This window comes from Robertkochia aurantiaca (assembly GCF_020166495.1).
GTDB classification, from domain to species: domain Bacteria; phylum Bacteroidota; class Bacteroidia; order Flavobacteriales; family Flavobacteriaceae; genus Robertkochia; species Robertkochia aurantiaca.
Genome location: NZ_JAINZS010000009.1, coordinates 1 through 57,671, shown reverse-complemented (window position 1 = coordinate 57,671; position 57,671 = coordinate 1). Strand labels below are relative to the sequence as shown.

At 44.1% G+C, this 57,671-nt stretch carries 43 protein-coding genes (1 of these 43 running past the window's edge); 17 read left to right on the top strand and 26 right to left on the bottom strand.

What is annotated here, in order from left to right:
* A protein-coding gene (locus tag K7R10_RS15075; RefSeq protein WP_224485566.1) for a DUF748 domain-containing protein crosses the window boundary here: on the top strand, nt 1-1,614 show its 3' portion. It extends 567 nt beyond the left edge of the window; 1,614 of the gene's 2,181 nt are visible here — the last part of the coding sequence; the start codon falls outside the window, past its left edge; it ends in the stop codon at nt 1,612-1,614.
* 1,177 nt (nt 1,615-2,791) lie between these two features.
* Here the strand turns inward: K7R10_RS15075 and K7R10_RS15070 are convergent.
* Together K7R10_RS15070 and K7R10_RS15065 are read right to left on the bottom strand one after the other, a co-directional pair.
* Entirely contained in the window at nt 2,792-3,151 is a 360-nt protein-coding gene (locus tag K7R10_RS15070; protein WP_224485565.1) for a hypothetical protein, read from the bottom strand.
* Between the two features lie 3 nt (nt 3,152-3,154).
* A complete protein-coding gene (locus K7R10_RS15065) occupies nt 3,155-5,566 on the bottom strand; it encodes a penicillin acylase family protein (protein WP_224485564.1) in 2,412 nt (803 codons plus the stop codon).
* A gap of 245 nt (nt 5,567-5,811) precedes the next feature.
* Between K7R10_RS15065 and K7R10_RS15060 the strand changes: the two genes are divergently transcribed.
* Nucleotides 5,812-6,165, top strand: a complete 354-nt coding sequence (locus tag K7R10_RS15060; RefSeq protein WP_224485563.1) for a four helix bundle protein — start codon at nt 5,812-5,814, stop codon at nt 6,163-6,165.
* 43 nt (nt 6,166-6,208) lie between these two features.
* Here K7R10_RS15060 and K7R10_RS15055 read toward each other — a convergent pair whose 3' ends face one another.
* The gene (locus K7R10_RS15055) at nt 6,209-7,246 is read right to left on the bottom strand and encodes an NAD(P)-dependent alcohol dehydrogenase (RefSeq protein WP_224485562.1); all 1,038 of its coding nucleotides are present in this window, start codon (nt 7,244-7,246) and stop codon (nt 6,209-6,211) included.
* Nucleotides 7,247-7,415: 169 nt separating this feature from the next.
* On the opposite strand from K7R10_RS15055, the gene K7R10_RS15050 reads away from it, so the two are divergent.
* Entirely contained in the window at nt 7,416-8,108 is a 693-nt protein-coding gene (locus tag K7R10_RS15050) for a dioxygenase family protein (RefSeq protein ID WP_224485561.1), read from the top strand.
* A gap of 375 nt (nt 8,109-8,483) precedes the next feature.
* Here the strand turns inward: K7R10_RS15050 and K7R10_RS15045 are convergent, their stop codons facing one another.
* Together K7R10_RS15045 and K7R10_RS15040 are read right to left on the bottom strand one after the other, a co-directional pair.
* Nucleotides 8,484-9,434: a proline iminopeptidase-family hydrolase gene (locus K7R10_RS15045; RefSeq protein WP_224485560.1), complete on the bottom strand. Its 951-nt coding sequence runs from the start codon at nt 9,432-9,434 to the stop codon at nt 8,484-8,486.
* Between the two features lie 159 nt (nt 9,435-9,593).
* The gene (locus K7R10_RS15040; protein ID WP_224485559.1) at nt 9,594-10,118 is read right to left on the bottom strand and encodes a nuclear transport factor 2 family protein; all 525 of its coding nucleotides are present in this window, start codon (nt 10,116-10,118) and stop codon (nt 9,594-9,596) included.
* A 238-nt stretch (nt 10,119-10,356) separates the two neighbouring features.
* On the opposite strand from K7R10_RS15040, the gene K7R10_RS15035 reads away from it, so the two are divergent.
* Complete coding sequence (locus tag K7R10_RS15035; protein WP_224485558.1) at nt 10,357-14,847, top strand: ATP-binding cassette domain-containing protein; 4,491 nt, start codon at nt 10,357-10,359, stop codon at nt 14,845-14,847.
* 13 nt (nt 14,848-14,860) lie between these two features.
* Here K7R10_RS15035 and K7R10_RS15030 read toward each other — a convergent pair whose 3' ends face one another.
* Together K7R10_RS15030 and K7R10_RS15025 are read right to left on the bottom strand one after the other, a co-directional pair.
* On the bottom strand, nt 14,861-16,318 hold the full coding sequence (locus K7R10_RS15030; RefSeq protein WP_224485557.1) for an MltF family protein: 1,458 nt from the start codon (nt 16,316-16,318) through the stop codon (nt 14,861-14,863).
* Between the two features lie 312 nt (nt 16,319-16,630).
* Nucleotides 16,631-17,233, bottom strand: coding sequence for a DUF2721 domain-containing protein (locus tag K7R10_RS15025; protein ID WP_224485556.1), 603 nt, complete (start codon nt 17,231-17,233; stop codon nt 16,631-16,633).
* Nucleotides 17,234-17,966: 733 nt separating this feature from the next.
* On the opposite strand from K7R10_RS15025, the gene K7R10_RS15020 reads away from it, so the two are divergent.
* From K7R10_RS15020 to ligD (K7R10_RS15010), 3 genes are read left to right on the top strand one after another with little or no spacing between them, the layout of a single operon-like run.
* Nucleotides 17,967-18,563, top strand: a complete 597-nt coding sequence (locus K7R10_RS15020) for a DNA polymerase ligase N-terminal domain-containing protein (RefSeq protein ID WP_224485555.1) — start codon at nt 17,967-17,969, stop codon at nt 18,561-18,563.
* Nucleotides 18,560-19,564, top strand: coding sequence for a non-homologous end-joining DNA ligase (gene ligD, locus K7R10_RS15015; protein WP_224485554.1), 1,005 nt, complete (start codon nt 18,560-18,562; stop codon nt 19,562-19,564). Before K7R10_RS15020 ends, ligD (K7R10_RS15015) begins: the two co-directional genes overlap by 4 nt.
* On the top strand, nt 19,564-20,373 hold the full coding sequence (gene ligD / locus K7R10_RS15010; RefSeq protein ID WP_224485553.1) for a non-homologous end-joining DNA ligase: 810 nt from the start codon (nt 19,564-19,566) through the stop codon (nt 20,371-20,373). The genes ligD (K7R10_RS15015) and ligD (K7R10_RS15010) overlap by 1 nt, the downstream gene beginning before the upstream one ends.
* 1,064 nt (nt 20,374-21,437) lie before the next feature.
* Here the strand turns inward: ligD (K7R10_RS15010) and K7R10_RS15005 are convergent.
* From K7R10_RS15005 to K7R10_RS14975, 7 genes are all read right to left on the bottom strand, one after another.
* A complete protein-coding gene (locus K7R10_RS15005) occupies nt 21,438-23,270 on the bottom strand; it encodes a glycoside hydrolase 5 family protein (protein WP_224485552.1) in 1,833 nt (610 codons plus the stop codon).
* 4 nt (nt 23,271-23,274) lie between these two features.
* A complete protein-coding gene (locus K7R10_RS15000) occupies nt 23,275-24,648 on the bottom strand; it encodes an MFS transporter (RefSeq protein ID WP_224485551.1) in 1,374 nt (457 codons plus the stop codon).
* Nucleotides 24,649-24,652: 4 nt separating this feature from the next.
* On the bottom strand, nt 24,653-25,888 hold the full coding sequence (locus K7R10_RS14995) for an AGE family epimerase/isomerase (protein WP_224485550.1): 1,236 nt from the start codon (nt 25,886-25,888) through the stop codon (nt 24,653-24,655).
* Between the two features lie 4 nt (nt 25,889-25,892).
* Nucleotides 25,893-27,083, bottom strand: coding sequence for a glycoside hydrolase family 130 protein (locus tag K7R10_RS14990; protein ID WP_224485549.1), 1,191 nt, complete (start codon nt 27,081-27,083; stop codon nt 25,893-25,895).
* Between the two features lie 488 nt (nt 27,084-27,571).
* A complete protein-coding gene (locus K7R10_RS14985; protein ID WP_224485548.1) occupies nt 27,572-29,257 on the bottom strand; it encodes a hypothetical protein in 1,686 nt (561 codons plus the stop codon).
* Nucleotides 29,258-29,277: 20 nt separating this feature from the next.
* Nucleotides 29,278-30,873, bottom strand: a complete 1,596-nt coding sequence (locus tag K7R10_RS14980; RefSeq protein ID WP_224485547.1) for a RagB/SusD family nutrient uptake outer membrane protein — start codon at nt 30,871-30,873, stop codon at nt 29,278-29,280.
* A gap of 11 nt (nt 30,874-30,884) precedes the next feature.
* The gene (locus K7R10_RS14975; protein ID WP_224485546.1) at nt 30,885-33,971 is read right to left on the bottom strand and encodes a SusC/RagA family TonB-linked outer membrane protein; all 3,087 of its coding nucleotides are present in this window, start codon (nt 33,969-33,971) and stop codon (nt 30,885-30,887) included.
* Between the two features lie 427 nt (nt 33,972-34,398).
* On the opposite strand from K7R10_RS14975, the gene K7R10_RS14970 reads away from it, so the two are divergent.
* Nucleotides 34,399-35,271: an AraC family transcriptional regulator gene (locus K7R10_RS14970; RefSeq protein WP_224485545.1), complete on the top strand. Its 873-nt coding sequence runs from the start codon at nt 34,399-34,401 to the stop codon at nt 35,269-35,271.
* 37 nt (nt 35,272-35,308) lie between these two features.
* On the opposite strand, the gene mnmE is transcribed toward K7R10_RS14970, so the two are convergent.
* Nucleotides 35,309-36,769 (bottom strand): tRNA uridine-5-carboxymethylaminomethyl(34) synthesis GTPase MnmE, encoded by a 1,461-nt coding sequence (gene mnmE, locus K7R10_RS14965; protein ID WP_224485544.1) that lies wholly within the window; start codon nt 36,767-36,769, stop codon nt 35,309-35,311.
* Between the two features lie 154 nt (nt 36,770-36,923).
* Here mnmE and K7R10_RS14960 point away from each other — a divergent pair, with 154 nt between their 5' ends.
* The 3 genes from K7R10_RS14960 to K7R10_RS14950 all read left to right on the top strand — a co-directional run bounded on the left by K7R10_RS14960 (nt 36,924) and on the right by K7R10_RS14950 (nt 38,730).
* Nucleotides 36,924-37,424 (top strand): Dps family protein, encoded by a 501-nt coding sequence (locus K7R10_RS14960; RefSeq protein ID WP_224485543.1) that lies wholly within the window; start codon nt 36,924-36,926, stop codon nt 37,422-37,424.
* A 9-nt stretch (nt 37,425-37,433) separates the two neighbouring features.
* On the top strand, nt 37,434-38,348 hold the full coding sequence (locus K7R10_RS14955; RefSeq protein ID WP_224485542.1) for a mechanosensitive ion channel family protein: 915 nt from the start codon (nt 37,434-37,436) through the stop codon (nt 38,346-38,348).
* Nucleotides 38,349-38,544: 196 nt separating this feature from the next.
* On the top strand, nt 38,545-38,730 hold the full coding sequence (locus tag K7R10_RS14950) for a CsbD family protein (protein WP_224485541.1): 186 nt from the start codon (nt 38,545-38,547) through the stop codon (nt 38,728-38,730).
* 547 nt (nt 38,731-39,277) lie between these two features.
* Here the strand turns inward: K7R10_RS14950 and K7R10_RS14945 are convergent.
* On the bottom strand, nt 39,278-41,170 hold the full coding sequence (locus K7R10_RS14945; protein WP_224485540.1) for a DUF3604 domain-containing protein: 1,893 nt from the start codon (nt 41,168-41,170) through the stop codon (nt 39,278-39,280).
* A 1,015-nt stretch (nt 41,171-42,185) separates the two neighbouring features.
* Here K7R10_RS14945 and K7R10_RS14940 point away from each other — a divergent pair.
* Nucleotides 42,186-42,524: a DUF4870 domain-containing protein gene (locus tag K7R10_RS14940; RefSeq protein WP_224485581.1), complete on the top strand. Its 339-nt coding sequence runs from the start codon at nt 42,186-42,188 to the stop codon at nt 42,522-42,524.
* A 76-nt stretch (nt 42,525-42,600) separates the two neighbouring features.
* Here K7R10_RS14940 and dnaN read toward each other — a convergent pair whose 3' ends face one another.
* The 5 genes from dnaN to K7R10_RS14915 all read right to left on the bottom strand — a co-directional run bounded on the left by dnaN (nt 42,601) and on the right by K7R10_RS14915 (nt 47,323).
* Nucleotides 42,601-43,719, bottom strand: coding sequence for a DNA polymerase III subunit beta (gene dnaN, locus K7R10_RS14935; RefSeq protein WP_224485539.1), 1,119 nt, complete (start codon nt 43,717-43,719; stop codon nt 42,601-42,603).
* 73 nt (nt 43,720-43,792) lie between these two features.
* The gene (gene gldG / locus K7R10_RS14930) at nt 43,793-45,469 is read right to left on the bottom strand and encodes a gliding motility-associated ABC transporter substrate-binding protein GldG (protein WP_224485538.1); all 1,677 of its coding nucleotides are present in this window, start codon (nt 45,467-45,469) and stop codon (nt 43,793-43,795) included.
* A 3-nt stretch (nt 45,470-45,472) separates the two neighbouring features.
* Entirely contained in the window at nt 45,473-46,186 is a 714-nt protein-coding gene (gene gldF, locus K7R10_RS14925) for a gliding motility-associated ABC transporter permease subunit GldF (RefSeq protein WP_224485537.1), read from the bottom strand.
* A 10-nt stretch (nt 46,187-46,196) separates the two neighbouring features.
* Nucleotides 46,197-46,493, bottom strand: a complete 297-nt coding sequence (locus tag K7R10_RS14920; RefSeq protein WP_224485536.1) for a putative quinol monooxygenase — start codon at nt 46,491-46,493, stop codon at nt 46,197-46,199.
* On the bottom strand, nt 46,493-47,323 hold the full coding sequence (locus tag K7R10_RS14915) for an SAM hydrolase/SAM-dependent halogenase family protein (RefSeq protein WP_224485535.1): 831 nt from the start codon (nt 47,321-47,323) through the stop codon (nt 46,493-46,495). Before K7R10_RS14915 ends, K7R10_RS14920 begins: the two co-directional genes overlap by 1 nt.
* A 180-nt stretch (nt 47,324-47,503) precedes the next feature.
* Here K7R10_RS14915 and K7R10_RS14910 point away from each other — a divergent pair, with 180 nt between their 5' ends.
* The 4 genes from K7R10_RS14910 (at nt 47,504) to acs (ending at nt 52,012) form a co-directional block, all read left to right on the top strand.
* Nucleotides 47,504-48,460, top strand: a complete 957-nt coding sequence (locus tag K7R10_RS14910) for a PhoH family protein (RefSeq protein ID WP_224485534.1) — start codon at nt 47,504-47,506, stop codon at nt 48,458-48,460.
* A gap of 17 nt (nt 48,461-48,477) precedes the next feature.
* A complete protein-coding gene (locus K7R10_RS14905; RefSeq protein ID WP_224485533.1) occupies nt 48,478-48,906 on the top strand; it encodes a hypothetical protein in 429 nt (142 codons plus the stop codon).
* A 56-nt stretch (nt 48,907-48,962) separates the two neighbouring features.
* A complete protein-coding gene (locus K7R10_RS14900; protein WP_224485580.1) occupies nt 48,963-49,913 on the top strand; it encodes a phosphoribosylaminoimidazolesuccinocarboxamide synthase in 951 nt (316 codons plus the stop codon).
* Nucleotides 49,914-50,101: 188 nt separating this feature from the next.
* Nucleotides 50,102-52,012 carry an acetate--CoA ligase gene (acs, locus tag K7R10_RS14895; RefSeq protein ID WP_224485532.1) on the top strand — a complete coding sequence of 637 codons (1,911 nt, stop codon included), beginning with the start codon at nt 50,102-50,104 and terminating at the stop codon, nt 52,010-52,012.
* A 49-nt stretch (nt 52,013-52,061) separates the two neighbouring features.
* Here the strand turns inward: acs and K7R10_RS14890 are convergent, their stop codons facing one another.
* From K7R10_RS14890 to K7R10_RS14875, 4 genes are read right to left on the bottom strand one after another with little or no spacing between them, the layout of a single operon-like run.
* Complete coding sequence (locus K7R10_RS14890) at nt 52,062-52,721, bottom strand: 3'-5' exonuclease (RefSeq protein ID WP_224485531.1); 660 nt, start codon at nt 52,719-52,721, stop codon at nt 52,062-52,064.
* Nucleotides 52,718-54,631 carry a DUF294 nucleotidyltransferase-like domain-containing protein gene (locus tag K7R10_RS14885; protein WP_224485530.1) on the bottom strand — a complete coding sequence of 638 codons (1,914 nt, stop codon included), beginning with the start codon at nt 54,629-54,631 and terminating at the stop codon, nt 52,718-52,720. Before K7R10_RS14885 ends, K7R10_RS14890 begins: the two co-directional genes overlap by 4 nt.
* Before the next feature lie 32 nt (nt 54,632-54,663).
* Complete coding sequence (locus tag K7R10_RS14880; RefSeq protein WP_224485529.1) at nt 54,664-55,203, bottom strand: NUDIX hydrolase; 540 nt, start codon at nt 55,201-55,203, stop codon at nt 54,664-54,666.
* On the bottom strand, nt 55,203-56,291 hold the full coding sequence (locus K7R10_RS14875) for a M42 family metallopeptidase (RefSeq protein WP_224485528.1): 1,089 nt from the start codon (nt 56,289-56,291) through the stop codon (nt 55,203-55,205). The genes K7R10_RS14880 and K7R10_RS14875 overlap by 1 nt, the downstream gene beginning before the upstream one ends.
* 90 nt (nt 56,292-56,381) lie before the next feature.
* On the opposite strand from K7R10_RS14875, the gene K7R10_RS14870 reads away from it, so the two are divergent.
* Nucleotides 56,382-57,113, top strand: a complete 732-nt coding sequence (locus K7R10_RS14870) for a DUF4294 domain-containing protein (RefSeq protein ID WP_224485527.1) — start codon at nt 56,382-56,384, stop codon at nt 57,111-57,113.
* A 349-nt stretch (nt 57,114-57,462) separates the two neighbouring features.
* Here the strand turns inward: K7R10_RS14870 and K7R10_RS14865 are convergent.
* On the bottom strand, nt 57,463-57,671 hold a 209-nt coding region (locus K7R10_RS14865; RefSeq protein ID WP_224485526.1), incomplete at its 5' end, for a hypothetical protein.

The following is a 57,671-nucleotide window of genomic DNA, read 5'->3' as shown; positions in this document are numbered from 1 at the left end:
ATTGAATTCGACCTGGCAGAAGGAGGTCACTTCAGTTCTCAGGTAACGATGTACCCGGCAACGGGGGATTTCGAGAGTACCATAGCCATTGAGGCCCTCGAACTGAAACCCTTTATGAACTACGTAAAAGAATTTGCAAAGATCAGTGATTTTTCCGGTAAGGTAAACTCCGAATTACTTCTGGTAGGTAATACGGGAAATCCGCAGGCTATCATTCTTTCCGGAGAAGTGGTTGTGAATGATTTTCTGATGAAGGATGAGCAGCAGGAAAAGTTTCTGGGCAGTGATCAGTTGGATATTAAGCTGGATAAGATCGATTACGTTAACAAATCTTACGCAATAGGTGTGGTCGATATTAAAAAACCTTATATCAATTTTGAATTGGATAGTACTTCAAATAATTTCTTTGAGGTATTTATGGTCGCAGACGAAGAGAGCACTCAACCTGCCGACAGTATTCAGAAAGAATCCTCATCTAAGGATAGTATCTATTACGCAGTTATGAAATTAAAGGTCGAAGAAGGAATTTTAGACTATACCGACAACCTGACTGGAGAACCATTCGAGTATCATTTGAGTGAAATCCTCATTGACACAGACAGCATCTTTAGTAACAGTGACTGGGTTGATATCAATTCTCAAATGCTGTTGAATGAAAGAGGAACTTTAAAGGCTACTACCGGATTTAATCCGCAGGACCCTTTGCAACTTGACCTGGATTTTGCGATCAAGGATTTTGTGTTGTCTGATCTGAATATTTATGCCAGCCATTATACCGGACATTCTATTCTTAAAGGGGATATGTTTTATTTCAACAGTACTGAAATAACCGACAAGCAATTGATCATTGAGAATGACCTGTTAATCAAAAACGTTTCCGTTGAGAACAATGAAGGAGGGGTGATGTCTATTCCCCTAAAACTTGCGGTATGGATACTAAAAGATAAAAACGGTGATATTGAGTTAGATGTTCCTGTGAGGGGAGACCTGAACGATCCGAAAATAGATGTCTGGGATCTGGTTGGAACTACTTTTAAGAAGAAGATTTTTGACGCCACCGACAATCCGGTAAAGTCCCTCGCAAGGCAGATTGATGCCAAGCCGGAAGACCTGGAGGCTCTGCTCTTTGAATATCCGGATACTGCGCTTACTGACAGACATAAAGAACAACTGGATCTGATTTTGAAACTCGAAGAATTAAAGGGAAATATTGATATTGATATGAATTTCGTTTTTGACACTGAGATGCTCACAGGAAAAAGCCCTGCCGATTCTTTAAGCACAATTGCCGATTCCGTCATGGTGGCCTCTGTACCTGATGGGAAGGAGGCGGAAGCTCCGGAGGAAGACATACAGCAAAACGACACTACGGCCATCGCAGCTGTGATCCCGGAACTGGCTGAAGCTGAAAATCCCGATACCCTGCTGGTTCAATATGGAAGGACCATTAAAGGTCGCATTTCAGAATATATCACTCAAAAGAAAAGTGATTCGAAGATAGCGGTAAAAATTGCCGAGATCAGCGATCCCGGAAACGTTGGGGCAACTCCGCAATTCAAGGTGAATTACAGTATGCGGGAGGAAGAGGAGAAAGCGCCGGCGAAGGGAGAGTAGGTAATTATGAATTGTAAATTATAAATGATAGATTATTGATTTTTAATTACCGCATCACCGCATCACCGCATCACCGCATAACTGTATAACCATATCCCTGTAAAGTTGTGAAATCGTAAAGTCGTTAATGGGGAGTCGTTAGTCGGGAATAGGTTTTATTCGTGAATTATTGAAATGAGTCATTTCGAATCCCTTCAGGGAAGAGAAAACTGCCAGCCGCTCGAAGACTGTATCCCTGTATCACCAAAACCCGCTTCGACATGCTCAGCGTGACAAAGGGGGGTATTCCGATCACCGATCACCGTTAGCTGTTAGCCAAACAAGCATCCTTGTAAAGATGTAAAGTCGCGAAACCGTAAAGTCGTTAATGGGGAGTCGTTAGTCGGGAATAGGTTTTATTCGTGAATTATTGAAATGAGTCATTTCGAATTCCTTCAGGAGTGAGATAACTGCCAGCCGCTCGAAGACTGAAGCCCTGTATCACCAAAACCGGCTTCGACATGCTCACCGTGACAAAGGTGGGTATTCCGATCACCGATCACCGTTAGCTGTTAGCCAAACAAGCATCCTTGTAAAGATGTAAAGTCGCGAAACCGTAAAGTCATTAATGGGGAGTCGTTAGTCGGGAGTAGGTTTTATTCGTGAATTATGGAAATGAGTCATTTCGAACCTCTTCAGGGGTGAGAAAACTGCCAGTCGGTCAAAGACTGAAGCCCTGTATCACCAAAACCCGCTTCGACATGCTCAGCGTGACAAAGGGGGGTATTCCGATCACCGATCACCGTTAGCTGTTAGCCGAACAAGCATCCCTGCATCCCTGCATCCCTGTATCACCGCATCACCGCATAACTGCATAACCATATCCCTGTAAAGCTGTGAAATCGCAAAGACGTTAATGGGGAGTCGTTAGTCGGGAATAGGTCTTAATCGTGAATTATGAAAATGAGTCATTTCGAACCTCTTCAGGGGTGAGAAAACTGCCAGCCGGTCGAAGACTGTATTCCTGTATCCCTGACTGACGGCAGGCAGGACCGTATCACCAAAACTCGCTTCGACATGCTCAGCGTGACAAAGGTGGGTATTCCGATCACCGATCACCGTTAGCTGTTAGCCAAACAATTATTTCTGCAGCCATGCATCCCTGCATCCCTGCATAACTGTATCACCGTATAACCAATCACCCTTTTGGGTCACTAACCACCAGCCTGAACTGCTTCCCGAGCAAAGCCGCAAAAGCTGCTGCCAGTCCGCCGAGTAGTGCTGTGATCAGAATGAGTAATAAACTGTTTCCCTCCAGTGAAAAGAGGTCTGCGATCTTTGCAGCCAGGGTAAAATCATTACGACTGCTCAGCATATAAGCCTGAAGCCCCCAGAGATTAAAAACGGCCAGGAAGGGGATAAAAAAAGATTTAAAGCCGTTCAGCGGTAATAGAAACCCCACCACAAGGGCCGCTATCATGATACCCCACCACGGAGTTAATAGGGTAACCACATAAGCGAGTAATGCGACTAGTATAAGGTGTAAAAGATTTTTCATGATCTAATCGTTGCTTAGTATTTGTTTGGCATTTGGTTTTGTGAGTTCGGCACCGTAATCTGGGAATTCAAGCTGCAGGTATTCTCCGGCAGCCCACTTATCGATAAAATCATCGTAATGCTTGCTTCCGGGATTTCCTGACTGTCCGCCGGGATAGATACCTACCGCCTTTGGCTTTTCACCCAGCTCTACGATCATTCTCCATGACGGACCGTGATTTTCTGAAGTGGCATTGACAATACCGGAATTTCCGCCGATAGGGATATCGAATCTTGAGAAGGCCGGAAGTGCCTGTAGCAGATGACCGGCATAGGTTCCCTTGAAGGCGCCCCATTTAAAATCCTCATGCTCTTCCCTCCATGACTGAAGGCTGTCGGCAGCTTTCACAAAAGACATTTGAATCAGGTCTTTGGCGGTTTCACGCTTGTCGGTACTCACTACATCCATGAACGGATCATCGGGATGATTAGCCAGCATCTCAATGGTCTGGTAATTAAAAGGCTTTTTCAGAACAATTTCTTCCTTTTCAAATTCATCCCATACCAGGTCATGGAGCGTTTCGAACCACAATTCGAAAATGGTGGGTGCCGCTTCGTCTATCTCATTGTAATAATCCCAGTCAGCAACTATATCGAGGTATTCCTGTTGATCTGCTGTAAGTCCCTGCCTGTCGATGGAGTCGAGCATATGCGGGAGCAATTCAGCTGCCATCAGGTTGTAATTATTGTTTTGCAGTGCTTTGAAGTCTTCCATATCGATCTCATCCCTTTCCCTGAGAAAATTGTTGATCACCCGTCCGCGGTAAGTGTCATAACCATCATTGAAAACATAATACGGATAGCTCTCATCAACGGGGTGCTGATTGGCAGAACTCACAAAACCGCGTTCAGGATTTTTGATATGAGCATTGTGTTCCTGTGGAATGAATCCCTGCCATTCGTGCGCCGGAAGGCTTCCGTCAAGCAGAAATTTCCCCTGTCCTTCCCATTTGTTCGGGAACTTACCCTGTATCCACAGGGCGATGTCACCTTCCCGTGAGGCAAAGACAAAATTCTGTGCAGGGGCCAGGAAGTGCTTCAGGGCGTTCTTATAATCTTCATAGTTTTTCGCTGCATTGAGTTCGAGCAGGGTTCGCTGGTTGTTCCCTCCCAGATGTCCGGTCCATTTCATAGCATAGCCGGTTCCGCCTCTGTTTCCTAAAAAGCTTTCGTCGTAACTCACCGGTCCGTGATGGGTGTAATACACCGAATCGATATAGGTGATACTGTCTCTTATAACGATCTCTTCCAGCTTGAGTTCGGTGTCTCGCCATGCACCATCATACAAGTAGGCCGATTTGCTGTCGTCTTTAAAAGTGATCTTATACCAGTCTTTAACATCGCGGGTGGCATTGGTAACACCCCAGGCGATATCATTATTAAAACCGATCACGATACCCAGGGCTCCCGGCAGGGTCGCTCCAAAGGTATTTTGCTCAGGGGTGGCCAGTTGCATCACGAACCAGATGGAAGGGAGGTTCAGTCCGAGGTGGGGGTCATTGGCCAGGATCGGATTCCCGGTGGCAGATTTTTCAGGGCCCACTGCCCAGTTGTTACTTCCGTTGTCGGGATGCGGCTTTTCCATGGTGGCTGCAATCGCTTCCAGGGGAAGGCTGTCGGTGGGTACTTCGGGTATTTCAGCAGCGATCTCTTTCCAGTCTCTTTCGGAGGGAATGACCGGGTCGATCACATTGAAATATTCAGGGAACAATAATTCGAACCTTTCTTTTCCGAAAAGTCTTAAGGCGTTGGTATATTCAAAATCTGAATCCCTGCCTGCCAGCATATCGGTCATATACATGAGAAGCAGCGCTGTCTTTTTTGTTGTCCAGGGCTCAGGTTTGTAATTCAGCATCTTGTATTCCACCGGAAGATCAGCCGGGCTTAGTTGAGCGATATAGGCATTTACACCTTCCTTATATGCTTCTATAAATGCAGCGATCTCTTTGTCCTGCTTCATGGTTTCCAGCGCTTTTTCAGCTCCGTATACCATTCCTTTACGTCTTTGTGCACGGTCATAATTCAGGGCTCTTGGGCCAAAAACCTCAGACAGTCTGCCGGCAGAGGCCATGGTTTGGAACTCCATTTGCCACAGGCGGTGCTGGGCGGTCACATAGCCCTGGGCACGGTACAGATCGGTTTTATTTTCTGCAAATATGTGAGGGATCAGATGTTCATCGTATTGTACGGTGACCGGTTGAGACAAACCTTCGAGTCTCAGTTCAGCATCAGGCATTTCTGAAGTTTCATTCTGCCAGATTCCCTGTTGCGGAGAGAGAAATTTTCCTAATGGCGGAATGCTCCCGAACTGGGTGTTTAATGCATAGAATATCCCTGCGTTCAGGGCAAGAAGGATGAGGAGTTTGAGGTATTTCATTGTGCTATCAAAGAATATTTTAGAAGGAATTTGAATTTTGTCTCTTCTAAAGACGGCAGAAATATACTAAGAATACAAATTATGACTCTGATGAAGTTAGAATATTTGTTTTATGGAGTTATGAGGGTATGGGGGTATGGGGGTATGGGGGTATGGGGGTATGGGGGATTTGCAAGATTGAAATTTTTTGAAAATAATTATCATATAATATAGATTATTTTCTATATTTATAGAAAGGTAAGTTTATGACGCATAAAGATTTAGAAGTTTGGAAAAGGAGTATGAAATTGGTAAAGGATGTTTATCAATTATCCGCTTTGCTGTCAGAGGATGAAAAATATGGTTTAATATCCCAGTTGAACAGAGCAGCTGTTTCCATTCCGGCTAACATTGCCGAAGGAGCCGGTCGTTCCAGTAGTAAAGAATATATCAGGTTCTTAGATATAGCCACGGGTTCGGTGAGTGAGCTCGAAACTTTATTGATATTATCAGAGCAGCTTTTAGGCGTCAAATCAGATCAGCTTATAAATTCCGATATTAAATCAATACGAGTAATGCTTACCGGCTTAAAACGCAGTCTGAAAGGGAAAATAAAATGACCTTAACCTTCATACCCCCATACCTTCATACCTCCATAACTTTTTATCTCAGCGACTTCATATCAATAACAAACCGGTACTTCACATCTGAGTTCATAACCCGTTCCCATGCTTCATTGATATTTTGTATGTCGATCATTTCGATGTCAGAGACAATCCCGTGTTCTTCACAGAAATCCAGCATTTCCTGGGTTTCCTTTATCCCGCCTATCATCGATCCGGAGACGTGTTTTTGTCCGAAAACCAATCCCATACTGTGAAGGTCTACAGGTGTTGCTCCCAGCAGTACCATGGTCTTTTGATTCTTTAAAAGGGTTAGGTACGGATTGATATCATGAGCTACAGGAACCGTATTGAGTAGGAAATCAAAGCTGCCGGCATGTGCTTTCATCTGTTCTTTATCTTTTGACACCAATACCTCTGCGGCACCTAATCTTTTGGCATCTTCACCCTTTTCAGGAGAGGTGGTGATCATAACAGTATGGGCTCCCATTGCTGAAGCAAACTTTACACCCATATGCCCGAGGCCGCCAAGCCCGATCACACCCACTTTTTGTCCTTTCTGAACATTCCAGTTTCGCAAAGGAGCATAAGTTGTGATCCCTGCACAAAGAAGGGGTGCTACAGCTTTAGTATCGAGCTTTTCAGATACTTTTAGAACAAAATGCTGATCGACCACGATCTGAGTTGAATAGCCTCCATGAGTGACGCCCTTCATATGAGGATCGGGACTCCCGTAGGTCATGACCATGTCTGAGCATAGCTGCTCCAGGTTATCGTTACAGGCATCACATTCCTGGCAGGAGTCGACCATGCAGCCCACAGCCACCAGGTCTCCTTCATTAAACCCCGTCACATTTTTTCCGGTGGCAGTCACCCTGCCTACAATCTCGTGCCCGGGAACCACCGGGTACTGACTCATGCCCCAGTCATCATGAGCGAAATGAATATCGCTGTGGCAAACGCCGCAGTATTCGATTTCGAGCTTGACGTCATTGTCTCCGATCTCTCTCCGGTCGAATTCAAAAGGTTTTATTTTTTCATCAGGGGCGTAAGCGGCATAGGCTTTCGTGTTTGGCATCTTTCTGTAATTTTTAGAGTTAAATGATCTATTCCCGGTCAGGAAGTGTTTGAGGCATGAAAATACGCTTAAAAAATTGTAAATCAGTGCTTTGTGTAAAATAAATTAATTGTGTGATGTCTCTGCAACCGATGTATTCAGTAACTTTATTAGTCTAATCGATAAAACAATGAAGAGGAAGGATTTTTTAGCGAAAGGATTAGGAGGTATGTTAGGGTTTATTGGGCTCAGTTCTTTCGTGTCTCACAACCACTGGCCCCGTAAGTCTGCAGATCCCATATTGACAAACAACTGCGAAACATCGCCAAAGGAAACCCGTGGTCCCTTCCCAAATAAAACACCTTTGGATTATATCAGGGAAAATATAATCGGTGACCGGAAAGGAGTTCCGCTTCAGATCCAGATCCAGGTACTCGATAAGGCGCATAATTGTCAACCCATGGCCGGCGTGGCTGTCGATATCTGGCACTGCGATAATCACGGGAAATATTCAGAATACGGGAATCATTACCTGCAACGTGAAGATCTCACAGGAGAGCATTTTCTGAGAGGCAGACAGCTTACAGATAAAGAAGGAAGGGTATCTTTTCTGAGTATCTTTCCTGGTTACTATCCCGATCGAGCTCCTCATATTCACGTAGAAGTTAAAGATGCTGATGAAAACTCATTGCTTGTTTCTCAGATCGCCTTTCCTTCTGAAACCTGTAATGCGGTTTATACTACCTCCTGGTATACAGACACGAATTATCCTGCTAATGAGTCAGATGAAATCTTTAAAGACAGCCTTTCTCAGAATATGTTAGAAAGTATAACCGGTGATACTGTACAAGGTTATGTTATGGAGAAAAGGCTGATCGTTTGATCAGGATGGGGGGCACTGTCAGGTATTAAGGTAAATGGGTGCGCATGTAAACAGCTAGGTAGGGAAAAGTGAAAGAATATTATTGCCATTCACTGAAATCTGCAAATGTTAAATTCTGTATCAGGTCATCCGGAATAATCTTCGATCGCGAAGGATCTGCCTGAGTATGACCGTGCTGTTAATTTTAATTCCCTCCTTCTGTTTCCTCTTCGCCCACTGGCCAATTCCCTCAATAGTGCCACCGGTACTATATTAACGCTCGGTGCTCCCCCGGAAGGGGAAGGCAATACAATGTATTTTAGATTTTCTTGATACGCTCCCCTTGTTAAGGGGAGCTGGCCGGCGAATGCTGGACTGAGGGGTTTTCAGGTAGTTCTATCTCTCTGTTCTCTCCAAAAACTCCTGTATCCCCTTCAGATAATCGTCCGTGTTATCGATCATGGTCGAATGACCTGATTCCGGAACCACGTACACATCTGATCCCGGCACCATTTTTTGAAAGTTGTAGATGGTCGCGGGTCTGGCCTCGTCATACTCTCCCGTTATGAAAAGCACCGGTACCTCCACGTCCTTTAATCCGCCGACATTGTCGTAGGTTTTCAGGGTTCCCGTAGCTGTGAATTCAGAGGGTCCCCACATGTAATTATACATGAAACGATTGGAGGGGGCTTCTACCGTATCGGCCGGATGGTTGGGACCGGGTCTGCGGTTTCCGAATCTGCTCCAGTATACAGAGTCGGCGTGTTGGTAGGATGCTGTGGTAAAGGCGCCCATTTCTTCCGCCCGGCGTATGGCCAGTTGTATGGTATCTGCCAGGGTAGTGATAAGCGTATCGGCATCAGCCTCCCAGACCGGAGTGCTGAGGTACGGACTGCTGAAAATAATTCCCTGAACGCCCTCTGGATATTTTTGGTAATAGGCAAGTTCAAGAGCGGCTCCCCAGCTGTGCCCCAATAAATAATATTCATCGAGATTGAGATGTTCCTTCAGCCGGTGAACCTGTTCCACAAAATGCGGCACTGTCATCAGCGTGGTATCTTGATGATATCCTGATCTTCCGGTGCCCAACTGGTCGAATAAAATAACAGACCTGTCTTTAGAGAGCGGTGTGAGATGGTGATATTTTCTGTGTGTTCCACCCGGCCCTCCGTGCATAACCAGGATTGGATCTTTTTCACCCGTCCCTATGATCTTGTACCAAAGCTGTCCGCCCTCCACTTCGACCAACCCTTCCGAAGGTATTAATCCAGGCTCCTTCCTGCAAGAAATAAGGCATACCGATAAAACCAGGAGCAATAAGGCGCAAGAGTGAACAGGTTTTGACATGAAAATGGTTTTGAGACAAAATTAGGGAAAATACAGGTTTAACTTTTTAGAGCTATTGCCGACTTCAGGGCTTAGTGTTTACGTGCCTTATGTAAAAGCAAAAAGCAGACAATTGGTCTGCTTTATAGATAATTTCCGGTATGAAAGGTTTGATTGAGTTTACTCCATCATCAGGGAGTCAGCCTCCATTTCCTCTTCCATCATAACAAAGGTGCCAGATTCATGTGTTCCGGCAACCTTCCAGCTTCCGTCAACTTTTCTGAATAGCATCGAAGCAAAGAAGTCTTCTATCTTCATTTCCTGTCCTTCTGTGGTTTGCGCATCAGCCATTCCGCCAAAAACAGCATAGGCGGTTTCGCTGTCCAGGATACTGATCTGAACCTCACCTTCCTGAAAGTTCAGACTTTCTATGCCTGACCACACCTCTTCAGCATCCTGTATATACCCCTGGTAGTTGAAAACCTGGTCAAGGCTAACAGCGATAAAAGCCGGGTCATTCCAATAAATTTCCTTGATAGCCTCCAGGTTCATTTGGTTGGAAGCCGTAACGATCTCATCAATTCTGGCAGCAACTTCTCCTTTCAAAGTTTCCTTTTCGGTATCGGTGAGTGGTTTTTCTTCCTGTGGGGAACAGGATACCGCAAATGCCATAGATAGCGTAAATAAGTAAAACAGATTTTTCATTTTATTGTTTGGTATTAGTTAGAATTTGTGCTGAATATACTACTATTTATCTCTGATAGTCAGCATATTATTAATTAAAGTTTTTCTTTTTAAGAGATTCATACCTTTTGTCTTTAAACGGATTCAATTATCCGACTAACTCGTATGTGATTATTGTATGGATGTACTTCTATAAACTTTCATCTCTTTATTATAGCTTCGAATCTTTCTATATTCGTTCAAAAGACCATAGCCGTTTATGCGCATTACCAACGCCCACCAGAATAATCTCAAGAATATCAGCCTTGAACTTCCGGATAACAAACTGATCGTCGTGACCGGTTTGTCAGGATCGGGAAAATCTTCCCTGGCAATGGATATCATCGGAAATGAGGGCTATCGCTATTTTTTAGAGAGCCTTCCTTCCTATAACCAGCAAAATGCACTGAGTATTCCCACCGCGGAAGTTGATGGGATCACAGGCTTACCCCCGGTGATTCGGGTTGAGCAGAGCAAGCGCTTCAGGTCTGTTAATGCCACCTTCGGAACCCTGTCTGAACTTGCTGTTGTTTTCAGGATCTTGTTTGCCCGTTACAGCACTTCTGAGACCTTGAGCAAGTCACTTTTCTCATTCAATCACCCTAAAGGTGCCTGTGAGCGTTGCTACGGGATCGGTAATGAAGAATATATCGACCTTGACAAATTGATAGAAGATGAGAACAGAACGCTCAGGGAAGGAGCTATCACCACCACGCTGCCTAACGGGTATATCGTCTATTCACAGGTCACTGTAGAAGAGTTGGATAAAGTATGCAGGGCACACGATTTCAGGGTCGATATTCCCTGGAGGGAACTCAGTTCTGACCAAAAGAATGTGATCCTTAACGGAAGCGATCGCATAAAGGTCTTTTACGGGAAACACAGTATTGAATCCCGCCTGAAATGGAAAGGTCTGAAGGCCAAGCCCCGTGAGAAGGGTTTCTACAAGGGGATGCTCCCCATCATGAACGATATACTTAAAAGGGACCGGAATCAGAATATCCTGAAATTTGTCAGTTCCCGTACCTGTCCCTCCTGTAAGGGTGCCCGGATCAAGACAGAGCATCTTGCATTCGAATGGCAGAAATTGAACTTTCAGCAGTGGATGGAGCTACCTTTAGATGAACTGTATAACAGCTTGAATAAGCTGTCATTGAGTGCAGGGGAGGAGGCTTTGGTTAAAAAGATCTGTACTCCCTTACAGGACCTGATTCAGCTGGGAATGAAAGATTATCGATTGAGTACTCCCAGTGATGAAATTTCATCAGGGGATGCACAGCGCATAAAACTGGTGAGCCAGGTGAACAGCGACCTCCAGGGCATCCTTTATATATTCGATGAACCATCCATAGGCCTTCCGGAAGCTTACCAGGGGCACCTTCGGCAAATATTTCAACGGCTCATCAGTCGGCGAAATACGGTCATGGTAGTGGAACACGATCTGAATTTTATACGCTCGGCCGACTGGATCCTTGAATTAGGACCGGGTGCCGGAGTCCATGGCGGGGAGGTTATCTTTAACGGGCCGGTTCACGATTTTTTGCAGAGTCAGGGAATTTCAAGTGCAACCCTAGAGGAAATGCAAAAGTCTGTTGCTGATACCACCCCGGAACTGACTCCCATCTCAGCAGTCTCGTTTGAGCCCGAACCAGGCGCTCTTACCGTTATAAGCAGAAAGACTGCTGACATCGAAAAAAAACTTGCAACATATACGGTGCAAAACGGAATGAAACTGCTTCAGGTTTCTGATCAGCCGATCGGTAAAACTCCCCGCAGTAATCCCGCAACCTACACCGGGCTGGCAGATAAGATACGCGATCTGCTGGCAAAAACTGAGGAAGCTAAAAAGGCGAAGCTTGCAAAGGGAGCCTTTTCCTTTAATAATAAAAGCGGAAGATGTCCTGCCTGTGAAGGAGCGGGTGTCATTACCCTGGCCATGAATGTGATGGGAACCATCAACCAGGTGTGTCCGACCTGTAATGGTAAACGTTTCAAGCCTGAAGTGCTGCAAGTGGTTTGGAATGATAAGAACATAGCCGAAATCTACGACCTGAGTATACTGCAGGCATCTGATTTTTTCAGGGAAGAGAAACAGGTCATTAAAATTCTTTCCCTTATGATTAAGCTGGGGTTGGGTTATATCAAGCTTGGTCAGCCTTCAAACACGCTCTCGGGTGGGGAGGCTCAGCGAATCAAACTGACAAAACATTTCGCCAGGCAGTCCAAAACAACCCTCTTAGTACTGGAAGAACCTAGTATCGGCCTACATCAGAGAAACGTCAGACAATTGCTTGACGCCCTGCATAAACTCAAGAAACGAACAGGCGGGATCATCTGCTTTGAAAATCATGATCTGTTCAAAACCCACTCTGATGTATGGGTAGATAATGCTATTGAGTCTAAGGAGTACCGGCAACAGGAAAGCCTCAGAAAACCCGGTGAAGGCCTGTCTCTTACAGGGGTCAGAACACATCATTTGAAAGACCTGAATCTTAATCTTCCTAAAGAACGGTTAACGGTGGTTACCGGCATTTCAGGTTCGGGCAAGTCTTCCCTGCTCATCGATACCCTTCACGGCTTTGGCCTGCAGGAAATGACAAAACAATTTTCCAGTTACCAGCAATCCCGTACCGGGGTAAATTTTCAATTCGAGGCTGACCGGATCGAAGGACTTACTCCTACCATCTGTATTACGCGAAAAGAAAGAAGCTTCACTGAGCGCTCTGATATCGCGAAGCAAACCGGAATTGACAGAGTCTTGCGTTTTGCTTTTTCTAGGAAGGCGCAGTATGAGGGAACGGAGCTTTCAGCCAGTCATTTTTCCAACAGTCACGAATTGGGAAAATGCCCTGTCTGTGATGGTCTGGGAAGGGAAATGCAACCCGACATGGATAAAATAGTTCTAAACGGGGAGAAGAGTATATCTACCGGACTCTTCGACCATAATAAGGCCCTGGCTTATTACGGACATCCCGGAAGTCAGTTCATGGCTATTGTGAAGGAATTGGGTAAGACTCACGGGTTCGACCTGGAAACACCCTTTGAAAAACTAAATTCTCATCAAAAAGAGCTGTTATTTCATGGAACCGGTGATACAGTATGGGAAACCTCATGGCATTTTAAAACAAAAACCAGGGAAGGTGCACAGGAGCTTCGAATGCCCTGGAAAGGGATCTTCGGTTATCTGCAGGATGAATATTTTAAAACCCGGAAAAATAAGAATATAGAAAAGCTGGTGGCTTTGTTCTCTCCTGAGCAATGCAGTCATTGTCAGGGCAGTGGGCTAAAACCAGAAAGACTGAACCATCAGATAGGAGGGAAGTCCATTCATCAGCTGCGATCCATGCCGTTTAAGGACCTTGAAACCTGGTTGGCCATGACTGATTTTCAGGAGGAAGTAGATCGTGAACTTACAACACATATGAAACCCTTGCTTGTGAATACCATCAAACGGGCAAAGCAGCTGCATATAGACCATCTGCATCTCAACAGGAAGTCAGCAACCCTGTCAGGGGGTGAGAATCAAAGGGTATCCCTGATAAAACAATTAAACAGCCCGCTTAAAGGAATCACTTATATACTGGACGAACCGTCGGCGGGTCTTTCCCATGATAATATCCCTGATCTCATCGCTATTCTGAAGGAACTTATCGAAAAGGGAAATACGGTTCTGGTGATCGAGCATAATAAAGAGATTATACACTCGGCAGACCACCTGGTGGAACTTGGCCCCGGTGCAGGTAGCGATGGGGGTTATATCACCTATCAAGGGACGCCACGGAATTTTGTTGAGCAAGAGGATTGTCATCCGTATTTAAAAACACCTTCCAACCCGGTCCGGTTCAAAAAAGGAAAAGAAAGTATCAAAATATCAAAGCTCGCCAGGTACACTTTGGTCAAAGATGTTTTAGAAGTGCCGGTTGGCGGGATCACTGCTATAAGCGGAAAGTCGGGAGCAGGGAAGACCACCCTGGTCAGGGATATTATCATACCTTCCATTCAGACCAGAGGTGCCGTACATTGTGAAAAGATCAGCTTTCCCAGGGACTATACCAAGGCCCGCTATTTCGAACCGAAAAAGTTACGAACCCATTCGGGCACGCTGTTAGCAGATTACCTGGATCTGTTGAAACGTATCGGTAAGATATTTGCAGGTGAGACAGGGCTCAAAGCCCGTGACTTTTCTTATAAAACCAAATCAAGCCAGTGTCCTGAATGTAAGGGGAGAGGGTATGTCGAAACCTCGCTTGATGTAGTCGCCAACTCGATTGAAACCTGTGAGAAGTGCCACGGAAGGCGCTACCGAACAGAATTACTTCAGTACAAGATAGCATCGAAGAATATCGCTGAGGTTTTGTCGCTTGATATTGCAGAATTGATGGGGTGGCTGGAGGAGGCCGGAGTTGCCCCGGCATCAGAGTCGATTTTGGAGGAATTAACTACGATAGGGCTTGAGCACCTTAACCTGGATCAACCTGTACGTTCACTTTCTTCCGGGGAAAAACAACGTTTACTTTTATTAAACTGGTTGCAGCATATAGACGAAGGAGCTCTGTACATCTTAGACGAGCCCGGCACCGGATTGCATTATGCCGATATCGACCTGTTGTTCGGGATTCTTCAGAAACTCAGTCGCGACAATGATATCCTGGTCATTGACCATAATCGCTACCTGCTTGAGAAAATTGGGGTGGGAATGATCCTGGAGTGATTTGGTTACCGGATCACAGCTCTATAAACTTCTTATAATGATCATATCGCAGAAAGATATCTTTGACATATTCATAAGGTTCGGCTCCCCTTACAAACCCATAACGCACCACTTCGTCTGTGTAATATTTCTTGTCTGATAATTTCAGGATGTACTCTTCAACATGATCATCCCATATGTGGGGATCCTTTCCGTTCTTTTCTGCCAGACGCATGGCATCAAAAACATGGCCCGGTCCGCAATTGAAGGCTGCCAGGGTAAACTTGATTTTTTGAATGGAATCTTCCACCTTTTCAAATCTTCCGCGAATTCTGTCCAGGTATTTGACCCCTCCCTTGAGATTTTCTTTTGGATTGAAAGGGTTGCTTACCCCCAGGGCTTTTGCTGTTTCAGGCATTAATTGGATCAGTCCGCCAGCACCGGCCCATGACTCTGCTTTCGGATTGAAACGTGATTCCTGGTAGACCTGAGAGCAAAGAAAGCGCCAGTCCCAGCCGATATCATCAGCATATTCTTTGATGACCGGGTCGTATTGACTGATTCTGTTTCCGTTCTTGCTGTAGAAATCGCTGCGAATACGTCGCTTATAAGATTTCTTATTCTTGAAATACTTATTGTAGATCACATAATAGTCATCAGATTTTTTCTCTTTTGATATCCATTCATTGATGGCTGTCAGCAATTCGGGGGAATTCTTTCGCACGGCCCAGGCGATGCGCTGGGCAAACGATATTCGCGTGTCGATATCGAGTATGGGGTAGTATGTTTTGTTGATTGCGGCGATGTTGTAATCGGAAACTGTTCTTTCGATCTCGCCGTCGACCACCATACTGATGATCTCGTCTGTGGTCTTGTTTCCCTCGAGATAGGCGATCTCAATATCGGCCCCTAGTTCATCCTGCAGGTTTTTCAGCCTGTCTGCATAGGAAGAATTTTGTCTCACCCATACGGTATCGTTGATGAGTTCAAGGGTATTGGAGATGAGTTGTTTTTCTATTTTATACCCGGGAAGGGAGCGCCAGTTGCTTGGCATACGCTGTACCAGGGCCTGGTGAGTGACATAGTGGTAGTCGGTAAAACTGACCAGCTCTTTTCTCGGTTCAGTAATGGTGAGTCCGTACGCAATAATATCTCCTTCGCCATTATTCAACATGTCGAAAAGATCATCAATATCTTCAGCGACCGTGATTTGGAGCTCCAGATCGAGATCATTGGCCAGCCGGGATAAAAGCTCATATTCAAACCCCATGGGCATACCTTTGTATAAGAAATAGCTGGTCGAATTGTAGATGGTGATCGCATGTAACACTCCATCTTTCCTGATCTCTGCGAGATCTCTTTCGACCTTATAGGGGGCTTTGTCCTGAATGTTCAGCGCTGTGGCCTGTTGTGTAGTGTTCTTATCGGCTTGGGAGCAACCGGAGAAGAGAAGTATTGCAGCAAATAAAAGAGAGAATTTTTGCACATCCATAGCGAATAAACTACGAATAAATGTAAGAATCTCAAAATATAGCTGTAGAAAAATTCATAATGAGCAGGGTATAAGTGATTGATTCAGAACTAAAATTGATCTGTGAAAGTGCCTGTTTTTAACTGTTTCCTTTTGGGTAGTTGCTGAAGACTTTTGAGATGATAGCAGATCAACCGGCCGGTATGGCAACTCCAGGCTAATGGAAGAGGTTAACAAAAAAAGCCTTCCGTTTTAAAGGAAGGCTTTTGTGAATGCTTGTGGTTTTACCATCTACTCATTCCATGGAATAAATGATCATTTCCTTTCTTGTTTTTAAGGAATTATAAGACCTTCATAATCATCGATTCCACTGCACTGATCTGTCAATGGAATTTTAATGTTCGGAGCATTAAAGAAACCATCCGGGTTAGGCGTTTTAATCCATGCGTGTAGGGTCCATAAGGTTCCGGCTGTCAATGCCCATTCATCGGCATCTCCTGTAAACCCTTCCGGCGGATTATTTTCATATGCTCCCGCTTTGGGAACAATGTACTCAGCACCGACTACGACATAATCACCTTTTTCGTTACAAGCCATAAGTAAGGCCTCCGGTTTATCCGGGTAAAATTCTCCATCATCGAGATACGCACCATTCCCCAGATGATAGCCCATATTTTGTAAATACGGGGTCAGCTTGATATTCCATCCTGCTGCAATAGCATCTTCGATGGTGCGGATATTTGAAACAGCTTTTCTTAACCTGCTGATTTCCCTTGCTGCCTCGGGATTGTCTGCAACAAAGTCATTTCCGGTATTGTTGGCTTTGGCATTGACATCGATGATTAGCTCTTCATCTAATGCATCGGAAAGATCATTCGTACACGCAAGCAGGAAAATGGCAATCAGGGCACTGAATAAAAATTCTGGTGTTTTCATTGTGAATGAACGTTATTGGTTAGGTTATAAAATTACGTTGAAAATCTGATTTATTTTAACTAATACCCTGAAAATCATATGGTTAAGGTTAAGTTTATTGTCGATATTTTCGGAGCACCTTACTAGTCCGCTTCCAGCCCCGAGGCTTCGGGGCAGTGTAACAAAAACTGATCGCCTGACCGCCTGACCACCTCACCTTCTGAAAAGACTGCTTCATCCTGACGTCTTGGGATTCGCAAAGACGTAAATTTTATATCGCGAAGGAGCTAAGGAGCAAAGGAGCTGAGGAGCCAAGGAGCTAAGGAGCGAAATAGGAAAATAGGGAATGAAGATGTAAAACTTTAAATTCTTTTATTCCTTCTAATCTACCATCTACAATCTACCATCTATAATTTATCTGACTACCTGACTACCTGAAAAAGATTGCTTCGCTGGGCTCGCAAAGACGTAAATTTTATATAGCTAAGGAGCTAAGGAGCTAAGGAGCTAAGGAGCTAAGGAGCCAAGGAGCTAAGGAGCCAAGGAGCTAAGGAGCTAAGGAGCTAAGGAGCGAAATAGGGAAATAGGGAATGGAGATGTAAAACTTCAAATTCCTTTATTCCTTCTAATCTAACATCTACAATCTACCATCTATAATTTTTATCATTCCCGTGCCCCCGTGCCCCCGTGCCCCCGTACCCATAAAAAATCCCGTATCTTTAAGAGTTACCAGACAGACCTTAGAATGAACAGGATGGGAAATAAAGGATACAACGACAAACGCGACTTCAGAAAGACCGATGAGCCGAAGGGAGAAAACGGTACGGGCAAGCACGAAGAACCTGTATTCGTTATTCAGAAACATGATGCCAGCAATCTTCATTATGATTTCAGGATTGAGATCGACGGCACTTTAAAATCCTGGTCTGTTCCCAAAGGTCCGAGTACCGATCCCAGTGTAAAACGCATGGCGATCCCCACCGAAGATCATCCCCTGGAATACGCCGATTTCGAAGGTGTGATCCCCGAGGATGAATATGGAGGTGGAACGGTAATGATCTGGGATAAAGGAACCTTTGAAAACATGAAAAAGAATGATGATGGGGAGTCGATTCCCCTCAAAAAGTCTTTTGAGATGGGTACTGTTGAGATCTTTCTGAAGGGAGAAAAGCTGAAGGGGGGCTATGCGCTTATAGAAATGACCAGCGGAAACATGGAGGGCAACTGGTTGCTGATCAAAATGGATGATGATGAAGCCGATGCCCGTCGCAATCCGACCAGTACGGAAAAGAAAAGCGTAAAGACCGGGCGAACCCTGAACGAAATAGAAAAGGAGGAAGGGGACGAATGAAAGCACTTGAGAATATCCTGGACGAGCACGACTTCGGAAAGGCGGAAAAGAAAGCCTTTCCCGGATTCGTCGCCCCCATGCTGGCCACGCTGACAGATGATTATTTTGATGATCCGGAATGGATCTATGAAAGAAAATTAGACGGGGTACGATGTCTGGTATTGATCGAAGAAGGGGAGATTTCCATTTATTCAAGAAATGAAAAGGAACTGAATAATACCTATCCGGAATTAAAAGAGGCTCTGCAGAAAGGTGATCATCCCGACCTGATACTCGACGGTGAGATCGTCGCTTTTAAGGGAAATGTGACCAGCTTCAGCAAGCTGCAGAACAGAATGCAGATAAAAGATCCTGAAAAGGCAAGAGAAAGAGGAGTTACGGTCTATTTATATCTCTTTGACATCATATACTACGAAAATTATTCCCTGTCTGAATTGCCTTTGAGACAGCGTAAACAAATACTTAAAAAGGTTATCAAATGGAGAGATCCGCTTCGCTATGTCCCTCACCGTAATGAAGAAGGTAAGGCTTACAGGGAGGAAGCCTGCCGGAAGGGATGGGAAGGTATTATTGCTAAAGATGCCAATTCAACTTACGTGCACAGCAGAAGCAAAAAGTGGCTGAAATTCAAATGTGCAAAAGGACAGGAACTGGTGATCGGCGGATTCACCGAACCAGAGGGAGAGCGAGTCGGCTTTGGGGCGATGCTTGTGGGGTTTTATAAAAACGGCAACCTGCAATATGCCGGAAAGGTCGGAACGGGCTATGATGATGCCTTTTTAGAAGAATGGCGGGAAAATTTTGATCAAATCGAACAGGATTCCAGTCCGTTCGAAGACTTTGATGATGACGATGGCGGAGATAACCACTGGATAAAACCGAAATATGTGGGAGAATTTGGGTTTACCGAATGGACAGGCAGCAATAAATTAAGACATCCCCGCTTCCTCGGGATGCGTTATGATAAAGAGCCTGAAGATGTCATTAAAGAAGAACCCTGATGAAAATAGAAGAGGTTGAAATATCGAACCCGGAAAAAATAATTTATCCTGGCAAGGAGATCACCAAGCTGGATATGATCAGGTACTACCAAAGGATTTCCGAGGAGATACTTCCTTTTCTCAAAGACCGGCCGTTGACCCTTCAACGCTTTCCGGACGGGATTGACACGGAGGGATTTTATCAGAAGAACGCCGGCGATTATTTCCCGGATTATATCGAAAGAGTTTCCATAAAAACAGGAGATGGAACCAATACCCAGGTGATCTGTAACAATAAAAAAAGCCTTATCTACCTGGCCAACCAGGGTACGGTAAGCTTTCACATCTGGCTGGCTAAAAAAGATGTTCTCAATAAGCCTGACAAGGTGGTGTTTGATCTGGACCCGCCCAAAGACTCTTTTGAAAAGGTGAAGACCGCCGCCGAAAGGATCGGGGATTTTCTTAGGAAAGAGGGTGAGGAGCCCAGGCTGATGACCACAGGTAAAAGCGGGTTTCATATCTGGTATGAGAAAAGACGGGACAAAACCTTCGATGAACGCAGGGAGGAGGTAAAGGAGCTGACTCAGAGAATGGCCGAAAAACATCCTGATCTGCTTACCACGGCCACCAGAAAGAACAAAAGGGAGAACAAGGTCTTTGTCGACTACCTGCGCAATGCTTACGGACAAACCTCGATTTGTCCGTATTCCCTTCGGCCGACTCCATCGTGCGGAATCGCCACTCCCTTGGATTGGGATGAATTACCAGGTATCGAAAGCCCGGATCAGTATACGATCGATAATATCTTCAGGCGCCTGGGGCAGAAGTAGTAATCGTTAATACCTTTACTAATACGGCTTCTTAAAAAAGCTCCCTTCGACTGGCTCCCTTCGACTGGCTCCCTTCGACATGCTCAGGGTGACATAAAACTTAACCCTGTGATAGCGGTATGATTATTTTTACCACCTGACCACCTGACCACCTGACCACCTGACCACCTGACCACCTGACCACCTGACCACCTCACCACCTCACCATCTCACTGAAAAAGTCATTCAGAGCGCAGCGAAGAATCTGCCACTCGGGTATGGAGTTATGAGGGTATGGGGGTATGGAGTTATGAGGGTACATGGATATCTTTAGCCGAATTTCTAAGTAGTCTTCGAAAGATTGTTTCGCCTCACTGCCTGAGGCTACCGCTGACGGATTTAATTAAACCAATAAAGCACAGAGAAAATTTTGGCTCCCCGCCCTGGCCAGGGAGGGGTGGCAGCGATAAAATCGCTGACGGGGTGGGTTGATTCACGACAGTCCTTACTACAACCCCTTCCGGCACCGCCTACGGCTTATACTGCCACGCGCGACCTGGCTCCTTCGCTAAAATGGTTCACAGAACCATTTTTTAACGCTCGCCCCTCCCTGACCAGGGGAAGGAGTCCTTTTTATATAAATTTTAAACCGTCATTATCCTCCACAAGGAAGCCGGATTTCAAAAACCTCGCAAAGACGTTCTATTTAACCTGTTGACCTATTGACCTTTTCACTACCTGACTACCTGACTACCTGACCACCTGACCACCCGAAAAAGATTGCTTCACTACGCTCGCAAAGACGTAAATTTTATATCGCGAAGGAGCGAAGGAGCGAAGGAGCGAAGGAGCTAAGGAGCAAAGGAGCAAAGGAGCGAAATAGGGAATGAAGATGTAAAACTTTAAATTCCTAAATTCTTTTATTCCTTCTAATCTAACATCTAACATCTAACATCTATCAGCTACCATCTACCATCTACCATCTACTAACTATAATCTACCATCTATAATCTACCATCTATAATCTACCATCTATAATTTATCTGACTACCTGACCACCTCACTAAGTTCAGTTAAACAAATAGTCAATTGTAGGTGATCACAGTTCTTCCGATTTGACTCTTTTCCTTAAAAACAATCTTCAAAAACTGAGAGGAGTTTTTATCATTAGAACTCTCATATAATTTGGCATTCCAGTAACCATAATCTCCTTCGCCCAGGTCTTCTCCTGATATTTTAGGGTTAATGGGCTCAAAATTTTCACCATCACCGGAAACCATTAGTTCCAGTCCGTTTTGATCAAAGGTTTCAAAGGCATAGATCTTCACATCCCGAATACTGCCGGGTACACTGTAGATGATCTCACTACCCTGGGTTCCCTGTATGCGTTCTGTATCTTCCTTAAATTTCCTGTCCTGGCCCTTTTCAACTGTAATATCTTTATATCTGTAAAGGGTCATCAGATTGCCCATCTCATCAACTAAGGCTTTCTTTTCTACCTTGATCGGCCCAAGGATGTTTGATTCAGGCGAAACTCCTACCGCATTTACGGCCTTGATCTTATAAAAATAGGTCTTGTCAATCTCTGCCGTTGCATCATTAAAGAGAGGCGTATATTGAACACGGGCATCAGACACATTAAAGGCGATCTGCTCCCATGGGCCCTTATCACTTTCAGAACGATAGATATTATACCCCGAAGCTCCTGTAGATCCCTGCCAAGAAATCTCATATACATGTTGAGCAGGCAATAGCCCGGGGGCTTTCGGTACAGGTAATTCAGGGGGCACTTTACCATCTATCTCATATGCTTTCTTTCTCATTAGCGTAAGCAATCCTTTTTCATCGTAAGCGTGACCGGAAGGAAAGCCGGGCCAGTGATAAGCTTTATATAATCCATGACCAACGGGTTCTGAATGCCAGTAAAATCCACCTTCACGTCGGTGTGATCTGATGCTCCAGTTCAGCGTGCCGGCTATTTCATGGTTTGAAATAATGTAATCATAAACCCGTTCATGAGCAGAAGTGCTTTCAAATCCCAATTCCCCGAGGATATAAGGCTTTTTGCCTTTTATAATATCAAGATTCGAATGGATATTGACGAATTGCTGAAATGGATCGGTTTCATAATGATGTGAAGAAAGGATGTCGATATTTGGATCTTCGACTGATTCCTTATGTATATAGCGGTAATCATCTACGGCATGAAACCCGTCCATTAATAAATGGTTGGTATCGATCTCTTTAATATAGGCGGCCATTTCTTTTACCCATGGGTAAGGCGACATCAACTCATTACCCGTCTCCCAGCACAGTATGGCTTTATCATCCTTGTATTTAACACCGGTAAGGGTATTGGTTCTGTTGAGGGTAAATTCTACGGTATTTTTAAAGTCATCAATGAGTTGTTCATCGGTCCAAAAGTCCTCGGCCGGTTTACCACGGAACGCTGCGTATTGCGGAACACCACCCATCCATTTCCAATTGTTTAAAAGTGAAAAAATAATTCGGATCTCCATTTCATTGGCGATCTTTAGCATCAGATCGTTAACAACGAAGGCTTCTTCTGTAAATTCTCCGGGCCCGGTAATGAAGGTTGGATTATCGGGTTCATCCTGCCTTTTAACAGGAAGGGTGTAAATTCTGATGACTTTTCCGCCCATTTGTTTAACGGTTTCAAAAGCATCCCGTATTTCAAATTCATTCGGATATCTGTATGGGCTTTCGGCGGAAAAACTTAATTCGTCTTCGATATAATTAAGATTGGGAATATTCATCGAAATAAACCGGTATTCCTTATCCCCATCCATAAGTCTGTGTCCGTCTCTGGTTATGAAGTTTTCGAACCCTTTAGTCCCCGGTTTTGAGCAGCCAAGCAATAAGGTGACCAGGGTAAATAATAAAATGACCTTCTTCATATTGTCAAATTCTTTTTAGTGTTAAATCGCTGGTGATTTTCTCCATGAACTTATCGTTCAACTTATAGAAGAATAAGAATAATGAGGCGACCAATGCTCCTAGAGCAGGATAGATACTGATCATCATTTTAATGCCTTCAAGAGATTCAGGAGTTTGAACCTGGTTTGCTTCGAACCCGTAGGCCGATAAAATCCAGCCGGCAATGGCCCCACCGAGAGTCCATCCCAGTTTTTGCGACATGGATGAGGACGAAAAAACCAGCCCTGTAGCCCTTCTTCCGGTTTTCCATTCTGAATAATCTGCAATATCTGCATACATAGACCAGATCAACGGTAGTACTATCCCTGCCGACAGACCAATTACCAGATTAAGTGCGAAGATCGGGCCAACGGCATCCGGAGCTACCCAGTAGAAGATAAAACTGAAGAAAGCAGCTATGAACATGGCGGCGATAAATGTCGTTTTCTTCCCAAACCTTGCCGAAGCAGGTTTTGCCAGTAATACCCCTAATAAATTAGCAACTAACCACAAGGTCATATAGGCTCCTGCCAGTTTATCCCATTCCACTTCACCGAATACAGGCAACACCTGGTCCTTGGTGAAATATTTGAAATAATACATAATGCTCCCATCGCGAAGGGAGTTAAATATCAGAACGGCTATACCAGCGCCCAGCATAATAAACCATTGACGGTTCCTGGCAAGGTCTTTTAAATCATTTTTTACAGATGACTTATCTTTCAAAGGTTTAACCCGCTCCTTGGTCCATTTGAAAGTCATTATGAAAAAGAACGCAGCTATAAGGGCATATACGGCTACGGTATACTGGTAGCTTTGCGCTTGGTCTGAGCCTGCATCCTTGAAGAAATCCAATAAATAAGGTACCGTAGCGGTCATAAATATTCCGCCGGAGTAAGCGCCGATAAACCTGAAAGACGCCAATGAAGTGCGTTCTTTTGTGTTTAAGGTCATGACCCCCATCAAAGATGAATACGGTACGTTGATAGCAGTATAGACCATCATCATTAGCGTATAGGTGATATAGGCATAGATGAGTTTACCTGACGGACCAAGGTCGAAGGTAGAGAAGGTTAAAACCCCTATTATCCCGAACGGAATGGCCACCCAAAGCAAATAAGGCCTGAACTTTCCCATTTTGGTATTGGTTCTGTCTGCGATGATTCCCATGATCGGATCATTCAATCCGTCCCACAACCGGGTGAGTAAAAACATGGTACCCACCGCTGCCGGGGTGAGTTCGACCACATCTGTATAGTAAATCATCAGGAACATGGAGAACAACTTCCAGAACATGGAAGAAGCAAAATCACCAAACCCGTAACCTATTTTTTCTTTAAATCTTAAAGTTTCTTGCATAGCATCAGTTCGTTATTTTCTCGATTCGTTCTATCAATTCCAGTAAGGCTCTGGAATTGTGATAGGGGCACTTCCAGAATCCAAGCTTGACATCTTCAGGGTTTGGTTTACCATTTTTATCAACCCGCCAGAACCACTCACCATTTTCCCGGTCTATCATGTTATTTTTAATAAAATGCCAAATTTTAAATACCGCTTGAAGGTATTTTTTATCTGGTTCCATTTGGTAAGCATCCATAAAACCAACCAAAGCTTCTGCCTGGGGCCACCAGTGCTTATCTGTATCGTACCTGCCATGTTCAAAACCATTAAATACAGAACCGTCCTCATCCAAACCGTTTTTCATGGTGGTATTGACCAGCTTCAATGAGGTCTGTTTTACAGCTTCAATGAGTTTAGCCTCTTGTAAAACCAAGGCGGCTTCATGTAATAACCATGAGCCCTCTATATCATGTCCGAATGAAATGCCGTGAGACTGTACTTTCCAGTTCATATCAAAGAACAAATGAAAATGACCGGTAGTATTATCCATGATCTTATGCTGAAATATCTCCAGTAACTGCATCATGCTACACTTCAGCCTTTCATCTTTCCATACGCGATAAAGGTTGGTGTAGGGCTCTAAAATATGCAAATGGGTATTCATAGATTTAGGGGCATTCTGATCTTTCTCACTTAAGCGCATATCGTCAATGCTACTCCAGTCATGCTGTAAAGCCTCCAAATAACCGGAAAACTTTTGATCTTTAAATTTTTCTTCAAGAATATTGAAAAGTTTAATGGCATAATTCAGGCTTTCCGTGCACTCCGTGGCCCTGTAATACTCAGTGAAGGCGTAAATACCAAAGCCCTGGGCATAAGCCTGCTTTCTTTTGTTGATCGGGTTGCCTTTAAAGTCTACCTCCCAGAACAGGCCGCCATTCACATCATCCCAAAAATATCTGACAATGTAATCGAATACAGCATCTGCAAGGGTCTTGTAGTTTTTGCATTCTGTTATTCTGTATGCTGCAGAGAATGTCCATAGCAATCTGGAATGTAAGACGGAGCCTTTGGAAGCCTCCTTATGAGGATTTCCATAATGATCGATCATCCCGATAACTCCACCGTTTTCCAGGTCTAAAGCCTTGGTACTCCAGAAAAAGAGCAAACTATTTAGTTCGTCATAAAGTTCGCCTTTGAGGTGCTCTAACTGCAAAGGAAGACCTTCAAAAATATTAGGTTCTTTATTTGAGTTCATTAATTTACTGAGTAATAGATTTGAGGGTGGTAACCTTTTTGTTAGCATCTATCAAGGCCTGGATGGTTTTCACAGAACAGTGAGAATGTAATTTATCTTCGGGCGAGTTAATGCAGTAATCCAACAACTTGTCTATGGTTGAGGTTGCCACGTGCAACCTGGTATCAGAAGAAGCATAGTAAATGAATACCTTGCCGTCATCGTCTTTGATCCAGCCATTTGAAAAGACTACATTAGAAACATCGCCAACACGCTCTTCTTTTAGTGGAGCAATAAGGTGACCATGGGGTTTATGTATGATCTCCCATGGTTTGTCAATATGCGTTAAGAACATATATAAGGTATATCTTAACCCGGCAGCTGTATTTCTTACCCCATGAGCCAGATTAAGCCAGCCCTTTTCCGTTTTTATTGGAGTTGGTCCCTGCCCGTTTTTAACTTCATAGATGGTGTGATAGGTTTTTGGATCTACAATTGATTCTTTTTCGATATAAGCGTTTTCAATTGTTTCAGATAATCCAAAGCCGATTCCACCGCCTTTACCGGTATCGATAAATCCATCCTGGGGCCGGGTGTAAAAAGCATATTTTCCATCGATAAAATGTGGGAATAGCACAACATTTCTTTGTTGTCCTGAATTCGTCTTCAAGTCTGGTAAGCGTTCCCAGCTGACCAGGTCTTTTGTTCGGGTTATACCCGCAGTTGCTGTGGCAGAAGAGGTATCACCTTCAGCTGCGCCGGGATCCTTTCGTTCGGCACAGAAAACTCCATAAATCCAACCGTCATCATGCTGGGTTAAACGCATATCATAAACGTTTGTGTCGGGGTCATCGTTTTGCGGAAGAGAGACAGGGGAATCCCAAAATTTAAAATTGTCGATCCCGTTCGGACTTTCGGCAACAGCAAATAGCGATTTCCTGTCGTTGCCTTCTACACGTGCCACTACGAGATATTTCCCGTTCAGCTTTATAGCTCCGGCATTGAAGACCGCATTAAAACCAATACGCTCCATAAAGTGTGGATTTGTTGCTCTGTTGAAGTCGAACCGCCAATGAAGGGGTATGTGGTCTCTGGTTAATATTGGATTTTTATAGCGGTTATAGATACCGTTAGTGCTGAAAATTTCACTATTAGGCTTTGATACCAGTGTGTTGTACTGGTGACTTATTTTTTCTAAACGTTCATTATAATTCATAATACTTCGGTATTAATATCAGAGACTAAAGGTTATAGATTGGGCATCTTAACGCCTCTTGAATCAAAGTGCTCAAACTATCGTAAATCCTTAAGAAGTCTTCTTTTACAGATATTTAATTATTTGCAAACTGTACAGGTTTGATCTTGCGATGTGTTCCACGGGATTTTAAGCAGGTCAGGGTCATGCTATTCTTATTGGTTAGCTCTTTCCTGAAGGGCTTGGAGAATACTGATAGACCAGAAAGTATGATTAAAGTTGAGGTAATTCTCATTACCGGGTTGAACCATTCTTCTCACTTTACCATGATTAAGAAGAGCGACTTGACACCCTATCTTAGGCTATGAAGCAGGTTTCAATAAAATCAAGGGGTAAGGAGTGTTCCAATCGCTATTCTCATTTTTTATTGGTAATAAGATGGGGTATTTTAGTACTAAATACCCCACCTATGATTGAACTGTAAACTAACTAATTCAAACTATTGCTTTCTAGTATCTCGGTCCCTCTGTGATTACCACTTCGTCTAGGCTGATTCCGACGGTGTTGGCATCGTTTCGATTAACGATGATCTCAATCCTGTCAATAGGCTCATCCTTATTCAATCTTTTGAGGGTGGCATAATGTGCTCCCAGTTCGGTACTGCTGTCACTCCAGTTCTCCATGTCGGTATTAAATAAACTGAACTGGGCTGTTTGCCACGTACCGTTCGTATCGGGAAAGAATTTCTTAACCAATACCAACTGCTCATCATATTGAAATATTCTTACAATGATATATTGCGCATTACCTTCGATACTATTTAATGCCATGGACAGATAGGGATCATCAAAAACAGATAACTGTGATTCTACCATGGATTTTGAAATCGTTTGGCCCCAATAACCGCTCCAGTTTCCGAGGGTGCCATCATCAACATAAGTAAAGAATTGATCTCCGTAAAAGGGCTCAATTTCATCTCTTCTAAAGTCTAAAGAAGCTACGGTCTCTGTGCCATTCATGATGTCTGGCCACAGGCTTGTATCTTCAAAATCCATCACCACGATCTTGGCGGGTTTGGTAGATCCCACAAGGGCGTCGCCTATTTCCTGACTACCATCATACTTCCCTTCAGTAATCTTCACATAGGCAATATCGATATCCTGGTTTTCGCCTGCATTTCCTGCTTTTAAACCTAGCGTAGGAAGAAATGTTCCAGGGTTCCAGCCATCACCTTCCCAATTATCTTCCAGGGGTTGTGAAATGATGATCCATTCTCCACCGGTATCAAATCCATATCCGAAATGCCTCCATGATCCCGGAGATTCCATTTGGAAATATCCCGCACTTCCGGCAGGTGTTCTGACCGCGAAAGTCAGGTGAGGATTTACTATATTACTGAAGTCGGGGGTTTTTGCAATAGAAATATTACCGGTCTCCTTATCCCATCCATATCCGGGAGCTCTCAGGGAGAAATATTTTTCCTGGGTTCCTAAAACATCACCTGTTTCAATAGCCGCTGTACCTTCTCCCTGATAAGGATTCACCCCATCTTCAAAGTCCCATATACTCACTTCATTATAGGCAATAAAAGGATATATCACATTGATCTTTTCTGCGGTCGGGATCTCATTTCTAGCCAGACTTTTAAAATCAACATTTACCAGCATACCGGCACTCAGGTCCAAACCGGAAACCGACAGTAAGATTTCGTTTTCAGATTTAGAAATCACCTGTACGGGAACTCCGTCAACGGTAACTTCGGTCAGGAGATCTACGTTTTTCCCTTTCACCTTAAAATTTAAGCCCACCTGAATTTCACTCACATCTGTGACCACCGTTTCCTGTATAATGGGGATAAACGCCTGTTCTGTCTGGTAACTCTGTTCATATTCATTTGTTACCTTGATCGGAGCCCCTTTAACGTCAATTGTTCTGGGAACTTTCACCGAGAGAGAATTCTCATCACCGGCAATTTCGATATCATCGCCGATCACATCACCGAAATAGACGCTTCTTACCTTGGTGAAGTTTCCGGTTAATGACAGTGTGCTGGATAAGGTGTCGCTAAACGTACTGACACTATTAATGGTTGGTACCGGCCAGTTGATGTCATAGACAGAATCATCCATTTGACAGCTCGTTACGACTCCAAAGGCAAGAATGATCGCAGCTAATAATGTTAATTGCTTATTCATATTATTGTTCTTTATTGTTATTAATAACCTTTGTTTTGAGGCAATTGGAATGTGTTCACATCTCCAATAGGGATAGGGAGCAGGCCATCGTGAGATGCATAGTTATCTGGGTAAGGCAATAACTCTAATCTTCCTGTTCGAACAAGATCAAAATACCTGATACCCTCAAGAGCAAGCTCTATTCTGCGTTCTTTCCATATATCACGCAACAAATCTTCTCCGGTGGTAAGAATATCAGGTACCGAAGCCCCGGAAAAGGGATCGTAGCTATAATTTGAAGTTTGTCCTTCCGCCGAGCCAAGGGGCATAGTAGAGTTCTGTGCACGTCTTCTTACTTTGTTAACATATTCTCTGGCTTCACCTTCCATACCTAAATAATAAGCAGCTTCAGCATGAGCCAATAATACTTCTGCATAACGCATCACGCGTTTATTTACATCCTGATTGTTATGATTTCCATGCCTGTCTTCTTTTGCCAGGGCATATTTTCTGTTCAACCTGCACTGAGAAAGAAACTCTTTAGTACTGTCATCTGTAAGTGTCCATAACTGTTTATCCCAGATTTGCTTAACTCCGAAAAGAATGTCAAACTCCTGCCCGTAAATGGTGGACAACAGCCGGGGATCTGTACTTGAAAAGCTGTTATATAAGGCATCGGTGGGCAAGTTAAAACACCAACCCCAGTCATCTCTGTTCCCCATTTGAACAATGGTCGTGTTACCAACACTCTCGCCCCATTCGTTATTGGTTTGTTTGTGTTGAATTTCAAAAACAGATTCGATGTTATTTTCTCCTTCTTCTTCAAAGATGGTTGCGAAGTTGCTCGCTAATTCATATTCACCTGAGTTGATGATCTCATTGGTCAGCTTGTACACCTCATTCCAATTGGCTGTTACATCGACAGAATGATCAGTTGATGAGGCCAATACCGAATTATAGCTGTAGCCGGTCTCCTGCATCAACACCCTTGCTTTAAGCATGCGTGCTGCGCCTTTGGTGGCACGTCCCAGATCTGCCAGAGGATATTCACTTTTTTCGGGTAGTACAGCAATTGCTGCATCCAGATCCTGTTTGATGAACTGGTAAACCTCTGAAACCGAGGAGCGGGGAGAAGCCAGGTTATCTACCGTAAAGTCGGTGGTCACCAATGGCACGGCACCAAAGAGCGGTACAAGCTTAGCGTAAGAATAGGCGCGTAAAAACTTCGCTTCTCCGATGATTCTTTGTTTTAATTCTTCGTCAAAATCGGCCTCCGGCAAAGAATTGATCACCTCATTAGCACGTACAATGGCGGTATACAGCAGCGACCAGGTACCTCCTGAAACACCGTTTCCCGAATTGGCAGTAAATTGTCTTAAATATTCACGATCGACCCAGTCGAAGAAACTACTCCCTCCCTTAACAGCATCATCTGAAAGAATGTCTCCATACACAAAGTATTCATCATCCTGTACTGCCGCATAAACCGAGTTTACGCCTGCAAGCGCATTTTGAGGATCATTAAAGTAGTCAGATGCGGTTTGGGTCCCTAAATTTTCTAATTCTGTCAGATCTCGTTCGCATGAACCCAGAGAAACAACAGCTATGATAACCGGTATAAGTTTATATAATTTCATCACTGATTTTTTTAAAAATTAATGTTTACTCCCCAATAGTATAGTTTGGGTTGTGGGTAATTCCCCAGATCTACTCCGATTCCCAGGCTTCTGACATCATTTTCTGCATCTTGTGTCAAATCACCAATTTCAGGGTCATACCCTCTGTAGTCGGTAAAGGTTAGCAGGTTCTGTCCTGATACGTAGAATCGTAATCGCTCAATACCCGATCCGCTTATGAGTTTTGAAGGGATGGTATATCCAATCTGGAGGTTCTTCAACCTTAGGAAGGAACCGTCTTCAACATATCGGTCAGAAAAGCGCAGATTGTTATTCGCGTCTGAAAGTGTGACTCTTGGCTGAGTGCCGGTTGGATTGTTTTCCGGATGGAAACGACCTAACCTGTCTTCGTAGGCATTGTAATAATCATTGACGTCCAGTAATCTTAAACTCATTCCATTGACGATTTCGGCACCTTCAACCCCAAAGAAATTAGCTGAAAGATCTATTCCCTTGTATTCTACATCGAAAACAAACCCGTAGAAATAATCGGCCTGACCTGAACCCAGGTAGGTTCTGTCGTCAGCTTCGATGGTGCCATTGTTATTGACGTCTACGAATCGCACATCACCAATCTGTGCATTTGGTTGTAAGCCGGCATAGGCGTCTACTTCTTCCTGACTACGGAAAATGCCGTCGGTTCTATATCCATAGAAATAGGCAATTTCCCTTCCTGCTTCTGTTCTTGTGGTGAAGCCGAGTTTATCAATAAAACCTCCATCAATGAACGCATCCTGATCTGAATTCAATTTTGTGATTTCATTGTCGATAAAAGTGACGTTGGCGCCCACGTTGAAGTAAAAATCGCCAATGTTGTTACCATAATTCGCAGCAAATTCAAACCCCTTATTGTTCATTGTTCCAATATTGGCGTTCGGTCTGTCTTTTGGAAAATAACCGGGAAGGGCGACCCTCGTGATCATGTCTTTGGTGTCTTTAATAAAATAATCTGCTGTAATACTGAGGTCTCCATCCAGAAAACCCATGTCAGCCCCTAAGTTTAAGGTTTCGATAACTTCCCATCTTAAGTCAGGAGTAGGGATATTTGTTGTTGTGCCCCCCTGATATTGCTCATCGTTAAAAACGTATTGCATGGAATAAGTACCTATGTTAGCAACATCAGACCCTGCCTGAGCACTGGCCTGGTTACCCACACGACCCCAGCCGGCTCTGAACTTTAAGGCTGAGAATAGATTAAGATTTTGAATGAACTCTTCCTGACCTGCTCTCCATGATGTTCCAAAGGAAGGGAACACCCCCCATTTATTCTCACCGGAGAATTTACTGGTACCATCATACCTCACGGTTGCCGTAAGCATATATTTATCATTAAATGAATAGAAGCCCCTGGCGAAAAAAGACTCTGTGCCAAATTGCCCCTGGTAAGCGTTCACTCGTTCATTAAAAGAATTGGCAAGATTTAAATACCGTAAATATTCCGTTTCGGGAACATCAATTCCTGTAGCACTGAACCCTCCGGTTTTGTTGTAATTTGACTCATGACCCAAAGTAGCCATAACCCGATGCACATCATTAAAGGTCTGGTTATAGTTTAATAAATTGATCCAGGTCCAACTGTAAAAGTCTCCCCTTTGTTCGTATAATTGACTTTCCGGCCGATTGAAATTTTCATTCAAATAATAGGCCGGGCTGTAATTCTTATTGTGAATAGCACCGTTGGAGACCTGGTAAGTCGTTGTGAAGTTTAAACCTTCTGTGATGTCAATATCTAACCAAGAGCGAAACATATAGGAATTAACCCTGTTATCTGCGTATTTTAATTGATCTACGACCAGTGCCGGATTGTTGCCAAAGGCCGTCATCATCGGAATGAATTCACCTTCAGAATTCCTTGGGCTATCCAGAGGACTGGCTGTTAATGCTAATGGAATGGGTCCGTTGTAAAGACCTTCCGGGAAGTTGCCGAATTCGTTGCTGAACAAATTGATCTGAATTCCCCCGTTCACATTTTTATTAAAATAGTATTCGGTCTTTGTATTAAAGATGTACTTTTTAAAGGCGGTATTTTCTACAATACCCTCCTCGTCAAAAATAGTTCCGCTCAAGGAATAGATTAACTTCCTGTCGGTATTATTACCACTTGAAATTCCGCCTCTTACGCTTAAATTGTAGTTTTTTTGCTGGCCTTGCCTGAAAATCTCTTTTTGCCAATCTGTTCCTTCCGCGTTTTCTGCGATGGCGAAGTTGATACGACTTTCCAGGTTTGTTGGTAGTGATTGCCCATCATTATCAGCTGCCTCCAGTATTAATTGGCCATGTTGGCTTGCGTTTAATAAATCTACTCTGTTGGGTGTTTCTGCAATACCATAATACGTATTAAAAGAAAATTCCGGCTCTGTAGAGGCCTGGCCACTTTTGGTGGTTACGATAATCACACCGTTAGCTCCTTTATTTCCATAAATAGCGGTAGATGAAGCATCTTTTAATATCTCAATGCTTTCTATGTCTTCGGGTGCCAGGAATTCAATGTCATTTCCCATAGGTACGCCGTCAACAACATATAAAGGGTCTGAATTGTTTGTACTACCCACACCTCTGATCCGGACCTTCATTCCCGCGCCGGGACGGCCGGAGGATTTATTAATAGTAACACCGGCAACCCTTCCCTGTATTGCTTCAACCGGCCTGTTTGAAGCGATTTGTACAAGATCGTCTCCGGATACTGAGGAGACGGCACCTGTCAGGTCACTTTTCTTTGCCGCACCGTATCCGATTACAACGACCTCGTCGAGGCCAACCATATCTGGTTGTAATTCAACGTTTACAACAGAACGGTCTCCAACCTCAATTTCCTTTGTTTTAAAACCGACATAAGAAAAGATCAAGACATTTTGATCTTCAGACATGGTAAGAGAGAAATTTCCATCGAAGTCGGTGGAAGTTCCATTATTAGTTCCCTGAACTACAATGGAGACACCTGGTATCGGCACGTTACTTTTGTCAGTTACGGTACCACTAACCATTTTTTCTTGCGCCAGTAATGTCCAAATTGGCGTAAGTAGTAAGGTGATTAAAATAGAGCGAAAGTGGTTTGTCATAATTATAGGTTTAGTTGTATACTCTATATAATGCCAGAAATCTTGACTAATAAAGCCCAATTTTACCGGCGATTATGTACTAATATTTCAGACTTCTAAATTATGTGCTCCAACCACTTTAATTAAATATTATTACATCGATTGGTAATACTATTTTATCATTATCATTATTTGTTCTGTTAAATAGCTCTTTTCATTTATAGCAATAAAAATTTATATACATTAGAAATCAATAAATTAGAATGTATATATTTGTTAAATCTTTAGTGTTTATTTTAAAGATGTTAATATATCAGATATTTCGGTTAATTTAAAGCATACGGTTTTTACTTAAAATGAATGTACTATTACATCAATCAAAATGAAGGAATTTATCCGATAAAACTTGTTGTAATAGGTTGTTTATCAATTTAATCCTACGATCATAATGGTTATACATAGAGAAATCACCCCTCTTAAAGAAGATGATTGTTTTTTAGTATTCGACAGAAATCGAAACGACTTCACCTTTCCGATTCATTTTCACCCTGAATATGAGATAAACTTTATTCACAATGCCAAGGGAGCGAAGAGAATTGTCGGTGACCATATAGGAGAAATCGACGACTATGAATTGGTGATGATAGGGCCGAATGTATATCACGGATGGGAAAATTTTAATAATGATACCTCCCGTACCTTGCACGAGATCACGATTCAATTTCCCAAAGATTTATTTGATTCTTTTTTTTTAAACAAGAACATATTAAAGCCAATCAAGGAATTGTTTAAAGCCTCCAGGCATGGTATACTGTTTTCGAAGGAAACGATATTAGCTGTAGAATCAAAGTTATACTCGTTAAGTAAAAAGAGCGGTTTTGACAATTTTATCGAATTTCAGTCCCTGCTCTATGACTTGGCGGTTTCCAGGGATAAAAAAACCTTAACGAATTATTCTGTTGGTGATCCAAATGATTTTCACAATAGCGAACGTATTGAAAAAATGTACAGTTTTATCAAAGATAATTACCGGCAAAAGATTAAGGTTGAGGATGCTGCAGACCATATAAATATGACGGAAATCTCCTTTAGTCGGCTGATAAAAAAAAGCACAGGAAAGACCTTTACCGAATTGGTGAATGAGTTCAGGTTGAGATACGCCACCAGAAAGCTTATTGAATCCAATGAAAGCGTTTCTGAAATTTGTTTTGATTGCGGGTTTAACAATATTTCTAATTTCAACCGGAGATTCAAGGAAAAACAGGGCTGTACCCCAACTGAGTTCAGGGCGAATTATATGGGGACCCCAAATATATTTTGATGGTAATCAAACCATATTTATGATGGGGGTAGGGTATTTACTTTCCGATACAGAAATTTGCAAAGATATTTCCCAACAGGTCATCACTGGTGATCTCACCGGTGATCTCTCCGAAGTGATAAAGTGCCTGTCTGATATCGATAGCCAGGAGGTCTCCTGATAGTCCTTCCCCGAGCCCGAACTTCACTTTCTCGATCTCTTGCAGGGCTTTCAGCAGGGCATTGTAATGGCGGCTGTTGGTCACGATGGTTTCGTTGTTCCTGAGGGCCCCTGTATTGACGAATTCCAAAAGGTGAGCGGTAAGCTTTTCAACTCCTTCTCCGGTTTTGGCAGAGAGGAAGAGCACTTGTGGCAGGTCTTTTTTGATCTGCTGCTGCAACCCGGTGTCGATCTGATCGGCCTTATTGGCTACGATGATAAGTTGTTTCTGCGGGTATTTATTTTTGATGCGTTCCAGTTCTGTCGTGATCTGTTTCAGGCTGCGGCCTCCACCGGTTTTGTCAGCCTGAGCCTGTTGGCTATCAGGCTGAGCTTGTCGACCATCGGGCTGAGCTTGTCGAAGCCCTGAACTGTCGAAGAGATAGATCACCACCTGGGCATTCTCGATCTTCTCGAAAGTACGTTTGATCCCGATGCTTTCGACCACGTCCTGGGTTTCCCGTATTCCGGCTGTATCTATAAAACGGAATCCGACACCCCCGATGCTGATCTCGTCTTCGACCGTATCGCGGGTGGTACCGGCGATCTCACTAACAATGGCCCGCTCTTCATTCAGCAAGGCGTTCAATAGGGTGGACTTCCCCACATTAGGTTCTCCGACGATAGCGACGGGAATTCCTTTTTTGATCACGTTTCCGGTGGCGAAGGAATCGATCAGCCGCTTCAGTACATTCTCGATACGTTCGATCAGGTTCATAAAGGCCGTACGGTCGGCAAACTCCACATCCTCTTCAGAGAAATCCAGCTCCAGTTCGATCAGGGAGGCAAAATTCATCAGTTCTTCCCTGAGTTTGGCAATCTCGTTGCTGAACCCTCCGCGCATTTGCTGCATGGCTACCTGGTGCGAGGCTTCGTTGTCGCTGGCAATAAGATCGGCTACGGCTTCAGCCTGGCTCAGGTCCAGCTTTCCATTCAGAAAGGCTCTCAGGGTAAACTCCCCGGCATCGGCCATTCGGCAGCCTTTCCGCAGCATCAGCTGAATGATCTCCTGTTGTATGAAGGGTGAGCCGTGACAGGAGATTTCCACCACATCTTCCCCGGTATATGAATTCGGATTTTTAAATACAGATACCAAAACCTCGTCAAGCGTTTTTTCCCCATCCATTATATGGCCCAGGTGAATGGTATGGGTGGGCTGCTCAGCGAGCTTCTTTCCCCTGACCGAACGGAAACATCCCGATGCGATCGCCAGGGCGTCTTTCCCTGAAAGACGTATAACGGCAATGGCTCCGGCACCTGAAGGCGTGGCAAGGGCGACAATGGTATCCTGAATTTTCATAGGGATTACTTTGCCCCAAAAATACGAATCCTTTGACAACTATTTTTGAAAGAAAAATACTGTTAAAATATTTGCCGTTGGTGAGTTAAACCTTGTTAAAAGTTTTGCTTTCCGCAGGGTAAAACGTAATTTAGAAGAAACTAAATAATTAAAGATGAACTATTTGAATTTAGATAAAGACAAGACAGAGAAAACCGTTTATGAGCTAAATGTACTATTAGCTGATTACCATGTCTACTACCAAAAACTCAGAAATTTTCACTGGAACATCTTCGGGAAGAACTTTTTCGATTTACATGAAAAATTCGAAGAGTTGTATGACGATACCAAACTGAAGATCGACGAGGTGGCAGAACGCATCCTGACCCTTAGAAGTCAGCCGGTCAGCAACCTTTCCAAATATTTGGATCTGTCGAACCTGGAGGAGTCGAGCAGTGACCTTTCTGATACTGAAATGATCGATATTCTTTTGGAAGATCACGGGAAGTTACTGAAACAGATGAGACATATCGTTGAAGTGGCAGATGATGGTAAAGACGAAGGTACCATTGACCTTATCGGTGAATATATCAGAGAATTAGAAAAAACATCCTGGATGCTGGATGCCTGGAGAATGAAGACCTCAGAGGGGTTAAAGAAATCTTCAGTATCCTAATAGTTCCTGATGAAGGAAAGATTACACGAAGCATGGGATAAAATGCTGAAGGAACTGGGTTCATGGCTGGATAAACTGGTCGTGAACCTTCCGAATATTGTACTGGCTTTGCTGGTATTTTCGGCAGCTTTCTTCGTTTCCCGATACATCGACCGCCTGATGATGCGTTTGCTGCGCCGCAGCAGTATGCAGCACAGTATTAAAAGTGTACTTTCACGACTGGTCTCCATAGCCACGATCCTTTTAGGACTTTTCCTGGCGCTGGGGATACTGAATCTCAACAAAGTACTTACCTCACTCCTGGCAGGTGCCGGGGTGGCAGGTCTGGCGGTAGGTCTGGCCCTTCAGGGAACCCTGACCAACAGTTTTTCGGGTATCGTTCTGTCTTTCGTTGACAACCTGACAATAGGAGACTGGGTGGAAACAAACGGGTATACCGGAGAGGTGACCGATATCGATCTTCGCTTTACCACCCTGAAACAGATCGATAATAACATGGTGTCGATCCCGAATAAAATGGTGATCGAAAATCCCATTAAAAATTACTCTCTGACGGCCCAATCAAGAGTGATACTCAATTGTGGAGTACACTATGATTCAGATCTGGAGAAAGTAAGAGACCTGGTGTTGGAAACCATAACGTCGAACTTTGAAGCTGTGGAAAGAAAAACCGATATTATTTTCTTCTACACAGAGTTTGCTGACAGTTCGATCAATTTTGAAACCCGCTTCTGGATTAATTCCACTTCGGGTCTTGAAGTCCTGAAAGCACGAGGTAAAGCGATCATAGCTATTAAGAAAGCCTTCGATGAACACGGAATCACCATTCCGTTCCCTATTCGTACTATCGACTTTACGAACAGGCTTGATGCGAACGTTTCACGCCCCGAAGAACAGTCGGAAGCTGGAAGTGATAAAGGGTAAATGATAAGTGATATGGGATAAAGAAGGAGCAGGTAGCAGGTAGTATCTGATGATTAGTACCCATAGCTGCAGACTTCATCAGCGACAGGCTTTCAATAAAGTTTTTGAAAGCGTCGGGGTAATGAATGAATACGATCAAACCCGTGAAAACAGAATTAAAATTAACCGTAAATAGTAACCTTTAAAAACAGAGATTATGAACGAAGATCAATTAGAAGGAAAATGGAAACAAATCAAAGGTGAGTTTAAACAGAAATACGGTAAGCTGACCGACGATGATGTTACCTATGCAGAAGGTCAATTTGACGAAATGATGGGTAAGCTTCAGGAAAAGACAGGGAAGACCCGTGAAGAGATCAAACGTGAAATTGAGAATTGGTAATTGAATTAATTTTCAAAATGATGAACGACTCCTGGCAAAACCGGGGGTCGTTTTTTTTGCTAAGGAGCTAAGGAGCTAAGGAGCTAAGGAGCTAAGGAGCTAAGGAGCGAATGGGCAAATAGGTAAACAGGTAAATAGGTAAGTAGGTAGGTGGGTAGGTGGGTAGGTATAGCCTGGCATACTTTAACCCTCATCATCCCATACCTCCATACCTTCATAACTCCATAACCCAAATGAGAGCCTTAATCCCGAATCAAAAGATTGCTTCATCTTGCTGAGCAAGATTCGCAAATACGGTATATTTCCGGCGAAGGAGTTAAGGAGCAAAGAAGCGAAGCCGGATATTACCTAACCCTAAGTCTATCTTAGATATATAATTCAGTTTAATTCTCCTCGGAGTGTTTGGGGTTCTATGGTGATGCCTACATTTATAATCTACAATCTACAATCTACAATCCACAATCTACAATCCCCAATCTATCATAACTCCATACCTTCATACCCACATAACCCCATAACCAATTAAAGGTCGTAAAGCCTTCTTTAATTATTCACCAGGGGTATACCAAATCGGAGATGAATAAACCCTTTCCTGTATGGTTGCCGGATGGTTCGTTTCCTTTACATCGATACCCAGTTCGATAGCGTCCAAAAGAGAGTATCTTGGTGTTGGAATTTCAAGCACCCTGACATAATAAAAGGCATGTTGTTCTGCATCGAAGTCCGGATCTGTCCACATTGTGGTTAGCTCGGCATCTCCAATGCTGTTGGTATATTTTCCGGTTTCCAGATCAACCGTATTTCCAACGGGCTGGCTTCCGTCAGTTCGATCACCTGATAAAGCGACATCATAGACCTTTTCCTGAGAATTGCCGTTTTGATCAACCCATCCCTTAATAACTTGTATTCTGTCAAGATTTGCTCCGTCAGGATCTTTCATGGCGGCGATCATAAATCCGGGTGCTTTATCATCTTCGTTCATCAAGTCGCCCCCCATAGGGACGCCCTTCTCATAACCTTTCTCAACCATGTTATCACTGCTGATATCTGCCTCGGTAAAATTAAACCCTCCGAAAAACCGCAGTGTTATTCTTGGTCCGGTGGTGGCATATACCTCCTTCCTTTTGAAGGCATCTGCCAGGCTTTGTCGCGTATTGGATTCTGCCCAGACACCTACCCATCCAGCAGCTCCCATATCCCAGCCCTTTGAAGATCCGATCCCGGTAGGATGAGAGCGTTGTTCCGGTTTGGCATCGTGCTGTCCCTTTCCTGCAAAATTGCTTTCTTCGATCGCAGACATTCCGGTATGGGAATCACTGCTACCGATAAGACCCATCTTATATGGGTTAGAACCCAACTGGGTTTTTAATTCCAGACCGCGCATTAAACCCGTTCTTACATAATCAGCAAGTGTTGGATCAGGCCTGGTGCCATCTGGCGTAAGAGCAAAATCATAGGTTTCAAAATCTGCGAACTCATCGTTAGGAGATAATGCCGGATGGGTTTCTGAATCTCCTTTGATCTGGGTAATCTCAACTGCCGGCTCCCATTTCATTCTTTTCTTCGCATAGGCTTCATCAACCGGCTCACCGTTCAAACGGATTTCCGGAAACATAAGTCCCAAACTAATATTAGGATTGTGAGGAATGGCAACAAATTCTGCTCCGGTACGTGTACTGGTTTCATCCAGCCAAGTCCATAAATCTTCCGGATCATCACTATCTAAAGCACTGTATGGTATAAATTGCTTTGCTACCTCTGACCCCTGAGGCATAAATACAATGCGATGCAGGTTGGCAGCATTTCTGTTGGAGCTCCATTCCCAACCGATAAGGGCGGTGAATTTTCCGGGTTCATTAAATTTTTCAGCTGCTTCGATATTTTCCATCCACGCATCAGTTACTTTCTCCCCGCCAAAATCCCGGATTAAATCCTCACTGGTCAGACCGGCGACATTCTCCTGGTCAAAGGCCGCGAAGTTTAATATGTCATAGAGCTCCTGCATACCTTCTTCCTTCGGTTGCGGAGAGATCTCGAGGAATTTCCTTCCCGTCTTGGTATCAGCAATGCCTGGTGTATTTTGATACATCAGAGCGATGGATCCCAATAACTCAGCATGATCAGCTATGACAATAAAATCGAGTGGCTTAGAAAGTTGCCAGGTTTCTCCTGTGGTCGGACTGGTTACTTCTTCTCCCCGGGCGAAACGATAGGCGATCTCCGGGGTGGAGTTGGGCGTCCCAAACAAGTAGACGTCGAAAGAATTTCCGGTATGTTGATGGGTGTCTCCCCAGTAGACCTCTTTTAAGGGATTGCTGGCAATAGCTACAGAATCTTCAGCAGATGCGGTTGAATCTGAGGTTTCTGAATTTGATGTGTCGGTTTTACAGGAAAAAGAAAAAATCAGGGCAAGAATCAAAAAGGTGATATTTCTTAGCATTTTATTTAGTTTTAAGCTTTTAAATTACTGAAATTCAGGTAAATAAAATTATTTATGTGCTGAATTAAATCTTCTCGGGATGACGGGGCTGATAATAGTATCGTCCTTATTTATAAAGTTCCCTTCCTGAACTCCTTCACCTCATACCCAGGCAGGGGAGGTAAAGAGGTAAGCAGGTAAGCAGGTAAGCAGGTAGAGGCGGGTAGGTATAGCCTGACATACTCTAATCCTCATCATCCCATACCTTCATACCTCCATAACCCAAATGAGAGCTTACTTCCGAATCAAAAGATTGCTTCATCTTGCGGGGCAAGATTCGCAAAGACGATATATTTCCGGCAAAGGAGCTAAGGAGCTAAGGAGCTAAGGAGTTAAGGAGCTAAGGAGTTAAGGAGCTAAGGAGTTAAGGAGCTAAGGAGCTAAGGAGCAAGGAAGCTGAGAAGGATCTTACCTGACCCTAACTCTTCTTCGATATTTAATTCATTTTAATTCTCCTCGGAGTGTTTGGGGCTCTATAGTGATGCCTACATTTACAATCCACAATCCACAATCCACAATCCACAATCCACAATCTACAATCTACAATCTACAATCTATCATACCCCCATACCCCCATACCTCCATACCTTCATAACCCAAATGAGAGCCTTAATCCCGAATCAAAAGATTGCTTTATCTTGCTCAGCAAGATTCGCAAAGACGATATATTTCCGGTAAAGGGGTTAAGGAGCTAAGGAGCTAAGGAGCAAAGAAGCTGAGAAGAATCTTACCTGACCCTAAGTCTTCTTCGATATTTAATTCATTTTAATTCCCCTAGGAGTGTTTGGGGCTCAATGGTGATGCTTACATTTACAATCCACAATCCACAATCCACAATCCACAATCTACAATCCACAATCTACAATCTATCATAACTCCATACCCCCATACCCCCATACCCCCATACCCTCATACCCCATGTAACATTTTCAATACAATTGCGTCATATCAATAACCACAACTATAAAATCACATGATGAGAGAAGACAGACAATTACTGATGTTTACCCATTTGAGTCAGTTGCTGGACCTGGTCACCGGTTTTGGCGGACTGATCGTACCGCTGATACTCTGGCTGACCAATAAAGACAAGGTGCTGCAAATGGATGAGCATGGAAAGACCATAGTAAATTTTCAGATCAGTATGCTGATCTATACGCTGATAAGCATTCCTTTGATATTGTTATTGGGGGTGGGCATCTTATTTCTGATCGCCATCGGGATACTGGTATTCATCTTTCCGATAGTGAACGCCATCAAGGCTACCAATGGGGAAGAACCTTATTACCCGCTTACCATACGATTTATAGCCTGATAGATACTAAAAAAGAATAACCCCGCCTTAAATTAACACTTAAAACGGGGTTACCTTGTAATATTTTATCAGGGTCTTAGCTGTTGAGCATAACCGGCATCACCAGCATGGTGATCTGCTCGCCTTCATCAAGTCCGTCGGCAGGAGTCAAAATCCCTGCACGGTTTGGCAGACTCATTTCGAGGGTGATGTTATCAGAAGACAGGTTATTCAGCATCTCCATCAGGAAACGGGAATTAAAACCGATCTGTATATCATCTCCCTGGTAGTCACAGGTGAGCCTTTCTTCTGCCTTATTGCTGTAATCGAGGTCTTCTGCAGAGATATTCAATTCTGCACCGGCGATTTTCAGTCGGATCTGGTGAGTGGTCTTATTCGAGAAAATAGACACCCTTCGTACCGATCCCAGTAACTGGGTGCGGTCGATATTGAGTTTGTTCGGATTCTCTTTCGGAATGACTGCCTCATAATTCGGATACTTTCCGTCGATCAGGCGACATACCAGCTCCACATTGTCAAAGGTGAACTTGGCATTGCTCTCATTGTATTCGATGGTGACATCGCTTTCATTCCCGGCCAGTATACCTTTAAGCAAATTGAGTGGTTTCTTGGGCATGATGAATTCAGCCACTTCAGAAGCACTTACGTCAGCTCTCTGATATTTTACCAGTTTATGAGCATCGGTAGCCACAAATGTCAGGTTCTCGGGAGAGAACTGAAAGAATACCCCGCTCATAACCGGACGAAGATCATCGTTACCTGAAGCAAAGATAGTCTTGCTGATGGCCGTAGCCAGAATATCACCCATAATGGTGGTGGAACTCGGATCAGCCAGTTCAATGGCGTTAGGGAATTCAGCCCCGTCTGCATAAGCGAGGGCATATTTTCCGTAATTCGAGCTGATCTCAACCGTATTGTTGTCTTCCACGACAAAGGTCAGTGGTTGTTCCGGGAAGGTCTTCAGCGTATCCAGCAATAGTTTGGCCGGTACAGCAATGCTTCCTTCAGATTCAGACTCAACCTCCAGCACTGAGCTCATGGTGGTTTCCAGGTCAGAAGCCGATACGGTCAGTTTGGATTGATTTAACTCGAACAGGAAATTATCTAAAATAGGGAGGGTGTTGCTGTTGTTGATAACCCCGCCCAGTACTTGTAGTTGCTTTAATAAATAAGAACTTGAAACAATAAACTTCATCAATATTGAAATTTTTCTATCATCTACAAAGATATCCTAATTGATATTTTTACAGAAAATAACTTATGAACATTTATGCAGTGTATTTTCTCTTTTTCAGCAGGCTGAAAATCCATCCGAACAGCAGGATCACTGCTATGGGAAGGCCTATGTTTACTAATTGCCAGCGACTTCGTTCAGCTACCGCACGCTGACGGTCCAGAAATGCAAGCTCCACTTCCTTGGAACGAATGTTAATAAGTCCGTTGTCGTCAAGCAGGTAATTAACGCTGTTCATCAGAAATTCCTTGTTTCCGTAGAAATTATTGGTCCACTTATCATACCCCAATTCCAGTGGCTGCCCGTTTTGTAAGTCATTCCTGATAATATCTCCGTCGGCCACAACGATTAGGCGGGTATCAATACCTTCTTTCTTAAAATCTTTTAGTTCAAATGGCAAAACCCTGTTCTGATAGGTAGAGGTAAGGGATCCTTCCAGTAAAACGGCCAATGGTTGATTCCCTTCATTAAAGGTCTCGCGGTCGGGTTGCCGGTTCACGATATCGAGCTCGATCTCGGTTGGGGTTCCGATGGTTTTCGACAGGGGAGAAGACTGCAGTAATACGGTCTTTTGAATGCCGTTATCAAGGGTGTCGATAGGGTTGGCAAAGCGCAGTCGTACCCCTTCTGTATTATTGTTTATCGGATGATTGTTCTTAGAGAGTACCATTGGGGCATAGATCCACGGTGCCGGGTTGTATTGCGCATTTCTGCCTTCTCCCGTGGCCAGGACGATCTGGGTAAAGTAGAGGTCGGCAATCAGCTCCGGGTTGATACGCAGCCCATAGCGAAAGAACATATCGTTCAGATTCAGGTCTCTGGCGAGAGCCAGTGAGCGCCCCTGATTGGAAAACAGGCTGTCGAGTTCCATATTCACCTGGTCGATAAGCCAAAGCGATTTACCACCGTTCATGGTATACTGATCAAGCACGAACTTTTCTTCCTCCGAAAAACGCTCTGTGGGTTTGGCGATCAGTGCCATATCAAAACGTCTGAGTTGCTCCAGGGTTCCTTCCGGATTATTTGCTACCGAATCCAGCGTGAAAGGAGCTATCTGGTAATATTCCTGCAGGTTTCTCAGGAAGTCGGCCATGAGAATATCATCCATCTCCCCGTTGCCCTTGAGCACAGCTATCTTCTTTTTGTTTTCAACAGACAGTTTTTTAAAAGCATCGGCAAATACATATTCCAGTTGTTGCACCGAACTGTTTACCCGTTCCTCGGTAGAGGCCCCGAGCTTATTTTTCAACAGGGGAATACGAACTGTTCGGTTACCCTGGTTGGCGATCGCCCAAGGGAAGACCAGTTCCTGAGATACCCTGTTCCCGTCTTCAATAGTGACCGAGGCAGGTGTCAGGCCCAGTTGCTGCAGAGCTTCTACTGTATTATTCTGGTTTTCATCTTCCTCCAGGGGGTCGATGAAGTTGTGTTTCACATGATCGTTCGCTGCGGCATATTCCTTAAGTATCTGTCTTGTTTCACTGCGAAGTCTTCTGAACTCAGAAGGCAGATCTCCATCGAGAAATACATCGATGATCACGGGTTGATCCAGGTTTTCCGCTGTCTGAACAGCGGCCTCGCTCAGGGTAAAACGATCGTTCTCTGTAAAATCGATCCGGTAGGAAAACAGATTGGCAGCCCAGGTGATAAGGCCGGTCACAATCAGGGCTGAAAGTATTTTTATCCAGGTATGCTGCGGGCTTCGTTTCATGATCTATCGGGCTAGCTTTAATTGGGTTAGATAAAGGAACAAACCGGTTATTCCTGCAAAATATACCAGGTCAGAAAGGTACAAGACACCACGACTTAAACTGTCATAATGAAATTTAAGGCTCAGAAATTCTACCGGTGTCAATAAAGTACTGAGATCTGCCAGTCCGTCGAATCCGAAATAAAAAGCAAAACAGAGCAGTACTGCCGCGATAAAGGCAATGATCTGATTATCGGTCAGGGCAGAGGTGAAGATTCCTATAGCGGTGTAAGCAGCGGCCAGTAACAGCAAGCCCAGGTAAGATCCTACAACGGCTCCCATATCCAGGTTTCCCGGTGGATTCCCCAGGGAAGATACCGAATAGACGTAAAGGAAAGTGGGAATGATAGCGATAATCACCAGCAAAAGGGACCCGGTGAATTTTTCCATCACCACCCGGAAGGTTCCGATGGGTTTGGTGAGTAATAATTCCATGGTGCCCATTTTGATTTCTTCGGAAAGACTCTTCATGGTGATAGCCGGAACCAGGAATAGTAATATAAGGGGTGCCAGCTGAAAAAACGGACTCAGATCGGCAAAGCCATTGTCTATAATATTGTAAGGCCCTTTAAAGACCCAAAGGAAGAGTCCGTTCAGCAGCAAAAAGATCCCGATGACGAGGTAAGCCATGGGGCTGCTGAAAAAACTGCTGATCTCTCGTTTAACTATTGGTAACATATTGTGCTGTTTAGGGTAGTGATTCGATATTCTCAAGGCTCCAAGCGAGGGGCTTGCGATCGAACCAGGTTTTAGTAAGCCCCCAGATTTCTTTAAAAACTTCTGAATGCCGGTAGGTGTTCAGAGCCTCTTCGTCTTCCCACTTGCTGTAAGTGAAATAACAGTTAGGCTCTCTTTTGTCCCGGTAGAGCTCCAGGTGGTGACAGCCGGGAAAATTCCGGATCACCTTTTTATTACGATTAAAATTCTCAAGGAAATCGTCGAGATGTTCTTCTTTAAATCCCATTTTTACAATTCTGGTCAGCATTACAGAAAGTTTACATTTATGGTGTCCCTGTAAGATAACCCCAGGAGGCTGGAGGCTCCTCCCACGGTTTCCAGGTTACTTTTATAGATGGCGATCTCGAGAAGTCCTGACGAATTGAAAATCGCCAGTTTCTTTCCATCATCATCCCGTTTCGATTTTTCGATATTGAAATTTATGGCGTCGCTGTACTTGTCATATATGGCAGTAAACCGATGATTTCTGGCTTGTACTTCAAAGGCACGCCCCTTGCGGTATTTATTGAAAAAGTTACGGCTTATATTGGTGATCACGTTCCCGTAATTATCGATATAGATCACATTACCTGAAATCTGGGTTTCTCTGGTATTGGCGGTAGGCTTCAGACCGGTCATGCTTTTAAGACGATCGAGGGGTTTGCCGATCACTTCGAGGGTTCCTCCGCGGGTAATGTGGGCAGCGACCTTCACAAATACGTCTAACACGGGAAAGACACTTTCGATTCGATCATGAATATTGATCTCTACCATTTTTTCAGGCTTGATCTCTTCCGCCAGGAATGAAATGATACCGTTATCGGCGCCAATAAAGTGACGACCATCGATGGTTACGGCTATATGCCGGTTCTCCGGGGTGAGTTCAGAATCAACCCCGATAATGTGAATACTTCCTTCGGGAAAACTCTTGTAGGCATTTTTGAGAATGTAGGCGGCCTCGGCTATATTGAAAGGGCTCACCTTATGTGAAATGTCAATGACAATCGCGTTTTCGATCTCGCTGTAAATCACGCCTTTGATGGCTCCTACAAAATGATCACGATCGCCAAAATCTGTAGTCAGCGTAATTATTGCCATTGATAAATTGTTGATGTTTTTTTAATTTATTAAAATGTTTTTTTGCTTAAGTTTGTTGAAAGGCGCTCCTGATTTATCAGGTTCCTGCCTGACACAAACCTAATAAAAAGAATACTATATTCTCTTTAGTGAGGTGATTTTTTATACCGCTGAATACTGACCCTCTAAAACCAAAAGCTTTTGAACGAAATCATAGTCGAACTTACCGAGATCAGCCCGAAGGATTTCTTCGGTGCCCAGAATATCAACATCGATCTGCTGAAGAAGTATTTTCCCAAGCTTAAGATCGTAGCCCGTGGTAATAAAATAAAGGCCTACGGAGATGAAGAGATGCTTGAAGAATTCGACAAACGTCTGGACATGCTTGTGACGCACTTTGGAAAATACAACAAGTTGGATGAGCATACCATAGAGCGTATACTTTCCAGTGACAGCCGCCGTGATTACGAAGAGAACAGCCCCAGCGGTGAGATCCTGGTACATGGCGTTAGCGGGAGGCTGATCAAGGCACAGACAGCGAACCAGCAAAAACTGGTTGACCTGATGCGCAAGAACGATATGGTCTTTGCCATCGGTCCGGCAGGTACGGGTAAAACCTATACCGGGGTGGCCCTGGCAGTAAAGGCGCTCAAAGAAAAACAGGTGCGCAGAATAATACTCACCAGGCCTGCTGTGGAAGCGGGTGAAAATCTCGGGTTTCTACCCGGTGATCTGAAAGAAAAGCTCGATCCATACATGCAGCCGTTGTACGACGCCTTGCGCGATATGATTCCGGCAGAGAAACTGGCAAATTACATCGAGAACGGAATTATTCAGATCGCTCCCATGGCCTTCATGAGAGGTCGTACCCTTGATAACGCCTTCGTTATTCTCGACGAGGCGCAGAATACCACTCATGCCCAGATGAAAATGTTCTTAACCCGTATGGGGAAGAACGCGAAGTTCATGATCACCGGTGATCCGGGACAGATCGATCTGCCGAGAAGGGTTATAAGCGGTCTCAAAGAAGCGATACTCGTATTGAAAGATGTACCCGGTATCGGGATACTGTATCTCGATGATAAAGATGTGATTCGACACCGACTCGTTAAAGAGATCATCTCTGCCTACAAGGAGATTGAGCATAATAACACCTGATTATTATTCCGGGGGGTATGAAGTGGTTTAAGGGAAACAACCCATATTTGTGGCTGGCAGTTTTACTCAGCCTGTATACCCTGTTTGATTATTTCGAGCATACAAACCGACCGGGTTCCTTATTTGCAGCCCATCCCATGCAGTGGCTGATGTTCACCTTTACGTCGCTACTCGTTCTGCTTTTCGTGATGATCGGGCTCAGCCAGGTGTTAAAAAGATTCATTAAAGGTTACGCACCCTTATGTGAATTGGCCGGGTTGTTGGGAGCGATACTTATTCACATTTGGGTAAGTGGTCCGTTACTGAATATGATCTTCTGGCCTCATGCCGAACTGAACTTCCGTTTTAACTCCCTTTCAGTGCTGGTCTTTTCAGGGGCTTTTCTGTTGTACAGGCTTGTTATTTACAAAGGAATCAGGCTGGCTGCCGGAAGATTCAAAAAGTAGTGTGAGTTCAAGAATAAATCTATCTTTGTGCGACAAATATCCACCTTATGAGTTCTATGAAGAATACCATCATTTCAACCGATTTTAGTTTTCCGGGACAGAAAGATGTCTATAAAGGCAAGGTTCGGGAAGTATATACCCTTAAAGACGACAGGCTTTTAATGATCGCCACCGACCGACTTTCGGCTTTTGATGTGATCATGCCTAAAGGAATACCTTACAAGGGGCAGATTCTGAACCAGATCGCTACCAAAATGATGAAGGCCACAGAAGATATAGTACCCAACTGGCTGGAAGCCACTCCTGATCCTAATGTAGCGGTAGGAGAGAAGTGCGATCCTTTTAAGGTGGAAATGGTGATCAGGGGATATCTCTCTGGTCATGCTGCCAGAGAGTATAAGGCTGGAAAGAGAATGCTTTGTGGTGTACCAATGCCTGAAGGAATGAAGGAGAATGATAAATTCCCCGAGCCGATCATCACCCCGGCAACCAAAGCCGACAAGGGTGATCATGATGAGGATATTTCCAGGGAAGAGATACTTGAAAGAGGAATCGTTTCTGAGGAAGACTATAAGGTTCTTGAAAAATATACCCGCGCACTATTCGAAAGAGGAACTGAGATAGCTGCTGAAAGAGGATTGATCCTGGTAGATACCAAATACGAATTCGGGAAGACCCGTGACGGGAAGATCGTGCTAATCGATGAGATTCATACACCTGATTCATCGCGTTATTTTTACGCTGACGGATATGAGGAAAGACAGAGCAGGGGAGAAGCCCAAAAGCAATTGTCAAAGGAATTCGTAAGGCAGTGGCTTATAAGTCATGGATTCCAGGGGAAGGACGGGCAGGAAATCCCTGAGATGAGCGATGAATATATCGAAACCGTTTCAGACAGGTATATCGAGCTCTATGAAAGTATCACGGGAGAGACTTTTATAAAAGCCGATGTATCAGACATTAAAAGTCGTATTGAGCAGAATGTGATGCGATACCTACAGGAATAATTTCTCCTGATTATTCATAAAATTTCATTAAAAGCCCTGTTTTTACAGGGCTTTGTTGTTAAATACACAATTTTCCTTAATATTGTTAGAAGATTATCAAATCGTTTTTCACCATTGAGAGAAATGAGACTGATAATTATTTTTTTGTCCTTAAATCACAATAGATAAACCATTCATTACAATTTTTCATGAGTAACTACCACATCAAAAACTTAGAGGAATATTACCAGATCTACCGTAAATCGACCAGGGATCCCGAAAACTTTTGGTCTGAAGTCGCAGAAGAGCATTTTCTTTGGCGCCGTAAGTGGGACCAGGTATTGCAATGGGATTTCGAAAAACCTGAAGTAAAATGGTTTGAAGGAGCCAAACTTAATATCACTGAGAACTGTATCGACCGTCACCTGCTCACCAAGGGCGATAAGACCGCCATACTCTGGGAACCCAATGATCCTGCAGAAGACGCACAACATATTTCCTACCAGGAACTTTATCAGCGGGTGAACCGTTTTGCCAATGTATTGAAATCTAAGGGCATTAAAATGGGAGATAGGGTATGCATCTACCTGCCCATGATACCTGAGCTCGCCATCTCTGTATTGGCCTGTGCCCGGATCGGCGCTATTCATTCGGTGGTTTTTGCCGGTTTCTCTTCAACAGCCCTGTCGACCCGTATCAATGATGCCAGCTGTAAAATGGTGATTACCTCAGACGGATCTTACAGGGGAAGCAAAACCATCGACCTTAAAGGTATCGTGGATGAAGCTCTTGAAAAGTGTGAATGTGTTGAGTCTGTACTGGTGGCCAAAAGGATCAATTCTGATATCGATATGAAGGAAGGTCGCGACCATTGGTTGCAGCCATTACTTGATAAAGCCGATGACCAGTGCCAGCCCGAGGTAATGGATGCTGAAGACCCCCTGTTTATTCTCTATACTTCAGGTTCGACTGGAACACCGAAAGGAATGCTCCATACCTGCGGGGGATATATGGTTTATACAGCTTATACCTTTAAGAATATATTTCAGTACAAGGACCAGGAGGTATACTGGTGTACCGCCGATATCGGCTGGATCACCGGCCATAGTTATATCGTGTACGGTCCGCTTGCCAACGGGGCCACCACCCTGATGTTTGAGGGGGTTCCATCTTACCCTGACTTCGGCAGGTTCTGGGAAATTGTTGAAAAACATAAAGTTAATCAGTTCTATACCGCGCCGACTGCTATCAGGGCCCTTGCAAAGGAAAAACTTGACTATGTCAATAAATATGACCTTTCATCTTTAAAGGTGTTGGGAACCGTAGGGGAGCCTATAAACGAAGAGGCATGGCACTGGTATAATGATAATGTAGGCAAGGGCCAGGCTCCCATAGTAGATACCTGGTGGCAAACCGAAACAGGAGGGATCATGATCTCACCCATCCCGTACGCCACTCCTACCATACCTACTTATGCTACTTTGCCCTTACCCGGGGTGCAACTGGCTCTTATGGATGAGAAAGGGGAAGAGATTAAGGGGAACCTTGTGAGTGGTCGTCTTTGTGTGAAATTCCCGTGGCCCTCTATGGCTCGTACTATCTGGGGTAACCACGAGCGTTACCGCGACACCTATTTCTCGGCATTTAAAGGGAAATATTTTACGGGAGATGGTGCCATGCGTGATGCCGTTGGCTATTATCGTATCACCGGCCGGGTAGACGATGTGGTTATCGTTTCAGGCCATAACCTGGGTACTGCACCGATCGAGGATGCCATCAATGAGCACCCTGCAGTGGCAGAATCTGCCATTGTCGGATTTCCTCATGAGGTAAAAGGCAATGCGCTGTACGGCTTTATTATCCTGAAGGAAGTAGGAGAGACACGTGACAGGGCGAATCTCAGGAAAGAGATCAATCAGCAGATCACGGAACACATCGGACCGATAGCAAAACTCGATAAGATTCAGTTCGTGCCGGGGCTGCCGAAAACCAGGAGTGGAAAGATCATGAGACGTATTCTGAGAAAGATCGCCTCAGATGATACTTCAAATCTGGGTGATATCAGTACCCTGTTGAATCCTGAGGTTGTTCGGCAGATCATGGATGAAAAAATCGATTAACAATAATTTGTTTGGAATGGAATAAGCCCGGGTCACCGGGCTTATTTTTTTAAAGCCGCATCAGGTCGTATAATTTCAGGGAGCCGTTTCGCCCCAGTCTGCCGATGATCTTCATAAAGGCGATAGCAGTGATCATGGCATCTCCTGCTGCCGTATGCCGGTCTTTTACTGAAATATCCAGATTCTCAGCGATCTCATCAAGGGTGTAATTTCTTTGAGTATTGATAAGATTGGAGGTGATTCTTGTTGCCCGGTAGAGGTTAACGGTATCGAGCACCTTGTTTTTCAGCTGGGGAAGATCCAGCCGCTTGAGTATTTCGTTCATCATGCGAATATCAAATTGGGCATGATGTGCAACCAGTACGGCATTTCCAATATATTCAAGGAATATTTTAACCGCTTCCTCTTCAGAATTTAAGGTGACTTTCTCACTCCTTATAATACCGTGAATTTCCACTGTTTCAGGGTTGAAGCGTTGCTGTTTCACATAGATTTCCAGGGAATCTGAAATATGAATTTCCTGTCTTTTCACAGTGACAGCCCCAATAGAAAGAATGCGGTCTTTCTTGAAATCAAAACCTGTTGTTTCGGTATCGAAAACCACGAACCGGATGTCTGAGACATATTTGGGCTGCTTTTCCCGGAAGGTTGCTTCGTAGGTCTTCCAGTATTCAGGATAGTTCTTTTTGCTTTTAAAAAGATCGATCATATCAGGTTGGTGATTTTGAACCGAAGTTTGATAAGTTCCTGTACTTCCCTCAGGCTTTTAAAGCATCGTTTCAGTTTGATCTTTTCTTCCTTATTCAGGGTTTCGAGTTCGATGAATCTCCCGCTGTCATTATGAAGCAAACCCTGCTTGGCCCTGAACTTTTGCAAGGCCTTCGAAGCGTAGGAACAGGAAAGATAAAGCTCTTTGTTCTGAGGTTCCAGTTCGGCCAGCTTCTCGAAGCGGTCGGCCGTGTTGTTGATGTTCTTAACCCAATGTTGCAGCAGCAATAACCTGCCTGCATCGGTAATAGGCATGATCGCCCGTTTTTTAAGATCGAAGAAGTCTTTGTGTTCTCCGTTGGATTCGACCAGAAACTGCCTGAAAAATCCAAGAGGAGGAGGGTTCTGCAGTGCCGTCATGGCCATGGTGTTAAGAAACGGGTGACTCTCATTGCTCAGTTTAAGTATATGGTCTGAAAGCTCATTGACCAGTCTTACATCACCATAGGTGATATCGTAATCAAAAAAGATGGAGCAGAGCAGGATCTCGTCTGTGCCGGGGTTACTGATCCATTCGGTAAACTGTTCTTTCCATTCATCAAGACTCAGGCACCAGCGTTCGTTCTTAGCCATCATTTCTGCCGGGCAGTAATCAAAGCCAATCTTTTTAAGGTCTTTGTTGATCTTTCCTGCCAGATCCAGAAAATATTGACGTACCCGGGGCAGGTCCTTTTCATTCTGGTTGGCGAAAATAATGGCATTATCCTGATCGGTGGTCAGAATTTGTTCCTTCCGCCCCTGGCTTCCCAGTGACAGCCAGGCAAAATCACAGGGCGGGGGTGTGGTCTTTTCAAGTCTTCTTTCGATCACTCTTTTGATGGTGGCGTCATTGAGTTCGAACATCACCTTCGAAATATGTGTCATGGGAATATTATGATCCAGGTAACCCTGCAGCAGATGAGTTATGCGATGACGTATCTTTTTAAGGTCTTTGGTTCTCCCTGCGCGCTTGATGGTTTTTATCAGGGCAGTCGGGTTGTTTCCCTGGCTTACGATCACATCGTGTTCGGTCACCATTCCGATAACCCTGGTGTTTGGCGTGCCGTCTTCAGTGATACACAGGTGGCTTATACCGTGTTTGATCATGGTTACCTGTGCCTGAGCAATGGTAAGGCCTTCAGGATAGCATATCACCGGAGAGGTCATGATCTCAGAGACCGGTTGATCGGGTGAAAACCGGTCATGAGCAATGGCTTGTCTCAAATCTTTGTCGGTGAGAATTCCCTTTGGAATATCCTCGAGGGTAACCACGACCGATCCGATATGGTGTTGGGTCATGAGGCCGGCAGCCTTACTTACTTGTGTATCGGGAGAACAGCTGATCACATGTTTGGTGATTCCGACCGGCTGAAGTTCAAAAATGGCCAGAGAATCTTCTGCCTTGGGTAAATCTCCGATGAGTTTTCCTTTGTGCTCATGCGAATACGGATTTCTGGTATTTGAGGCGAAACTCTCCAGCAGGAACTGCCCCACCTGTTTATTTTCAAGTACCAGAGGCTTGAAATCAGCAACTGAGATCCCGTAGAGTATGGTTTCTTCGGCCGTGATGGCACTGATCTGATAAGACTCATTGGCAAAAACAGGCCTGAGTCCGAATATATCACCTTCATCACATTTATCGAGTACTTTTTGGCGGTCGTCTTCCTTTTTGGTGATGTTTACCGCTCCCTTATGTACGATATAGAACAGCTCATGCCCGTCATCACCTTCTTCAAAAATGGTCACGTCTTTCTCCTTATATAATACGACTGCCCCGGCGGCTATGGCATTGAGGTCTTCCGGTTTCAGAAAACGGAAAGGAGGGTAGCGTTTCAAAAAATCGGCTATCCTGGCAGATATAGTGTTCTTCATAATACTAAGGTATGAATTTCGCTGATTGGAGCTCAGGGGTTTAATTCTTTCGCCAATAACTCCAGGTAGGTTTGTGAGAGAGGCACCAGGGAATGGTCTTGCGCATTTTTTTGCATTTCCAGGTAAGCTGAAAGAGGAAGGAAGCGAACATCGGTCACCTCTTCACTTTGGAGGGTAAGGGTTTGAAGGCTGTCGTTAAAAAGACAACGATAGACATGATGAAATTCGCGGTCATGAAATTGCTCATGGTGCTTCACATCAGACCGTATCATTCCTATTTTTTGAAGGTTTTTTCCCGAAAGGTTCAGGCCAATCTCTTCTTGTACTTCCCGAACGGCGGCCTCAACGGGATCTTCACCTGCACTGATATGTCCCGCAACTGATACATCCCAGAGATTCGGATAGGCGATCTTGTCCGGATGACGTTTTTGAAGCAGAATTTCCTGCTTGTCGTTGCAGACCCAGATATGTACGGTGGGATGAAAAAGTCCCAGGTGGTGTGCCTGGGACTTTAGCATCACTTCTCCGGTGTGATTGCCGTATTGATCGAGTATGTCTACGAATTCAGGCATTAGTCAAAATAGCTGAAGCTCATTTTAGGGTCGATCTTTTGCAGGGTTTCGTAAATAAGCCTGATCACGTTTTCAACATCATCGCGATGCACGGTTTCGACAGTGGTGTGCATGTATCGCAGGGGAAGAGATATAAGTGCCGATGCCACCCCTCCGTTACTGTAGGCAAATGCGTCGGTATCGGTACCTGTCATTCGGGATGCAGCCATTCGCTGAAACGGAATTTCTTTCTGCTCAGCCGTATCGAGTATCAATTCGCGAAGTCTATTCTGTACAGCAGGAGCGTAGGAAATTACGGGACCTTTTCCGATCTCGGTATGTCCTTGTTTTTTCTTTTCGATCATAGGAGTGGTAGTGTCATGACAAACGTCGGTCACTATTGCCACATTGGGTTTGATCGTCTGGGTGATCATTTCGGCACCACGCAGCCCGATCTCTTCCTGAACTGAATTGGTGATATACAACCCGAAGGGCAGCTTCACTTTGTTCTCATGCAACAGGCGGGCTACTTCAGCGATCATGAAACCACCGGCGCGGTTATCTATCGCACGGCAAACAAATTTGTCATTATTGAGAATAAAGAACTCATCGGGGTATGTGATCACGCATCCGACGTGAACTCCCATTTTCTCCACTTCCTCTTTATCCTTGGCCCCGATATCGATAAAGATATTGTCGGGTTTGGGGGCGTCTTCTTCCTGCTTATCGCGGGTATGAATGGCGGGCCATCCGAAAACTCCTTTGACGATGCCATTCTTGGTGTGAATGTTTACCACTTTGGATGGAGCTACCTGGTGATCGCTTCCTCCGTTTCTGATCACGTAGATCAGCCCGTTATCGGTAATATAATTCACATACCAGGAGATCTCATCAGAATGCCCTTCGATAACCACCTTAAAAGGAGCGTCAGGATTGATGACACCTACGGCCGTTCCATATATATCGGTGATAAAGTCATCTACATAGGGTTTGAGGTAATCCATCCAGATCTTTTGTCCTTCCCATTCATAACCTGTGGGGGAAGCATTATTGAGGTATTTTTCCAGGAACTGGATCGATTTTTGAGTTAATATACTTTCTTTCGCCATAAATCGTTTGAATTTGTGAGTCACGAAATTAAGAATATTCACATAGATTTAATAAAGGAGGGCTTTTGATTTTTCTATTTTTGGAGCGTTATGAAGTATAACCTGAACAATATCGTAGCAGCAGTGATGTTCCTTGGTGCAGCCTGGATCGTCAGGTCACAGGAACCGACGGGCTCGTACGGAAGGGATACGCTCTTGCGGGTGACCGTTCAGGATACCCTTACCAAGCCTTATTTTTTCTTCGAGGGAGATTCGGTACCGCGGTCTGAGGTGGAACTGGAGCCTGTGATCATTTTTCAGAAACTGAGGTTTGACTCTTATAATGAGAAGGTGCGCTATTATATATTAAGGAGGAAGACCTTAAAGGTGTACCCTTATGCAAAGCTGGCAGCCGAGCGCTTAACTGAACTCAATGCCAGGCTGGCCAGTATTGAAAGGAAGTCTGAAAGAAGAAGGTATACCCGGGTGGTACAACAATATATAGAGGAACAGTTCTCAGAAGAGCTTAAGAAGCTTACCCGAACAGAGGGGCAGATTCTGGTCAAGCTGATCTACCGGCAGACGGGCACCACCACTTTCGATCTGGTGAAAGAGCTCAAAAGCGGGTGGAGAGCTTTTTGGTACAATACTACGGCCACCATGTTTGAGATCTCCTTAAAAGAAACCTATGATCCGGGCAAGGTGCACGAAGATTACCTGATTGAAGATATTTTACAGCGTGCTTTTGCCGATGGAAGACTCGAAAAACAGGACTCTGCACTGGATTTTGACTACTCGGTTTTGTCTAATAAGTGGAAAGACAGGAGTTTAAGTCAAAAATAGTTTGGTTTAATCATTCTTTTTTTATTATATTTGAAGTCCGTTTCTAAGCGAAACACCTACAATGAATATTGAGAGCACCCAGCTCTTTTTTTCTGTTCATTTACAAATTACGATACTATTAGGCGATCTGTCTGTTTCGAGTACCGGATTAATCTTCAAAGGATTATATCGGGATGATAAGAGGCGGTAAGAGAAGCTTGAAAAAAATATTGCTTTTTGGTTTGGATTAGATTGAAAAGTAATTCTATATTTGCAACCCGTTTGAGAGAAACGATAAGGAGTAAAGCAAGCGGAACGTTCATTCAAATAGCGAGTTAGAAGAGCCTTTATAAAAGGGTTTAATTTTTTTTCAAAAAGTACTTGCAGGAATCAAAAATGGTTGTAGTTTTGCAGCCGCTTTCCACCACAGCTGCCACGGGCAGTAAGGGGAGAAACGGGGAGCGAAAGTTCTTAAACAGATGACCGGATTTCTTGGAAAGAAAGTTTGAAAAAAAGTTTCAAAAAAGACTTGCGGAATTGAAAAAAGGGTGTACTTTTGCACCCGCTTTAAGAACGAAG

Bases quoted from the DNA above. Each gene is read 5' to 3' on its own strand.
- K7R10_RS14995 (WP_224485550.1), bottom strand. From the start codon at position 25,888: ATGAACTCAAATAAAGAACCTAATATTTTTGAAGGTCTTCCTTTGCAG.
- K7R10_RS14900 (WP_224485580.1), top strand. From the start codon at position 48,963: ATGAAGAATACCATCATTTCAACCGATTTTAGTTTTCCGGGACAGAAA.
- acs (WP_224485532.1), top strand. From the start codon at position 50,102: ATGAGTAACTACCACATCAAAAACTTAGAGGAATATTACCAGATCTAC.
- K7R10_RS15035 (WP_224485558.1), top strand. From the start codon at position 10,357: ATGCGCATTACCAACGCCCACCAGAATAATCTCAAGAATATCAGCCTT.
- K7R10_RS14985 (WP_224485548.1), bottom strand. From the start codon at position 29,257: ATGAATAAGCAATTAACATTATTAGCTGCGATCATTCTTGCCTTTGGA.
- K7R10_RS14970 (WP_224485545.1), top strand. From the start codon at position 34,399: ATGGTTATACATAGAGAAATCACCCCTCTTAAAGAAGATGATTGTTTT.
- K7R10_RS14920 (WP_224485536.1), bottom strand. From the start codon at position 46,493: ATGCTGACCAGAATTGTAAAAATGGGATTTAAAGAAGAACATCTCGAC.
- K7R10_RS15005 (WP_224485552.1), bottom strand. From the start codon at position 23,270: ATGAAGAAGGTCATTTTATTATTTACCCTGGTCACCTTATTGCTTGGC.
- K7R10_RS15060 (WP_224485563.1), top strand. From the start codon at position 5,812: ATGACGCATAAAGATTTAGAAGTTTGGAAAAGGAGTATGAAATTGGTA.
- K7R10_RS14960 (WP_224485543.1), top strand. From the start codon at position 36,924: ATGAACTATTTGAATTTAGATAAAGACAAGACAGAGAAAACCGTTTAT.
- K7R10_RS15020 (WP_224485555.1), top strand. From the start codon at position 17,967: ATGGGAAATAAAGGATACAACGACAAACGCGACTTCAGAAAGACCGAT.
- K7R10_RS15040 (WP_224485559.1), bottom strand. From the start codon at position 10,118: ATGAAAAATCTGTTTTACTTATTTACGCTATCTATGGCATTTGCGGTA.
- K7R10_RS14945 (WP_224485540.1), bottom strand. From the start codon at position 41,170: ATGCTAAGAAATATCACCTTTTTGATTCTTGCCCTGATTTTTTCTTTT.
- K7R10_RS15050 (WP_224485561.1), top strand. From the start codon at position 7,416: ATGAAGAGGAAGGATTTTTTAGCGAAAGGATTAGGAGGTATGTTAGGG.
- K7R10_RS14875 (WP_224485528.1), bottom strand. From the start codon at position 56,291: ATGGCGAAAGAAAGTATATTAACTCAAAAATCGATCCAGTTCCTGGAA.
- K7R10_RS15000 (WP_224485551.1), bottom strand. From the start codon at position 24,648: ATGCAAGAAACTTTAAGATTTAAAGAAAAAATAGGTTACGGGTTTGGT.
- K7R10_RS15070 (WP_224485565.1), bottom strand. From the start codon at position 3,151: ATGAAAAATCTTTTACACCTTATACTAGTCGCATTACTCGCTTATGTG.
- dnaN (WP_224485539.1), bottom strand. From the start codon at position 43,719: ATGAAGTTTATTGTTTCAAGTTCTTATTTATTAAAGCAACTACAAGTA.
- K7R10_RS14880 (WP_224485529.1), bottom strand. From the start codon at position 55,203: ATGCCTGAATTCGTAGACATACTCGATCAATACGGCAATCACACCGGA.
- K7R10_RS15065 (WP_224485564.1), bottom strand. From the start codon at position 5,566: ATGAAATACCTCAAACTCCTCATCCTTCTTGCCCTGAACGCAGGGATA.
- K7R10_RS15030 (WP_224485557.1), bottom strand. From the start codon at position 16,318: ATGGATGTGCAAAAATTCTCTCTTTTATTTGCTGCAATACTTCTCTTC.
- K7R10_RS14890 (WP_224485531.1), bottom strand. From the start codon at position 52,721: ATGATCGATCTTTTTAAAAGCAAAAAGAACTATCCTGAATACTGGAAG.
- K7R10_RS14975 (WP_224485546.1), bottom strand. From the start codon at position 33,971: ATGACAAACCACTTTCGCTCTATTTTAATCACCTTACTACTTACGCCA.
- K7R10_RS15045 (WP_224485560.1), bottom strand. From the start codon at position 9,434: ATGTCAAAACCTGTTCACTCTTGCGCCTTATTGCTCCTGGTTTTATCG.
- gldG (WP_224485538.1), bottom strand. From the start codon at position 45,469: ATGAAACGAAGCCCGCAGCATACCTGGATAAAAATACTTTCAGCCCTG.
- K7R10_RS15025 (WP_224485556.1), bottom strand. From the start codon at position 17,233: ATGAAAACACCAGAATTTTTATTCAGTGCCCTGATTGCCATTTTCCTG.
- mnmE (WP_224485544.1), bottom strand. From the start codon at position 36,769: ATGAAAATTCAGGATACCATTGTCGCCCTTGCCACGCCTTCAGGTGCC.
- K7R10_RS14905 (WP_224485533.1), top strand. From the start codon at position 48,478: ATGAAGTGGTTTAAGGGAAACAACCCATATTTGTGGCTGGCAGTTTTA.
- K7R10_RS14940 (WP_224485581.1), top strand. From the start codon at position 42,186: ATGAGAGAAGACAGACAATTACTGATGTTTACCCATTTGAGTCAGTTG.
- gldF (WP_224485537.1), bottom strand. From the start codon at position 46,186: ATGTTACCAATAGTTAAACGAGAGATCAGCAGTTTTTTCAGCAGCCCC.
- K7R10_RS14885 (WP_224485530.1), bottom strand. From the start codon at position 54,631: ATGAAGAACACTATATCTGCCAGGATAGCCGATTTTTTGAAACGCTAC.
- K7R10_RS15055 (WP_224485562.1), bottom strand. From the start codon at position 7,246: ATGCCAAACACGAAAGCCTATGCCGCTTACGCCCCTGATGAAAAAATA.
- K7R10_RS14955 (WP_224485542.1), top strand. From the start codon at position 37,434: ATGAAGGAAAGATTACACGAAGCATGGGATAAAATGCTGAAGGAACTG.
- ligD (WP_224485554.1), top strand. From the start codon at position 18,560: ATGAAAGCACTTGAGAATATCCTGGACGAGCACGACTTCGGAAAGGCG.
- K7R10_RS14980 (WP_224485547.1), bottom strand. From the start codon at position 30,873: ATGAAATTATATAAACTTATACCGGTTATCATAGCTGTTGTTTCTCTG.
- K7R10_RS14950 (WP_224485541.1), top strand. From the start codon at position 38,545: ATGAACGAAGATCAATTAGAAGGAAAATGGAAACAAATCAAAGGTGAG.
- K7R10_RS14915 (WP_224485535.1), bottom strand. From the start codon at position 47,323: ATGGCAATAATTACGCTGACTACAGATTTTGGCGATCGTGATCATTTT.
- K7R10_RS14990 (WP_224485549.1), bottom strand. From the start codon at position 27,083: ATGAATTATAATGAACGTTTAGAAAAAATAAGTCACCAGTACAACACA.
- ligD (WP_224485553.1), top strand. From the start codon at position 19,564: ATGAAAATAGAAGAGGTTGAAATATCGAACCCGGAAAAAATAATTTAT.
- K7R10_RS14870 (WP_224485527.1), top strand. From the start codon at position 56,382: ATGAAGTATAACCTGAACAATATCGTAGCAGCAGTGATGTTCCTTGGT.